Here is a 57,671-nt window from a genome sequence, read left to right as displayed (position 1 = left end):
GATCCGCCGACGGCGAGCGCGATCGGAAGGGCGTTGCGGGCGAGAGCCGTCATCTCGACCACGACCCCGACACCGGGGGGCACGAACAGCAGCTGCAGATGTGCCAGCAGCGGCGTCCCGGCGGGTTCGGCGGCGCGCAGGATCCCGCGGGTGCGCGGCCACAGCCCCAGCAGCACCAGCAGGACGAGCCCGAGCACGACCCCGGGCACCGGGAGGTGCAGAAGGGCGGTCAGCGACAGGCCGATCATCTGCAGGAGCAGGAGGATCGCGAGGCCCAGCAGCACCGGGGGCAGATCGCGGGTTCGCCGTGCGCTCTCGCGGAGGGTCATCCCGTCTGCCACCTCTCGCTCCGGAGCCGAACTGCAGCTCGCGAGTCTACCGATCCCGGGCCCTGCCGATCCTCGGAGGTCGCGGCCCTCAGTTCCCGCTGAGGTGGATGCCGTTGCCCGGTCCCAGCGGCAGGTCGGCGAAGAAGAACACGGCCAGGATCACCGTCCAGGCGATCCAGAACGGGACCACGAAGGGGAGCATGCGCGCGAAGAGGCTGCCGAGCCCGGCCGCGGGCTCGTACCGGCGCAGCATGCCCAGCAGCACCACCATGTAGGGGTTCATCGGGGTGATGACCTGGGTCGCGGAGTCGCCCACGCGGAAGGCCGCCTGCGTGAAGGCGGGCTCGTAGCCGAGCAGCGCGAACATCGGCACGAAGACGGCCGCCATGATCGTCCACATGCCCGAGCCGGAGATGATGAACAGGTTCAGGATGCTCGCCAGCAGGATGAAGCCGATGACGGCGCCGAAACCGGTGAGGCCGATGTGCTCGAGGCCCTCGGCGCCGGTGACGGCGATCCAGGAGCCGATGCCCGACCAGTTGAACAGGGCGATGAAGTTGCCCAGGATGAAGGCCAGGACGATGAAGGGGAGCATCTCCTTGAGGGCATCGCTCATCATCCGCACCGCATCGCCCGTGGAGCGCAGCACCCCGGTCGCCGCCCCGTAGACGACGCCGAGCACCACGAAGTAGGCGAACACCAGGAAGACGATCGAGTCCAGCAGCGGCGAGGTGGGGAGGAAGCCGCCGTCCTCGTTGCGCCACGGGGACCCGGGCACCAGCGCCGCCACCAGCACGATCGCCGTCAGCACGACGCCCGCGAGGATCGTCAGCAGCAGCCCGCGGCGCTCGCTCCGGCTGAGCTCGGCGCGCATCTGCTCGGCGGAGTCCCCGGAGCCGGTCGGCCCGTCCTCGAGGGTCTCGTCGCGGGGGATCCCCTGGCGCACCAGGCGCGGCTCGAGGATGCGGTCGATGATGAACCCGGCGATCAGCGCCAGGATGATCGAGGAGACGATGTTGAACCACCAGTTCGACACCGGGTTCACGGTGGTCGCGCCCAGGCCCGAGACGGTGTCGATCACGGAGTTGGTGATGCCGGCGAACAGGGCGTCCAGGCTGGTGGGCACGAGGTTCGTGGAGTACCCGGCGCCGGCGGCCGCGAAGCCTCCCAGCAGTCCCGCCACGGGGTGGCGACCGGCAGCCTTGAACACGAGGGCCGCGAGCGGCGGCACCACCACGAACGCCGAGTCCGACATGATCGAGGCGATCACGCCGACGATCCCGACCACGTAGGGCAGCAGCCAGCGCGGCGAGGAGCCGAACATCGCGCGGATGCCGGCGGCGAGCAGCCCCGAGTGCTGGGCGATGCCGATTCCCAGCAGGATCGGCATCACCGTGACCAGCGGCGGGAAGCCCATGTAGTTCTCGCCGAGGTTCGTGGTCAGCCAGGCCATGCCCTCCCCGGTGAACAGTCCCTTGATGACCGTCGCCTCGTCGGAGCCCGGCACGGTGACCTGCACCCCGGCGAGCGCCATCGCGGTCGAGACGATCCCGGTGATCGCGAACAGGATCAGGAACAGCATGAACGGCTCGGGCAGCTTGTTGCCCGCCCGCTCGACGACGTTCAGCAGCCGGTCGGTGCGCGTGCTCGGGGCGGTGTCTGAGGAGGCGGTGCGGCTCATGGGTCTCTCCTGGTCGGCCGAGGGATGATCGGCCGGGGTGGGGATCGGGGGCGGAGGATTCCGAGGGGCCGGGTCGTTCGCGGGGCGGTCGAACCGGTGGGGGTCAGTCGAAGTAGTGGGGCACGTCGATCGCGCCTCCGGCGTCCTCGAACTCCCGCCGCACGGCGGTGGCGAGCTCGGGGTCGTGGAGCACGTCGAGCACGGTGGCGGCCAGGCCGTAGGCGCCGTCGGCCGCGGCGGAGCGAGCGAGGTCGCTGGTGGCGGCCTTGGCGAACTCGCGGGTGTGCAGGGCGACCCCCGGATCGGACACGTGGATCACCGGGTGCATGCCGGGGATGCGGAAGCTGACGTTGCCGAAGTCGGTGGAGGCGGCGAGGGTCTCGGAGACCACGCCGCGCGGCAGCGGGTCCCGTCCCCGGCGGCGCTGGGACTCGACCCAGCGGCCGGTCAGGGCCTCGTTGGTGCGCACGGGCAGGGAGGGCGGGTGCTCGTCCCAGCGGATGTCGACCCCGCACCCGGTCATCAGCGCGGCGCCGCGCGCCACGTCCTCCACACGCCGGGAGAGGTCGCGCAGGGTGGCGGGGGCCAGCGAGCGCACGTAGAGGTCCAGGCGCGAGCGGTCGGGGATCACGCTGGCCCGCTCGCCGCCCTCGCGCACCACGGCGTGGATGCGGTCCGAGGGCGGGGTCTGCTGCCGCATCAGGCCGATCCCCTGGTACATGAGGCTCGCGGCGTCCAGGGCGTTGCGGCCCATGAAGGGCTGGGCGGAGGCGTGCGCGGTGTGCCCGGTGAACTCGACGGTCAGGGTCCGTCGCCCGAGCCACGCCTGGTCGGCCAGGTCGTACCCGGCGTAGGGGTGGGCCATGACGGCGGCGTCGAGCCCCTCGAAGGCTCCCTCGCGTGCCATGTACTCCTTGCCGGTGTGGCCCTCCTCGGCGGGGGTGCCCAGGAGCACGACCCGCCCCGGGACGGCCGACGGGTCCTCTGCCGCGAGGCGGGCGAGCGCCAGGAACGCGCCGACGCCCATCGCGGCGATCACGTTGTGGCCGCAGCCGTGCCCCACGCCCGGCAGGGCGTCGTACTCGGCGAGGATCGCGAGGGTGGGGCCGTCCCCCTCGCCGCGGATCTCCGCGCGCACGGCCGTGTCCAGTCCGAACACGCCCACCTCGGCCTCCAGGGCGTGGTCCTCCAGGAGCGTGCCGATGGCGGCGGCCGAACGGTGCTCGGCGAAGGCCGTCTCGGGGTGGGCGGCGAGGTCGAGCATCAGGTCGACGATCGCGCCGGCGTCGGCCGCCACCGCGTCCTCCAGGCGCCCGTGCAGCACGTCCCCCGCACCGGAGAAGTCGGAGCCGGGATGCGGGGCGAGAGTGCGCAGTGCCTGCTCGCGAGCGGCATCGAGCTCGGCGAGGTACGCGCCGGAGGCGGGAGCGGGACGGACAGCGGGGGCCGGGGAACGATCATCGGGCATGGCCAGACCCTAATCGACGAGCGCCGTCGGGAGAGTTTCGTCCCATGCCCGGGTGACCGCGTGCTGGGCGGGAGGTGCCCGGAACGCCCCGATCCTCTAGGGTCTGCCCCCAGTACCGGGGCCACACGCGTTCACGCACGCCCCTCCGGGCCGTCGTCCGGCCCTGCCCAGATCCCCCTTCTCGACCGTGGAAGGCATGCCATGTCATCCTCCCCCGCCCCGGCGGACCAGCAGAGAACGCGCGCGAACCGCGGCGCGTTCTCCGGGCGCTCCGCCTTCATCTTCGCCGCCATCGGCAGTGCCGTCGGCCTCGGCAACATCTGGCGCTTCCCGGCCGTCGCCTACGAGGGCGGCGGCGGGGCGTTCATGATCCCGTATCTGGTCGCGCTGCTCACCGCGGGCATCCCGCTGCTGTTCGTGGACTACGCGATCGGGCACCGCTGGCGCGGCTCGGCTCCCCTCGCCTGGCGCCGCCTGAAGCGCTGGACCGAGTTCATCGGCTGGTGGCAGGTGCTGATCTGCGTGATCATCGGCGGCTACTACGCCCTGATCATCGCCTGGTCGCTGAACTACATGGTGTTCTCCGTGAGCCAGAAGTGGGGGGACGACGCCGAGGGCTTCTTCTTCGGCGACTTCACCAAGTCCCTGCAGGGCACCGACGTGTCGATCGGCTTCGACTACGTGGGCCCGGTGCTGCTGACGATCCTGCTGGTGTGGGTCGCCGTGATCATCACGCTGGCGCTCGGCGTGGAGAGCGGGATCGCCAAGACCTCGATGATCTTCATCCCGCTGCTGGTGGTCATGTTCGTGATCCTGGTGGTGCGCGCCCTGTTCCTTCCCGGCGCGATCACCGGCCTGAACGCCCTGTTCGAGCCGAACTGGGCCGCGCTGACCAAGCCCAGCGTGTGGATCGCGGCCTACGGCCAGATCTTCTTCTCGCTCTCGGTGGCCTTCGGCATCATGCTGACCTACGCCTCCTACCTCAAGAAGAAGACCGACCTCACCGGCTCCGGCCTGGTGGTCGGCTTCGCCAACTCGAGCTTCGAGATCCTCGCCGGCATCGGCGTGTTCTCGGCACTGGGCTTCATGGCGCAGGCCCAGGGCGTGAACATCCAGGAAGTCGTCACCGACGGCATCGGCCTGGCCTTCATCGCCTTCCCGACGATCATCTCCCAGGCCCCCGGCGGCGCCCTGATCGGCGTGCTGTTCTTCGGGTCGCTGGTGCTCGCGGGCTTCACCTCGCTGGTCTCGATCATCGAGGTGATCGTCTCGGCGGTGCAGGACAAGTTCGGCCTCTCCCGTATCCCCGGGACGCTCGTGGTGCTGCTGCCGATGGCTATCGGCTCCACCCTGCTGTTCCCCACCACGATGGGGCTCGCGCTGCTGGACACGCTCGACAACTTCGTGAACTCCTACGGGATCGTCGGCGCCGCCCTGGTGTCCACGATCGCGCTCGGATACATCATCCGAGGCCTACCCACCCTGCGGGACCACCTGAACTTCAAGGGCACCTTCCGGCTCGGCACGGGGTGGGAGACCTGCGTGAAGGTGATCGCCCCGCTCGTCCTGGGCGTGACGATGATCCTCTCGATCGTGGAGCTGCTGTCGGCCGACACGGCGTACTCCGGGTACCCGAACTGGTTCGTCAACGTGTTCGGCTGGGGCATGGCGATCGCCCTGGTGATCGTCGCCATCGCCATCTCTCTGCTGCCGTGGCCCGCGGGCTCGAACAAGGACCGCCCGGACTCCGACGGCGATTCGATCGCCCCGCCGGTCGTCACCGACGCGGTCCTCACGTCACCGGGCACCGTGCTCGAGGTGACGCCCGGCGGAGCACCCGCCACCCCGCAGGAGCTGCGCTCGCCGCAGGTCTCCGGCAGCGCTGACGGCGCTGCGGCCGGGAGCAGGGACCAGGCGCTCGCCACGGGCGCCCTGCGCGAGACGGAGGGAGGGAACTGATGTCGGCATCGGCCATCGTCATGCTGTGCGTCGCGATCGTCACCGTCTGGGGCGGTCTCGCGGCGGCGGTCGTGAACATCGTGAGGCATCCGGAGGAGCCCGAGGACTGAGCGCGGGGGCGGTGCCGCAGCGTGGCGCCGCCCCGTCGGCCGGTCCGGGTGTGACATGCACCCGGCCGGGCCGACGCCGGCTCGCACCACCGGAGGCCCTCCGGTAGTGTGTCTCCTGCTCTACGAGCAATGGAGGATTCGCATAGCGGCCTAGTGCGCACGCCTGGAACGCGTGTTGGGTGAAAGCCCTCGGGGGTTCAAATCCCCCATCCTCCGCCCTGGGAACGCCCCTGATCCGCGAGTTCGCGGATCAGGGGCGTTCTGCATGTGCGCGGAGGGCCCGCGGAAGAACTCCCGCGACGCCGTGCGACCCCGCACGAACTCATAAGTCCCAGCAGGCGCGCCCTTAAGCAGCCCTATGTAGCGTGCGGCCGGAAGCACCGACCGCACGCCACGAAGGAGCTGACCCATGACCACGACCGCCACGTCCAGGACCGCGCCTCCCACGACCGCTACCGACGCCGCCGACCCGTCGGCCGCGACCGGCACGCCCTCGCCCAGCTGGCCGGAGCACCCGACCACCGCCGAGGGCTGGCTCGAGCGGGCCCAGGAGGTCTCCGACCTGCTCGCGCTCGACGCGGTCGAGCGAGACCGCGCGAACGAGAGCCCTTTCCAGGAGGTCGCGCTGCTGAAGGCCGCGGGGCTGGTGACATTGCTGGGGCCGCCGGAGTTCGGCGGAGGCGGCCAGACCTGGGAGACCGCGTACACGGTGGTGCGCACCATCGCGCGCGGCGACGGGTCGATCGGCCAGCTGCTCGGATACCACTACCTGTGGTTCTGGACCGCGGAGCTGGTCGGCACCGACGAGCAGCGCGCCGCCTTCGCCCGGTCGGCGACCGAGGGGACGTGGCTGATCGGCGGTGCGGTCAATCCCCGCGACGACGACCTCACCGTCGCCGACGAGGGGGACGAGCTGGTCTTCAACGGCCGCAAGTCCTTCTCCACGGGCGGCGTCGTCTCGGACGTGACGATCCTCGAGGGAGTCCTGCAGGGCACCGACGACCACGTCTTCACCGCCGTGCCGACCGACCAGGAGGGCATCGTCTTCGCGGGCGACTGGGACAACCTGGGACAGCGCCTCACGGAGTCGGGATCGGTGCGCATCACCGATGTCCGCGCCCCCTGGTCCGACGCGCTCGGATACGTCGACAAGACGTTCCACGGCAGCGTCTACGCCACGCTGAACGTGCCCGCGATCCAGCTGGTCTTCGCGAACTTCTACCTGGGCATCGCCGAGGGGGCTCTCGAGCGGGCCACCGCGTACACACGGGAGAAGACCCGCCCGTGGCCCTTCGGCGGGGACGACAAGGACTCGGCTGACCAGGAGTGGTACATCCTCGAGGGCTACGGCCGCCTGCAGTCGACGCTGTGGGCCGACGCATCCCTCATCGACCGCACGGGCGCCGCGATCAGCGAGATCCTGCACGCCCCGCGCGAGCAGCTCACCGAGCGCCGGCGCGGGGAGATCGCCGTGCAGGTGGCCGCCTCCAAGCTGCGGATCGTCGAGGACGGCCTCGAGGTCACCTCGAGGATCTTCGAGCTCACGGGCGCCCGGGCCTCGGCGAACTCCGTGGGCCTGGACATCTACTGGCGGAACCTGCGCACGCACTCCCTGCACGACCCGCTGCCCTACAAGAAGCGGGAGGTCGGCGAGTACGCGCTCGCGGGACGTGTCCCGGAGCCGACCTGGTACACGTGACCCAGGATTACCCTGGCGTCATGGCGGAACCACCTGCACAGTCCCCGGCCGATACGACCTCCGAGAAGTACACCCGCACCCTCTACACGGCGCGGGTGGAGAACATCGGCGGCACGGCCGGGGAGGTCCGCGTCGAGAACGGGCCGACGATCCCCACCGGCGGCCCCTCCCCCGACGCGACGGGCAGCAACCCCGAGCAGTTCCTGGCGATGGCGTGGAGCACGTGCCTGGGCGAGACCCTCAAGGCCGTGCTGCGGGAGCAGCGGATCGACGCCGCGACCCACGTGCACGTCGAGGTCGGCCTGCATCGCGACCCCGCCGGCGGCTTCCGCTTCGCCCCGCGCGCCCTGGTGGCCATCGAGGACCTCCCGGAGGACGAGGTTCGCCGGCTGGCCGAGGCCGCGCATGCGCGCTGCCCCGTCTCACGGCTGCTCTCGCGCGCCGACTCCGGCGTCCTCGAGGTCGTCCCGCCGCCCGGGACCTGAGCCGACGGCGCCCACCGCTCCATCTCCCTAGGAAACCGACAGCCCGTGTTCAGCCCCTGCCCGGGTGTGCGGGGTTGAGTGGTCCTCACGTGATGCCGGAGCGGCGAGTCACTGAGGAGGACTCCCCGCCATGACCGGCTCACGGGGGAAAGGGATGGCCCCGGCCCGTGGGGACGGGCCGGGGCACTTTCCTGTTCAGCCCCGTGTTCCCGTTGAGCCCCCTGCTCCTGTTCAGCCCAGCGTCGCCGGGCGTTCCCATTCCTCACCGCGCACGTGCTCGTCGAGGAACCCCAGGAAGGTCTCGTACCAGACCTGGGCGTTGCCGCGCCCCGCCACCCAGTGCCCCTCGTCGGGGAAGTACAGGTAGCGGTGGCGCGTGCGGCCCTCGGCGTCGCGCGGGGTCGCGGAGAACTCGTGCAGGTCGTACCAGAGCGCCTGGCCCTGGGCGATCGGCACCCGGTAGTCCTTGTCGCCGTGGATGACGAGCATCGGCACCACGATGTCGGCCACGAAGTCGCTGGGATTGAAATGCTTGTTCTGCTCGCGCATCGGCCGCTCCCAGCCGGCGTTGTCCGTGGTCCGGCCCATGGTCGCGGTGTCCCACAGGGAGGCGTGGGTGACCACGCAGCGGAAGCGGTCGCCGGTGTGCCCGGCGACCCAGTTGGCCATGTAGCCGCCGTAGGAGCCGCCCGCGAACGCGGTGCGCTCGGCATCGATGTCCTCGCGGCCGACGGTCACGTCGGTCAGCGCCATGATGTCCGTGAATGGCGCCCCTCCCAGCTCGTGCTGACCGCGATCGATCATCGCCTGCCCGTACCCGGTGGAGATCGCGGGATCCGGCAGCAGCACCGCGTACCCGGCGGCCACGAACGGGTTCGGGTTCCACCGGTAGGTCCACGCGTTCCACGACCCCCAGGGGCCGCCGTGCGCGAAGACGACCAGCGGGTGCGGCCCCTCTCCCTCGGGCAGCCGCAGCCAGGCACGCAGGTCGGTGCCGTCCTCGGCCTGCGCGGTGACCTCGGTGAGCGTCCCGCTGCGGGCGGGGGCGCCGGCGGGGTTCGGCAGGTCCTGGAGCGCGCCGGTCGCAGGGTCGATCCGCACCGGGTGCGGGGCGACCGCGATCCCGGAGGCGCTCGCGATCACGGCGCCGTCGGTGACCGAGAGCGAGCCGAAGGCGAGTTCCTGGTCGGGGCCGCCGACGAGTCGTCGCGGCGCGGCATCGTCGATCCCGCCGATCCACACGGAGCCGCGCCCCTGGTCGTCCCCCGCGCCGACGAGCGTGCTCTCGTCGATCCAGACCGGCTCGGGGTCGCGGTCGAGATCCGGCCACAGCTCCCGGCTCTCGAGGGTCGCCAGGTCGAGCACCTCGATCCAGCCCTGTGCGGAGGCCGTCTGCGTCCAGGTCTGCTCTCGAGCGATGATCGCCGCGGAGCCGTCGGGGCTGAACTCGCCGGGCCAGTGCTCGACCTCGCTGGTGCCTTCGCGCACGAGTGTCGGCGCCCCGCCACCCACCAGGTCCAGTAGGTACAGATGCCCCACGGCCAGGCGGTCCTCGACCGAGTCGGTCATCGTGACCAGCGCGTGCCGGCCCTGGCGATCGGCCGTCCAGGCGGTCAGGCGTCCCGGCGGCATCTCCAGGTGGCGGAAGTGCAGGACCTGCTTGCGGGGCTCGTCGGAGGTCTCGGGGGCGTTCTCCGAGATCTCCTCCGCTTCCGCGCCGGCCTCCGTGGCCGCCGAGGCGCCCGGCGGGAGCGTCGCCTCGGCGCGCTGGAGATCGTCGGGGAGCGTCGCGACGGCGAGCACGCTGCGCATCGGCCCCAGGTCGTGGTCCCAGAAGCGGGTGGGGAAGCCGCTGTGCAGGGCCGCGGTGACCTTGGCCTTCTCCCGAGTCGCCGCGAGTCGCGCGTGGGCGGCCTCATCGGTCGCCTGCGAGTGGACCTCGAGCTCGGCGACCAGCAGGCCCTCGGCCAGGTGCAGACCCCCGAAACCACCGGGACGGGCGGCGATCTCCCGGGCCTCGCCGCGCGCCGGCAGCGCCCAGAGCTGGGCGTCCTCGGCCTCGTCGCCGTCCTCCCCCACGCGCTTGGCGGTGAACAGGGTGGTGCCGTCCTCGGCGAGGGCGAGGGAACCGACGGAGGCGCTGCCCCGGGTCAGCGGCAGCAGGGCCCCGTCCACCATCTCGACGAGGGAGGTGCGGTAGGCGGTGCCCTTCGCATCCGGGGCGGAAACCGTGGCGACGATCCTCCCGCCCGGGGTCGTGGTCAGTCCCGCGAGCCGGCGGGCGTCCAGCAGCTCTTCGATGCTCCGATGCGTCATGACCAGCCATCCTGCCACCGATCCTCGCGTCCGGGGCGGGAACGCTGGGTACCCTGTCCCCAGGGCGTCGACGGGGCGTCCCACTGACCGAGCGAGCGCGTCGCCCCCGGGGGCGCGGACGGGAACGCCATGACGCAGGGTCCAGGACCAGGGCAGCAGCAGTCACGACGACCCGGGTGGGCGTGGGCCGCCGTGGCCTGTGGATGCCTGGCGCTGCTGCTGGTCGCCGCCGGCGGCGGCACCCTGGCCTTCGTGCTCGGCACGAGACCCGACCGCGACGCCTCGCCCAGCACCTCCACCTCCGCGGGCAGCTCCTCGAGCACGAGCACGTCGTCCTCGGAGTCGAAGCCGCCGGAGACGGCTCCCGCGTTCAAGGTCATCACGCCGCTGGACGAGGTCTCGCTCAACGAGGACGGTCTGCGGCAGGTGATGGAGACGAATCCCCTCACCGAGGGCACCCTGCCGGCGGGCGATGCGTGTGAGCTGCCCACACCGACGAAGAAGCTGTCCGGCGATCAGCTCGAGGAGTTCCTGAACACCGGGAGCGGGTGCCTGGCCTCGGTCTGGGGCGAGGCGAGTTCTCAGCGCTCCCTGCCCTGGGACACCCTGGACGTGGTGGTCTACGACTGGCCCCACGTCCCGACCTCGGAGTGCAGGAAGGACTCCTTCGAGAAGGACTATCCGCGGGTCTGCAACCTCGACGGCAAGATCTACTGGCCCTCCGACTACGGCGCCTCCTTCGACGCCAAACATCCCGGGGACCTCGCTCCGCTGCTGCTGTGGGACCTCGCGTTCGTCCAACAGAACACGCTCATGTGGCAGTCGTCGGTGGGGCTGTACTACCAGCACCTCGAGGACGCCATCGGTGACGACGCCGAGAAGAAGGACGACGCCTCGCGCCGCTACCTCCTGCAGAACGCCTGCATGGCGTCGGCCGCGGTGATGCAGCTGCCCGAGGGGTCCCGCCCCTCGACGGATCTCCAGCAGCGTCGGGCGGAGCGGCAGAACCGCGACCCCGATCAGAAGCCCTCGATCCAGGAGAGCACCGTCGACGCGTGGACGGCCACGGGGGCGGAGAGCGACGGCGACCTGTCGGCGTGCAACACCTGGAAGGCCGAGTCCTCGCAGGTCGAGTAGACGAGAAATCGGACGTGTGTCCCCTCGGCGACCCGATGCCCGCGCGGGGAGCGGGTGTGGCCCGGGACCCACGGGGCTTGTCGTCGGCCGCGAAGTAATTTATATTTGAACTATCTTGCGGCAGCACCCCGAGGAGGACCCCATGCAGTTCGGAATCTTCACCATCGCCGACATCACCCCCGACCCCACCACCGGGCGCATCCCCACCGAGCACGAGCGGCTCGAGCTGATGGTGGAGGAGGCCGAGCTCGCCGAGCAGGTGGGCCTGGACGTCTTCGCCCTCGGCGAGCACCACAACCCGCCGTTCGTGACCTCCTCCCCCACCACCACGCTCGCCTACATCGGCGCGCGCACGAAGGACATCATCCTGTCCACGGCGACCACGCTGATCACCACGAACGACCCGGTCAAGATCGCCGAGGACTACGCGATGCTCCAGCACCTCACGGGCGGGCGCGTGGACCTGGTGATGGGCCGCGGCAACACCGGCCCGGTGTACCCGTGGTTCGGCAAGGACATCCGCAAGGGCCTCGAGATGGCCATCGAGAACTACGACCTGCTGCACCGGCTGTGGCGCGAGGACGTCGTGGACTGGCAGGGCGAGTTCCGCACGCCGCTGCAGCAGTTCACCTCCACGCCCCGGCCTCTCGACGGCGTCCCGCCCTTCGTCTGGCACGGCTCGATCCGCTCCCCGCAGATCGCCGAGCAGGCCGCGTACTACGGCGACGGCTTCCTGCACAACAACATCTTCTGGCCCATCCAGCACACCCGCCAGATGGTCCAGCTGTACCGCGAGCGCTACGAGCACTACGGCCACGGGAAGGCCTCGCAGGCGATCGTCGGGCTCGGCGGGCAGGCGTTCATGCGCCCCAACTCCCAGGACGCCGTGCGCGAGTTCCGCCCCTACTTCGACAACGCGCCCGTCTACGGCGGAGGCCCCTCGATGGAGGACTTCACCGCGCAGACCCCGCTGACCGTCGGCTCCCCGGAGCAGGTCGTCGAGCGCTACCTGACCATGGCCGACGAGGTGGGCGACTACCAGCGCCAGCTGTTCCTCATGGACCACGCGGGCCTGCCGCGGAAGACGGTCCTCGAGCAGATCGAGATGCTGGGCACCGAGGTCGTCCCCGTGCTGCGCCGGGAGCTGGACGCCCGCCGCCCGGCCGACGTGCCCGAGGGACCCACGCACGCGGCGCTGGTCGCCGCGCGCGAGGCCGAGAAGGGTGCGTTCGACCAGGCCTACCGCTTCGAGACCGGGGACAACTGGACCGGGCTGCGCGCCGAGGACCGCGCCTGAGGGAGAGCGCCCCCGGTCCCGGGCCCCGGCCCCACTCATCCATCCGCCACCACTGCTCGAAGGAGGACCTCGTGACTCGCACCTACCGCATCCTCACCCTGACCGCGGGGCTGTCGACCCCCAGCTCGACCCGCATGCTGGCCGACCAGCTGACGTCGGCGGCGTGCGCCGCGATCGCACGGACCGGCGACGAGGTCACCACCTCCACGATCGAGCTGCACGAGCACGCCCACGACCTCACCGATGCGCTGGTCTCGCACTTCCCCGGCGAGCGCCTGCGCCCCGTCGTCGAGGCGATCCGCGAGGCCGACGCGGTGATCGCGGTGACCCCGATCTTCAACGTCGGCCCGTCGGCCCTGTTCAAGCTGCTGATCGACGCGCTCGACAAGGACCTGTGGCACGGCAAGCCCGTGCTGCTCGGCGCGACCGCCGGCACCGCCCGCCATTCGCTGGCCCTGGACTACGCGATCCGGCCGATGTTCTCCTACCTGCGCGCCGAGATGGTGCCGACGGCCGTGTTCGCGGCCTCCACCGACTTCGGCGGCGCCTCGGCCTCGGAGTCCGCACAGGACTCGCTCGCCGATCGCGCACAGCGCGCCGCCCGCGAGCTGGTCTCGATGCTCGGCGCCGGGATCGGAGCGGGCGCCGAGCACGCCGATCACAGCGGTTCGACCGATGCCGGCCAGGACGGCGCGGCAAGAGACCCGGAGAGCGGCGAGACGGACACCGATCCCGAGGGCACCCCCACCACCCCTGCACGGGACGCCGAGTTCGAGGACTTCGTCCCGATGGGACGGCTCCTGGGCCGCTGACCTCCTCGCGCCGATAGCCTGGCACCGACCACGCTTCGACCAGGAGGACCCATGGACGCCGTTCGCCTCACCGATTCCCTCTGCTACCACGCCGAGGGGCCGATCTGGTCCGAGAGCTGGGGCGATGGCGGGGCGCTGCGCTGGGTCGACATGCTCGCCGGGGACTACCTCGAGCTCGACCCCGCGAGCGGAGGCATCACCCGCACCGCGACGGGCAGCCCCGTGGTCGCCTGTGTGCGTCCGCGCCGGGGTGGGGGCGCCGTGCTCGCCCTCGAGAAGGGCTTCGGCCTGCAGGACCCCGACGGCTCCATCACTCCCCTGGCGACGCTCTGGGACGGGCCGGTGCGCATGAACGAGGGCACCACCGCGCCCGACGGCACCTTCTGGTGCGGCTCGATGGCCTACGACCAGGCGACAGGGGCCGCGCGCATGTGGCGCCTGGGCACCGACGGGGAGGCGACGGCGGTCTGGGATGACCTGACCATTTCCAACGGCCTCGTCTTCTCCCCCGATCACAGCCGTGCCTACTACGTCGACACCCCCACCGAACGCGTCGACGTCCTGGACTGGGACGAGCAGGCCGGGCTCATGGACCGGCGGCCCTTCGCGGATCTGCACAAGGAGGACGGCCACCCCGACGGCCTCACCATCGACACCGAGGGCCGCGTGTGGGTCGCGATGAACGGTGCCGGCCGCGTGCTGGGCCTCGATGACGGCGGTGCGGTCGCCGAGCGCATCGAAGTGGGCGCCCGCCAGGTCACCGCCTGCACCTTCGGCGGGCAGGACCGCGCGACGCTCTACATCACCACCAGCCGCGAGAACCTCGCGCCCGACGACGACCCGGCGGCGGGATCCCTGTTCGCGGTCGAGCCGGGGGCGCGGGGGCTGGCCGACGAGCTGGTGTTCGGTGGGTGAGGGTGAGGGCGCGGGCGAACCGTCCGTGAAGGGCGACGCCGCCTCCGCCCCAGAGCCAGGAAGCAAGGCGCGAATCGCGAACGAAGCCGGCGTCGTCTCCGCACTCACTCGCGGCCCGCGTGGGCTGCGCACGCTGCTGGAGTTCGCGATCCGCAGTGAACAGGCGGCTCTACGTCACCCGGACTCGATCGGGCCCCTGGATCACCTCGTCGACGACGCATCACACCACCGTGACGACAGCAGCGTCGCGATGCTCTACACCTCTGATGGCAGACGAGCGATCGCTCCCCCGCCACCGGATCCTCCGCTCGCGCGGATCGCCGAGGCAGTCGACGACATCCCGCTCGCGGAACCGATGGAGCACCTCCTGCGTCGCTGCGTCGCCGACGCCGTGACCACGGCGCGCTACTGGCAGGGCATGGACGGTCGCGACGTCGTCGCCGCGACTCCTCCCGTGCGCGAGGCGCTCATCAGGGTCGCGGAACACCTCGCGTCCTCACCCGTGGTGCAGGCGTGGTTCGACGATGCCGATCCAGGACGTCAGCACCTGACGAGATGGGACGGGGAAGAGCCGACGACGATCCATGACCCGCCGGGGTACGAGGAGAACGCACGGCGCGCGCTCCTCGAGCAGCGTGCCGATTGGGATTCCTCGCTCACCGGAGGTTCGGGCATCTGGTGGACGACTCCGTCACCCCGCCTCGAGAGCACCACCGGTCAGTTCTCCGACGGCGCCCCGATGCGACTCTGGCTGGAAGAGGACGACTTCGGGTACGAGTCCGCGGACGCGCAGCGCATCGCCACGACACAGGGTCGGCGGATCCTCGAGGTGCGCTCGCAGCAGGATTGGGTGGATCTCTGCCGCCGACATCCTCTCGAGCCGAGGCGGGGCCGTCGGGGGAACTGGCACGCATGCACCGGAGAGGCCGGCCCGTGGATGATGCCGGACTGGTCGTCGGTCGCCGAGGTGGCTGACGGAGCGCACCTGAGCCTCGGCGCCTACCTCGACCTCGCCGGGCGTGCTGTCCCTGTCGAGGGCATCACTGCTCGCCACACTCGTCTGGGACGCCCCCGCACCGCACTCACCCTCGTCGCCGGCTGGCACCCCGATGCGACCTACTGGTTCCACGATCCGCCCGCACCGGTCGGCGATCCCGAACCGTGGCGCTTCGTCGACACCGACGACGGGCCGGACGGTCTCGAATGGATGCGCGCGGGTGACGCCGGCGGATTCCGGACGGTGGGGTCATGAGCGCCGGCCGCGCCGGGCCCGCGGCGGACGTCGGCCGCTGGTTCTCCACCGGTGCCCGCGAGCCCGCGCACGCTCATGTGCGCGAGCATCCGTGGGGCCCGGACGACCCCTCGCTCTACGGCCTGCTGAGCACCCCGGAGGAGGTCCTGCACGCGCTCGACCTGCTGCGGGGCCGCCCTGTCGCCGTCCTCACGGGCGCCGGCCTCTCCACCGAGTCGGGGCTGCCGGACTACCGGGGCCCGAAGGCCGTCCCGCGCACACCGATGACCTATCAGGAGTTCGTGGGTTCGGACCTCTCCCGGCGTCGCTACTGGGCGCGATCGACCGTCGGCTGGACCCAGTTCGGCAAGGCCCTCCCGAACCGCGGGCACCGCCTGCTCGCGCGCCTCGCCGCACCGATGGACCTGACCGGCGTGATCACCCAGAACGTGGACCGCCTGCACGAGCAGGCGGGATCGGCCCCCGTCGTGGACCTGCACGGCCGTCTCGACCTGGTGCGCTGCCTGGACTGCGACCGCACCATCGGCCGCCATTCCCTGCACGCGCGGCTGCTGGAGATGAACCCGGACATCGCCGAGCGACTCGAGGAGCTCGCCCGGGACGCCGCGCAGGCGCCCGACGGCGATGCCGAGGTGGACCGCACCAGCCGCTTCCGCTACCCGCCGTGCTCCCTGTGCGGAGGGATGCTCAAGCCCGACGTGGTGTTCTTCGGCGAGAGCGCGCGCCGCGAGGTCGTCGCCGACGCGTTCGCGCTCCTCGACCGCTCGGCCGCGCTGCTCGTGCTCGGCTCGAGCCTGACGGTGATGTCGGGGCTGCGCTTCGCCCGGCGGGCCATCGCCGAGGGGAAGCCTCTGGTCATCGTCAACGACGGCCCCACCCGGGCCGACGACCGCGCGAGCGTGCGTCTTCACGGGCGGGTGAGCGACGTGCTCGGCGCGTGGGCGCTCGAGCTCGGCGTGGACGAGCATCATCACCACAGCGCACCGGCCTGAGGCCCCCGTGAGATCATCGGCGCCATGCCCGATCTCTCCACCGCTCCCGTCCGCATCGCACGTCCGGCGGCCGATCTCGCCGCGACCGAGCGCTTCTGGGTGCAGGGCGTCGGCCTCGACGTCCTCTGGCGCAGCGGGGAGGACGTCGAAGGCGGCCATCGGCTGGTGATGATCGGTCCCGCGGGCGGCAGCTGGCACCTCGAGTTCGTCGACGATCCCGCGAGCGCCGCGCAGGCCGTCCCCACCGAGGAGGACCTGCTGGTGCTCTATCTGGGCGAGCCCGCCTCCGCCGAATGGCTCGCGCGCATCGAGCGGGCGGGTGGCGAGCGCGTGACCGCTCGCAATCCCTACTGGGAGACCTGGGGTGTGACCATCCGCGACCCCGACGGCTACAGCCTGGTCCTCAGCCGCCGTACGTGGGGCTGAGCCTGTCAGAGCGGGGAGCCGCAGCGAACGAGCCCCGCGGTCTCCCCGCCCCCGGGGAGGATGGCCCCATGATCCGTCCCGGCCTCTGCTCCGTCACCTTCCGCGACCTCTCCCCGCAGCAGGTCGTCGACCATGCGGCGCGCGCGGGCCTCGTCGGCATCGAGTGGGGTGGGGACGTGCACGTGCCGCCCGGGGACACGAAGACCGCCGAGCAGGTCCGCGACCTCACCGAGCAGGCGGGGCTCGCCGTCGCCTCCTACGGGTCCTACCTGCGGTTCGACGGCGAGGACCGCGCCCACCAGGTGGAGGCCGACTCCGTGCTCGCCGTCGCGCGGGCGCTGCAGGCACCCCGCGTCCGTGTCTGGGCGGGCAGCGCAGGATCACGAGAGACACCGGCCGAGGAGCGGGAACGGATCACCGAGCGGATCCGCGCCTTCGCGGCGCAGGCCGGCCGGAGCGGCATCGAGGTGGGCCTCGAGTTCCACGGGAACACGCTGACCGACGAGGTCGGCTCGACCCTCCGGCTGCTCGAGGAGACCGACCGGGACGGCGCGGAACCCGAAGAGGGACGAGTCCGCACGTACTGGCAGCCCCCGCAGGACATGCCCGACGAGAGTGCCCTCGAGACACTGCGCGCCGTCCTCCCCCGCACCTCGAGCATCCACGTCTTCTCGTGGTGGCCCGGCTCGACGCGCCTGCCGCTCGCGGAGCGCTCCGAGCTGTGGCGACGGGCCTTCGACATCCTGCGGGCCGAGGGGTCACCGCGGGACGCACTGCTCGAGTTCGTGCCCGGTGATGACCCCGCCCTGCTGGCCCGCGAGGCGGCGACGCTGCGCGACCTCCTCGACACCGCGCCGGGCTGAGGCCCCGGGACACGAAGCCCGGGTACGCGGGCGCCCCGCCGTAGCATGGCCGAACCCGTCCCCCTCCCCCGTCGACCTGCTCCGGAGGCCCCGCCCGATGGCAGAACTCAAGAAGACCCTCGGCCTGCCCTCGCTGATCGCGCTCGGCGTCGCCGGCGTGGTCGGCTCCAGCTGGATCTACACCTCCTCCTCGTTCTTCGCGGACCTCGGTGCGGGCGGCATGATCATCGGCCTGTTGATCGGCGCGGCGCTCGCGGCCTGTGTCGCCTTGGCCTACGGGGAGATGACCAGCGCGGTGCCACGGGCGGGCGGCGAGGTCGTGTGGGGGTACACGTCACTGGGCAGGTCAGCGGGATTCGCGACCGGCTGGTTCCACATCGGCGCCTACATCTCCTCCCTCGCCTTCTACGTGACCGCCTTCGGCACGCTGCTGGGCAAGTACGTCCCGGCGATGGGAGCCGTACCGCTGTACTCGGTGGGCGGGGAGGCGGTCACGCTCCCCGTGCTCGCGGCCGGGATCGTGCTGACGTTGCTGATCTTCGGGCTCAACTGGTTCGGGGTCTCCCTCGGCGCCCAGATCCAGGTGGTGCTGTTCGCCGCGATGCTGCTGATCGGAGCGGCCCTGGCCGTGGGGGCTCTGGTGGTGGGGTCCCCGAGCAACCTGTGGCCGCTGTGGACCGCCGATCAGCAGCCCCTCGCCTCGACGCTGCGGATGGTCGTCCCCGGCATCACCTACGTCGTCGGCTTCTCGCTGGTGGCGGTGCTCGCGGAGGAGTCGAGCCTGTCCCCGCGGCGCGTGGGCCGCGCGGTGGTGGCGACCGTGGCCTGCGCGGCCGCGTTCTACACGGTGGTGCTGCTGGCCACGGCGTACGTGGTGCCGTGGGAGAGCGTGAGCGGCATGGAGCTGGGCACGATCGACGCGTTCTCGGCCGCCGGCCTGCCGCTGCTGAGCCTCGGCGCCTTCCTGATCGCCGTGCTCGGACTGGTCACGAGCTTCCTGGGCCTGTTCGTCGCCTCCAGCCGCGTGGTGCTCGCCCTCGCCCGCGCCCGCCTGCTCCCCCGTGGCCTCGCCCGGGTCGACGAACGCTCTGGGGTGCCCCGCCGGGCTCTGCTGTTCATCCTGGTGGTCACCGTCGTGCTCGGCCTGCTCGGCCCGGGGGCGATCATCTGGTTCCTCGACGCGGGAGGCGTGTTCCTGGGCGTCGTGTGGTTCCTGGTGGTGCTCGCGAAGTACCGCCTGCCGCGGGTCTACCCCGGACTCGAGCGCAGTTATCGGGCACGGCCCGCGTTCCTCCCCGCGGTGGGCGCCCTCGGCGCGCTCGCGGTCATCGTGTTCACGCTGGTCCCCGTCCCGGGCGTGGAGATGTCGCTGCAGTGGCCGCAGGAGTACCTGATCCTCGCCGCCTGGGCGCTCCTGGGCGTCGTGCTGTTCCTGTTCACGCCGCGTCCCACGGACCCCGAGGAGGCCTTCGACGAGATGGTCGGGCCGCTGGCCGGCACGCTGCGCGCGGCGCGACGCGGCTGAGGCGCTCCCGGGCGGGCCTCAGCGCAGGAGCGGGTCGGCAGCCCGGACCACGGCGAGCGCGTCGGGCAGCTCCTCCGCGAGATCCCGCCACGAGCACTCGATGGTCACGTCGCTCGAGCATCCTCCCCGGCGCAGCGCCCCGAGGAACGGTGCGATCGGCCAGTCGCCCTGCCCCGGCGGCATCCGGTCGGTGTCGGCGACGTGGACGTGGCCGATCCGCCCGGCGAAGCGCTCCACGGTCTCCAGGCGCTCCCCCTCCTTCTGGATGTGGAAGAGGTCGGCGACGATCCGTACGCCCCCGATCCCGTGCGCATCGAGGAACTCTGCGGCCTCCTCGATGGAGTGGATCAGGTCGGTCTCCCCGCGGTGGAGCGGCTCGAGGATGATCTCCAGGCCCTGCTCCGCGGCGAGGTCCCGCGCGATCGTGAGCACGTCGGCGAAGCGGGCGATGCCGTCCCCGCGGCGCACGTCGGGCCCGATGGTGCGCGCGGCGCCGCTGCCCAGGACCGCTTTCGTGCCGGGCAGCGCCACTCGCCCGATCGCGCCCAGGGCGGTGCGCAGGTACTCCCGGACCGCTGCGATCGGCACGGAGGGATCCGCGATGCGCACCGTCGAGGGCACCAGCACGGCGCACGATCCGATCGGGCTGTCCGGGGTGACCTCGGCGTCGCGCCAGCTCCCGCCGGCATCCTGGACGACCAGGCTTCCCACCACTGTCGGTTCGAGGTAGTCGGCACCGGCGAGCAGCACCGTGCGCTGCTGGGCGATGTCTGCGATGACTCCGTGGGGCACTGGACGCTCCTCGCGCGATGGGCCGGCAGGTGCCCGGGATACTGACACGTTTCACGACGCGGATCCACCCGTGTCCGCTGGCGCCGACCTCGCGGGCGACAACATCGTGCAACCGCTTTCCAGGCACCGTGATCGCGGTCACTCTCGACCGCGTTCCTTCCCTTCTCCCCGAGCGTCGACCCCGCATCGCCGCGGCACCGACTGTCGGACCGCCTCGGGAGGGCGCACCACGAGCACGGCGCGAGGACGCGTCGTCGGACAGCGAGGAGCCTCATGGCACTGCCCCGTCGCACCCTCTTCGCCGCCTCGGGAGCCGGCGCCCTCACCCTCGGCTGCGCCGCCTGCGGGTCGGGCGGTGCGATGGACCCGTCCGTGCCCCTCGACCTCGAGGCGCCCGACGCGGACCTCACCGGGTCGATCGCCCTTCTGACCCCGGACTTCGTGGGCGATGACCGCGCCGTGCTGGACGACGACATCATCGCCCCGTTCACGAGGAGGACCGGCGTCGAGGTGTCCGTCGACCAGGTCGACTGGGACAAGCTCAACGAGAAGATCTCGACGGGGATCGCCGGCGGGATCATCGCCGACGTCATCATGACCGGCGTGGGATGGACCCAGCCGTTCGCCGAGAAGGGCATCTTCGCCGAGATCCCGGCCGAGTACATCGAGAGCCTCGGATACGACGAGAGCGTGCTGATGTCCACGCGGTACGACGGCGCGTACTACTCGCTGCCGCAGGCCCTGGACCTGAGGTTCATCGGCTACCACCCGGACCTGCTGGAGAAGAAGGGTATCGACGACCCTCCCCGCACGCTCGACGAGCTCGCCCAGGTCGCCGCCGAGCTGACCGGCGACGGCGTCGTCGGCCTCGACTTCCTCTCGGGCAGCGCGGGCAGCGCCCGCCAGGCCTTCGTGTTCCTCCTCTACGCCTTCGGGGGCACCCTCTTCAGCGCGGACGGCCTCGCGCCCCGGCTGCACGAGGAGCCGGGGCGGCGGGCCCTGCAGTGGATGCTGGACTGCATGGACTCCGGCGCCATCGACTACTCGATACGGGCCGCGGAGGGCCAGCCCTCACCGTTCCAGCAGCGGACGGCGGCCATGTCCCTGGTGTCCACCGGCAACTGGCCCACCTGGGAGACCATGACGCCGGACCTGTGTGAGAAGGGCGCGGTGGGCACGTTCCTGCTGCCCAGCGGCACCGGCAGCGACCCCGTGATGTTCCAGGGCGGTACCTTCATCTCGGTCTCGAGCCTGTCGAAGAACAAGGACGCCGCGGCGGCCCTGATGAAGCACATGCTCGATCCCGACATCCTGAGCGCGGCGAGCGCGGCGACCGGGAAGGTCCCGCCGACGCCCGACATCCCCGAGAGCGAAGGGATCCGCAGCAACCTGCTGATGACCTTCGGGCTCGAGAACCTCGCCCACGCGGGAGCGGCCGAGGGCGGCTCGGCGGCGTACATGGAGGTGCGCAGCAATCTCGACGGCATCGTCGAGACCTGCCTGACGGGCGGGGCCACGGTCGATCAGACCCTGGCCGACATGAAGAAGCTGTGCGACGGCGCGATCAGCAGGATCTGAGGACATGACCACCACAGCCCCCACCACATCCGCCGGCACCGCCGCGCACGCCGCGCGACCCGATGCCCTGCCGGGTCGGCGGCGACGCTCCGTGCGCACCGCCGAGAGACGCTGGGGCCTGCTGCTCGCGGCACCGGCTACCCTGCACACCCTGATCTGGATCGGGGCCCCGATCCTCGTCGCGATCGTCCTGAGCTTCACGGCCTACGACATCATCCACGCGCCCGAGTTCGCCGGCCTGGAGAACTACGCGACGATCTTCACCGACGGCCTGTTCTGGCTCTCGGTCCTGCACAACGTGATCATCGCGGCCGTCGGCATCCCCGTCTCGATGTTCCTCGCCCTCGTCTTCGCCACGATGCTCGATCGCGCCCTCCCGGGACGCGGGGCGTTCCGGGTGATGGTCTTCCTCCCCCACATCACCGCCACCGTCGCGGTCGCGATGATCTGGCTGTGGATCTACAGCCCCTCGCAGAGCGGCCTGATGAACGTGGTGCTGGGTCTCGTCGGGATCGGCCCGCTGCCCTTCCTCACTGATCCGGACCTGGCGCTGGGCAGCGTCATCCTGGTGACGATCTGGCAGGGCATCGGCCTCAAGATGCTGATCTACCTGGCGGCCATGCAGGGCGTCGACGACCAGCTCTACGAGGCCGCGGACCTGGACGGCGCCAACGCGGTGCAGAAGTTCTTCCGCATCACCGTGCCGATGCTCAAGCCGGCGACCTTCTTCATCCTGGTCACCTCGCTGATCTCGAACTTCCAGACCTTCGACCTGATCTACATCCTGACCGAGGGCGGGCCGGCGAACTCGACCTCCGTGGTCACCTACCGCATCTACCAGACGGCCTTCCAGGAGTTCCGCGTGGGCCTGGCCAACGCCCAGTCGGTGATCCTGCTGCTGATCCTGGTCGTGCTCGCGTTCCTGTCCCGCCGCATCGTCGGAGGCTCCGATGACGACTGATCTCGCCCCTGGCGCTCCCGATCCCCTCGCTCCCCCGCACCGGGGACGCGCCCGCGACCGCAGCCTGCGCCGTCAGAAGCGCCTGTCGAACACGCTCGTGCTGGCGTTCCTGATCATCGCGTCGCTGATCATGGCCGCGCCGTTCCTGTGGATGGCGCTGTCCTCCCTGCGCGATCCGACGGAGCTCGCCCGCACCCCGATGCCCCTGATCCCGAGGGACCTGCGCCTGGAGAACTACAGCGAGGCGCTGGGCCGCGCCCCGTTCGCGACGTACGCGCGCAACAGCCTGATCCTGGCCACGGCGGCAGCGGTGCTCAACGTGGTCTTCGCCTCCGCCTGCGGGTACGCCCTCGCGAAGCTGCGGTTCCGCCTGGCCCCGGCCATCTTCGCGTGGATGGTCGCCTGCATCATGATCCCGTTCTACGCGACGGTGATCCCCGTCTTCCTGATGGTGCGACACATGCCGCTGTTCGGCGGGAACACGATCCTGGGAGCGGGCGGCACCGGATGGATCGACACCTGGTGGGCCCTGATCGTGCCCGGAGCGGTCTCCCCGTTCATGGTGTTCCTCTTCCGCCAGTTCTACGTCTCGACGCCCTCGGAGCTGATCGAGGCGGCACGGCTGGACGGGGTGAGCGAGTTCGGCATCTTCACCCGGATCATCACCCCGCTGATCCGGCCGGGCCTGCTCACGGTGGGACTGCTGAGCTTCGAGGCGGGCTGGAACAACTTCCTGTGGCCGCTGCTGGTGACGACCTCGGACGACCTCCGGGTGATCCAGGTGGGCATCGCCTCCTTCCGGCAGGAGGCCTCGACCGACTGGCACCTGCTGATGGCAGGGACGACGCTCGCCGCGGTCCCCATGATCGTGCTGTTCCTGATCTTCCAGCGCTACTTCGTGCAGGGCTTCGCCTCCTCGGGGATCAAGTGATGACGACCTCCGCCACCGGCCCCGCCGCCACCGCCGTCACGGCGCCCACCGCCCCCTCCGCCTCTCGCACCATCCCGTCCGCGGGGCACGAGTCCGATCGTGATCCCCGGCTCGAGCCGCAGGGCCTGCTGCGGTTCTTCGTCCTCCCCGGAGCGCTGATCGCGGCGAACGCGGCGGCGCTGCTGGGGGTCCTCACCGTGATCGGCCTGGTCACGGCGCTGGCCGCGGCCACCCGCACGACCACCCGGCTCGGGGACTCCGCCGACACCGCCTTCCGCTCGACGATCTCCCGCATCCGGCGAACACTGCTGCGCGACGCACCGACCTCGGCGCTGCTCGTGCTGACGATCCTGGCGATCGGCTTCGACGGCCTGTTCCTCGCCTCGCTGCCCGCGTCCTCGCGAGTCCTCGTGGCGGGCGTCCTGACCCCTCCCACCTGGGCGATGATCGCGTGGCTCTCGGCCTACGTGCGGGTGGCGGCCGAGTCCGAGGAGGTCGACTGGCTCGCGGTCGCGCGCGAGGCGATGGGGCTGTGCGCCTCGCGCCCTCTGCGCGCGCTGCTCGCGCCTCTCGCCGTCGCGGTGCTCTCCCCGCTCTGGCTGCTGGCGCCCCTCACGATCGCCTGCGGGTTCTCGCTCCCTCCGCTCCTCACGGCGACGCTGTGGGGTCCGTGGGCTCCTCCTGCGCCGCAGGATCGCCGAGATCCAGGAACGCCTGCTCGCTCCCGCCCCAGCTGACGAGGAATCCTCCGGACCCGGCGCGGCGGACCTCGGGTGCAGGCGCATCGGTGCCGGCCGGGCTGCCCGCGAGCCGCATCAGGAGCACGACCACGCCCCCGGGCCCGGGCCCGGGCGGGTCGACCATCGCCTCCGGCACCGCGTACTCGGGCCCCAGCGGGGCGACCTGCCCTGCCCGACGCGCCCGCACCCGGCCCTCGCCGCGCAGGATCGTGAGCGAGCTGCGCAGCAGCGACCCGTCGGCCCGTCGGGTGCTCGCCGTCGCTCCCATCGCGGCGACGACGTCCGGCTCCACGTCCACCCGGTCCCCGCACAGCGGCCAGCCGGCCACCCCGATCGGGAGGCCGCCGGTCCCACCGGGACTGCGCACGAGCAGCACCGTGTCAGGGCCATGGCTGAGCGTGCCCACGAGCAGTTCAGGTCCTTCCCGGCCTGCCCCCGCCACTGCCGGTCCCGCGTCCTCGGGCTCGCCCCGGTCATCCGACGGCCAGTGGCACCGCTGGCGGGACACGGCGATGCCGATCCCGCCCTCGCCCGTGCCGGCGCCCTCGCCTCGCAGCACGAGGGTCTCGAAGCCGGTCCGGTGGCTCCACCCGCGTACGGGATCGACGAGCCCGACGGTGGCGTCCCGCGGTTCGACGACGCCGTCGCACACCATTTCGCCGTCGCTCGCCTGTTCACCGTCGCCCACAGCCCCGTCGGGGCCCGCAGGCGTCGCCGCGCCGGGGAGCATCTGCGGGCTGGTCGCGGTGGAGTACCCGAGCCGCGCGTACAACGGGTCGTCGAGGCCCTCGGACCGCTGGCGCGCGTGGTCGGTGCCGTGGTTGAGGACGCGCACGATCCCGTCGGCCCTGGTGCGCGAGACGATCCAGCCGGGCGCCCGCAGGACGCTCACGCCGTCGCCGCGTTCGACGGGCAGCGGCTCCTCCGGCGCGGTCCAGACGGGGTGCGTGGGAGGCAGCAGGAGACCGGCGAATCCCATCGCTGCCCAGTAGGGCGACCCGGGTCCCGAGTAGGCCTGGGCCATCGGTTCGAAGCGGTGGAACCAGCCCAGGGTGAGCAGGCCGTCGTCGTCGGGCACCCCGTGGGCGAGGAAGTGCGCGAGGGTCCCGGAGGCCGCCCGGCGCAGCAGTCCCGGTGGGGCGACGTCAGCGTCGACACCAGCGATGGCGCCGGCCCAGAACGTGCCGGCGCTCGCCATCCGGTAGACCAGGCTGCGGCCCTGGATCAACGGGGAGCCGTCCGCACCGAGCAGGCCGAGCGCAGCGGGGAGATAGCTCCCGAGGCGGCGGCGGTGGCGTTCACGGTCGAGGGGCCCCAGCAGGCCGGGGCGATCCAGGGTCGACGATCCCGCCATCCGCCCCCAGAGCGCGGACAGCAGGGAGAAGACCCAGTCGGCGTAGTGGTCGAAGCTGCGGTCGGGGCCGTCGGCGAACCAGCCACCCTCCCGCACGAGGGACTCGTGCACGCGGAGGTCGCGCCGGAGATCGGCGAGCACCTCCTCCGAGCGCTCACCGCCGACGAAGCGGTCGTCGACCGAGCGCAGGAACGTGAGCACGGTGATCCGGAACCACACCCAGTTGGTCTCCGGGTACGGCGTGCCGATGACCTCGGCGAACCAGTCGACGAGCCGGGCCCGGACGGCGGGGTCCAGACGGTCCCAGATCTGCGCGCGGGTGGCGTCGAGGCCGATCGCGAGCGCGCAGGCCTCGACCTTCGCCTGGGCGCACTCGGAGGGACGGGGCCAGGCGTCCTCGGCCGCGGGGTCGACGCCGGCGGCGAGTCCCCGTGCGTAGCGGTCGGCGTGCGCGTGGGGGTCCTCGTCCCCGCGCGCCCGGATCAGCCCGGCGGCCAGCAGGAACGAGCGAGCGAACCCCTCGAGCCCGTCGGAGCGGGCGCCGCTGCGGCTCGGGCGTCCCGGCGGGCAGATCAAGGCGTGGTTCGAGCTCGCATGGGGGCGCAGGGCGAGCAGCAGGTGGTCGGCCACGGCCTCCCAGTGCGCGCGGGTGAGGCCGGTGCACGGGGAGAGGTCCGGATCGGGCGGGGGCAGGCCCGGGACCGTCGACCCGCGCACCGGCCGCCTGATCACAGCTCCCGCATGATCTGTCCCATGCGGTCCATCGACTCCCTCGCCTCCGCCAGGCCGACCCGGTTGAGGTGACCGTGCGCCACTCCGCGGCGCACCGTGTACTCGACGTCGACGTCGGCCTGGGCGAGCTGATCCGCGTAGGCGCGGGCGCTGACGCGGAGGTCGTCGAACTCGTCGGCCTCGATGTAGGTGCGGGGCAGGCCCGCCAGACGCTCCGCGTCCGCGCGGCTGGGGAACACGTAGGCATCGGCCTCCGCGGGGTCCCCGCCCACGTAGGCGGTCGCCATCAGCCCGGTGCGCTCGGGCAGGAAACGCAGCACGGGCGCGATCTGGGTGAGCGCCGCGTCCTCCTCGGCCGACGGCTCCGGCATCGCGGCGTGCGCGACCGGGTACAGCAGGAGGGATGCTGCCAGCGGGGTCCCCTCCTCGGTGAGGCGCAGCGAGGCCGCCGCCGCCAGGTTCCCGCCCGCGCTCGCTCCACCGACGGCGATCCGCAGCGGGTTCCCGCCGAGTTCCTCGGCGCTCTCGCGCGCCCAGCGCACGACGGCGCAGACGTCGTCGAGCGGCACCGGCGCGTGCACGCCTCCGGTGGAGCCGCCGACGCTCCGGGCGGCCATGCCGCCGAGCTCGGGGGGCTCGTCGCACAGCCGGTAGTCCACGGAGACGACGATCGCGTCGGCGCGGCCGGCGACCCCGCGAGCGACGTGGTCGGCCTCGGGCATGTCGAGGTCACCGTGCATGAACGCGCCGCCGTGGCACCACACGAGGACCGCTCGCGGACCGTAGGCGTGCGCGGTCGGCGTGTAGATGCGGATCGGGACGGGCCCGTTCGGCCCCGGCACCTCGTCGTCGGCGGCCTGGACCGGCCACTCCTCGGCCGGCCCGTAGGCCTCGTCCCAGGTCCCGCGAGCGGACTCCCCGAGCTCCTCCCAGGTCCCTGCGCTGCCGAGATCGTGCATGCGCCGGGCCATCTCACCCCCTACCTGTGCAGTCGTCGCGGTCGCGGTCTGCGCGGACGGTAGGTCGGCGGGCATCAGTGCTCCGATCGGTCGGACGTGGGCTCGCGAGGGCTGCCGGAGAGGCAGTGTCGCGAGCCGTGGGGGCCCTTCGATGATTCCACATCGGCGTCGCGGGTGACGGATGGGGCGGGGCCGACGAGCCCTGTCGGCTCACCCGAGCGCGGCTGCCAGGAGTGCCACGGACTCCTCGCCCACGAAGCGGTGTCCCGCCCCGGTGACCACGAGCTGCGGGGCCCTGACCGGCGCGGGATCCCACATCGTGCGCAGGCGCGCGAAGGACTGGCGCGTCGCGGCCACGGGGAAGATCGGGTCCCTCTCGCCGGCCTCGAGGATCAGTGTGCGAGGTGAGACCAGGGCGCCGATGTCTGCCATCTCGAACTCCGGGAGCAGCCCGGGGACGATGTTGCAGGGGCAGTGCGGGATCGCGGCGATGCTCGCGGCGAACGAGGAGAAGTAGTTCGCGACCAGGGCGGCACTGATCGAGGTGTCGACCGCGGCACGCAGCAGCGCCACGGCGCCGCCACCGGAGGCCCCCACCACGGCCACGCGGTCAGGATCCACGCCGTCGAGCCTGCGCAGCGCTGCGACCGCGGCGCCGGCATCGGCTGTCCGGTGCCCCATCACCGGTGTGCCGTGCAGCAGGTATCGGGCGGCGTCGATCCTGCAGCTGCTCTCGGCTGCCTCGTAGGGCGGGGCACCGCCGGGGCGCGGGGTGCGGCGCCTGCCGAAGCTGACCATCTCCGGGCACAGCACCGTCACCCCCGCCTGCACGAGTGCGCGGGCGGGACCGCCGTGGGACCCGTCGGCGGGATCGGTGCGCACCAGGTCGTCGATGCCACGGCCGTGGCCGGCCACCAGCACCGCGCCCGCGCCGGTGGCCCGCCCCGGCTCGGGACGCAGCAGGAAGGCGGGGATCTCGGCGCCGTGGGCCCCGGGGACGATCACCTCCTGGGGCGCCCCGCACGCCGCCGCCGCGTCCGACGGAGCCGTGCCTTCCTCCGCTCGCGGCGCGGAGAGCGGAGCCGCGAAGGGGGCATCGAAACGGTCGAGCCCCAACAGGTCACGCAGCCGTTGGCGGCGTTCCTCCGAGGTGCTCATGCGGGAATCCTCTCTCTCGGCCCGTGTTCCGCCGCGTCACATCGGGGCGTAGCGGGCGCGCAGCACCGAGTAGATGCCGTAGAGGATCAGGCCGGCTCCCACCACGGCGAGCAGGATCCCGCCGGCGGGAAGCTGCGCCATGGTCTTCAGCGCGCCGTCGAGCCCCGTCGCCTTCTGGGGATCCGCGCCCAGGGCGGCCCAGCCGAACATCAGCCCGACCCCCACCAGGGCGATGCCCTTGGCGATGAAGCCGAGGACGCCGGTGACACGGACAGCACCCGCGACGCTCCGACCCCGCGGCACCCGCAGCTGGTCCTCGAAGCCCCGACTCGCCCCGAGGTAGACGTGGAAGAACCCGATCACGATCACCACCAGGCCCACCGCGACGATCACGACCCGGCCTGCAGGGTTCCCCATCAGGTCGCCCGTGAGCTGGGACGTCTGCTTGTCGGAGTCGCTCCCGGCGCCGGCCGCGGACCGCAGGACGGTCACGGCGAGCGCCCCGTAGACGATCGCCTTGCCCAGGGTGCTCGCCAGGTGGCGGGCCCGGTCACGGGCGCGCTTCCTCCAGCGGGCGCCGAACCAGGCCTCGGCCAGGTGCCAGATCACCAGCACCGCCATGGCCACGCCGCCCACCCACAGCAGGAGGTTGCCGCCGGGTGCGGAGGCGACGGTCTGCAGCGCCCCGCTCTGGTCGGCCTCCTGCGAGGACCCGCCGAGCACCATGTGCAGCGCGATCACCCCGACCAGGACGTGCACCAGCCCGCTCATCACGAAACCGCCGCGGGCGATGCCCTCGAAGACCGGGTGCTCGGTGACCTCCTCGGCGGCGTCCTCGACCTTCCGGGCGCCCTCCTCGGGGGTTCGCATCGCGTTCATGGACGCACTGTATGCCGCCCCCGTCGCGACGCCCGGGGCCACGGGGCCCGCGCCGTCGCGAGATGCCCCACTTGACGAATGAATCGTTTCATATCTACGGTTCCCCTACCCGACGAAGGAGTCACCACCCATGCCCCTCGGCCGACGCAAGCCGCTCACCGGCTGGAAGGCGACCGCAGCCGTCTCGATGTCCAACTACATCGACTCCGGCTCGATCATCGCCATCGCCACCTCGCTGGGATTCTGGGGAGCCGCCTACTTCCCCGACGACAGCGGCCGGATCGCAGGTCTGCTCGCCGCGTTCAGCTCGAACGCCTTCGGGGCGGCCGTCGGCGCGCTGATCGGCGGCCCGCTGTGCGACAAGTACGGACGCAAGTTCATCTACACCTACGACCTGCTGCTGTACGCGATCGGCGGTCTGATCGCGACCTTCGCGATGAACCTGCCGATGCTCTTCGTCGGCTTCGTCGTGATCGGCCTGGCCGTCGGCGCCTCGGTGCCCGCGGGCTGGACCTACATCGCCGAGTCCGCACCCACCGAGCGCCGCGGGCGCCACATCGGAGCCACCCAGCTCGCGTGGTCCGTCGGCCCGTTCCTGGGATTCGGACTCGCCGCCCTGCTCGCCCCGCTCGACCTGCTGGGGAGCCGGCTGATCTTCGCCCACCTCGTCGTGATCGCCCTGGTCACCTGGTACATCCGGCAGGGCCTCTACGAATCGCAGGCCTGGCAGCGCTCCAAGGGCGGGCAGCAGGCGAAGGCACCCTCGATCTGGACCTCCCTGCGCGGGCTGTTCAGCCGCAAGGCCAACATCACCGCGCTGCTGTTCCTGGTCGCGATCTACACCTTCTGGAACCAGGCGGCGAGCCAGAACGGCATCTTCCTGCCCACGATCCTGGGCTCGATGGGCTTCGGCACCATCGCCTCCGACCTGTTCTCCATGCTCACCTGGGCCTTCGTCATCATCGGCACGATCGTGTTCATGCTGCTGGTCGACAAGGTGTCCTACCGCTGGTTCTTCCTGGTCGGCGGCGCCATGGCGGTGGTGTCCTGGGTCGTGCTGGTCTTCGGACCCCCGACCGCCGCAGCCACCGCCTTCGGCTACGCGATCCTGTGGGGCCTGTCCTCGGGCCCCTCGGCCCAGGCCTTCTACTCCGTGTGGTCCCCCGAGCTGTTCGCGACCCCCTACCGCGCCGGGGCGCAGGGCCTGGTGTTCTTCACCGTCCGGGTGGCCTCCGGGATCATCTCGCTGGTCTTCCCCGTGATCCTGATGGGCGCGAACGGCCTGCTGATCGACGGGCTCATCCTCATCGCCTTCCTGCTGGCCTCCACGCTGATCGGGACGATCCTCGCGCCGCGCACCCAGGGCAAGGAGCTCCGGCAGATCGAGATCGAGCGCTACGGCGAGGTGGTCTCTGCCGATGCGCTCGACGCCGAGGCCGGGCGCGTGACCGATCCACCCTCACGCGACTGAGATCCGACGGCACGCACCCGCCACATCGCACACCCTCCGACGAACGAAGGAGCTCCCCCATGTCCACGCTCACCACCCTCCCCGACGCGATCGCCCGCGACCTCGCCGACTTCACCATCGAGGTGCCCAGCTGGGGCTACGGGAACTCCGGCACCCGCTTCAAGGTGTTCGCGACTCCCGGCACCCCGCGAGACCCGTACGAGAAGATCGCGGACGCCGCGCAGACCAACGCCTTCACCGGCGCCGCGCCCCGGGTGTCCCTGCACTACCCCTGGGATCGGGTCGAGGACTTCGGCGCACTCGCCGACTACGCCCGTGAGCAGGGCATGAGCATCGGCATGATCAACTCCAACACCTTCCAGGACGACGCCTACAAGTTCGGCTCGCTCACCCACGGCGACGCCGCGGTGCGGCGTCAGGCGATCGACCATCACCTCGAGTGCCTCGAGGTCATGCGCGCGACCGGGTCGAAGGAGCTGAAGATCTGGCTGGCCGACGGCACCAACTACGCGGGCCAGGATTCGATCCGCGCCCGCCAGGATCGCCTGGCCGAGTCCCTGCAGGAGGTCTACGCGGGTCTCGAAGCGGATGAGCGGATGGTGCTGGAGTACAAGTTCTTCGAGCCGGCGTTCTACCACACGGACGTGCCGGACTGGGGCACGAGCCTGCTGCACTGCCTGGCCCTCGGCGAGCAGGCCATGGTCGTCCTGGACACCGGCCACCACGCCCCGGGGACGAACATCGAGTTCATCGTCGCCCAGCTGCTGCGCCAGGGCCGTCTGGGCGCCTTCGACTTCAACTCCCGCAACTACGCCGACGACGACCTGATCGTCGGCGCCGCCGACCCCTTCCAGCTGGTGCGGATCCTGTTCGAGATCGTCCAGCAGGGCGCGCACCGCCCCGAGTCGGGCGTGAACTTCATGCTCGACCAGTGCCACAACCTCGAGTCGAAGATCCAGGGCCAGATCCGGTCGGTGGTGACCGTGCAGGAGGCCCTGGCCAAGGCGCTGCTGGTGGACCTCGAGGCCCTGGCCGACGCGCAGGCGCGCAACGACGTTCTCGAGGCCAACGGCATCCTCATGGACGCCTTCTGGACCGATGTGCGACCGGCGCTCGCGGCCTTCCGCGAGGAGCGCGGCCTGCCGGCCGATCCCTTCGCCGCCTTCCGCGCGAGCGGCTACGAGGAGAAGGTCTCCACCGAGCGCGTGGGAGGGGACCAGATGGGCTGGGGCGCCTGAGCCCCGAGCCCCCGCGAACCCCTTGCACCTCCCCCGACCACCTCTCCGCGACCTCCGAAGGAGCGCCTTCATGACCACTGCTCGTCAGACCGTCGATGCCCTGCTGGAGCGTTCGAACGCTCTGGGCGCCGACCCACGCACCACCAACTACGCCGGCGGCAACACCTCCGCCAAGGGCACCGACACCGATCCCGTCACCGGCCAGGACGTCGACCTGCTCTGGGTCAAGGGGTCCGGCGGCGACCTGGGCACCCTCACCGAGAAGGGACTGGCGGTGCTGCGCCTGGACCGCGTGCGGGCGCTGAGGGACGTCTACCCCGGCGTGGAGCGGGAGGACGAGATGGTCGCCGCTTTCGACCACTGCCTGTTCGGCGGGGGCGGCGCGGCACCGAGCATCGACACCGCGATGCATGCGCTCGTCGACGTCCCGCACGTGGACCACCTCCACCCCGATGCCGGGATCGCGCTCGCCACCGCCGCCGACGGCGAGCGCCTGACCCGGGAGATCTTCGGCGATGCCGTGGTGTGGGTGCCGTGGCGTCGGCCGGGCTTCCAGCTGGGGCTGGACATCGCCGCCATCCAGGAGCAGAACCCGCAGGCGATCGGCTGCATCCTGGGCGGCCACGGCATCACCGCCTGGGGGGACACCTCCCAGCAGGCCCAGCAGAACTCCGAGCGGATCATCCGCGAGGCCCAGACGTATCTCGACACCCATGGCGACAGCCGACCGTTCGGCGCCCCCGATGCCTCGCGCCACGCGCTGCCGGAGGCCGAGCGCCGCGCGAAGGCCTCGGCACTGTTCCCCGTCATCCGTGGCCTGGCCTCGACCGACGCACCGACGGTCGGCCACTGGACCGACACCGAGGACGTCCACGAGTTCCTCGCGGGCTCGAAGCTCGAGGGCCTCGCGGCGCTCGGCACCTCCTGCCCCGACCACTTCCTGCGCACCAAGGTCCGGCCTCTGGTCCTCGACCTCCCGGCCGACGCCACGACCGAGGAGCAGGTCGCCCGGCTTCGCGAGCTGCACGAGACCTACCGCGAGGACTACACCGCCTACTACGAGCGCCATGCCGATCAGGACTCCCCCGCGATCCGAGGAGCTGACCCGGCGATCGTGCTGGTCCCGGGCGTGGGCATGTTCTCCTTCGGTGCCGACGCGCAGACCGCACGCGTGGCCGGGGAGTTCTACGTCAACGCGATCCGCGTGATGCGCGGCGCCGAGTCCGTCTCCACCTATGCCCCGATCGACGAGGCGGAGAAGTTCCGCATCGAGTACTGGGCCCTCGAGGAGGCGAAGCTGCGCCGGCGCCCCGCCCCGAAGCCGCTCGCGACCAGGGTCGCACTGGTCACCGGCGGCGGATCGGGAATCGGCAGGGCGACCGCCGAGCGGCTGGTCGCCGAGGGGGCGTGCGTCGTCATCGCGGACCTGAACCTCGAGAACGCCCGGACGGCGGCCGAGGAGCTCGGCGGCGCGGACCACGCCGTCGCCGTGCGCGTCGACGTCTCCGACGAGGACGCCGTGCAGCAGTCCGTCGCCGAGGCGGTGCTCGCCTTCGGCGGCCTCGACCTGGTGGTCAACAACGCCGGGCTCTCCCTGTCCAAGCCGCTGCTGGAGACCACCGCGAAGGACTGGGACCTCCAGCACGACGTGATGGCCCGCGGCTCCTTCCTGGTCTCCCGCGAGACCGCCCGGGTGATGATCGAGCAGGACATGGGAGGGGACATCGTCTACATCTCCTCGAAGAACTCGGTGTTCGCCGGCCCCAACAACATCGCCTACTCCGCGACCAAGGCCGACCAGGCGCATCAGGTGCGGCTGCTCGCCGTCGAGCTCGGTGCCCACCGGATCCGCGTCAACGGCATCAACCCCGACGGCGTGGTCCGTGGCTCGGGCATCTTCGCGGGTGGCTGGGGAGCGAGCCGCGCGAAGGTCTACGGCGTCAAGGAGGAGGAGCTCGGCGAGTTCTACGCCCAGCGCACGATCCTCAAGCGGGAGGTGCTGCCCGAGAACGTCGCGAACGCCGTGTTCGCCCTGACCGCCGGGGACCTCTCGCACACCACCGGCCTGCACGTCCCGGTGGACGCGGGCGTCGCCGCCGCGTTCCTGCGCTGAGGCACGGCCGATGACCGGGAACACCGGGTCCCCGGGGCCCACCGGGCCTACCGGGCCTGCCGCGGCCCTCGGGCAGTGCACGACCGCCGACCAGCCCCCGCCCCTCGCCCTCGCGGCGATCGACCTCGGCGCGAGCTCCGGCCGCGCGATGCTCGGCCTCGTTCGCAGCGACCGCGGCCACGATGCCCGAGCGCGCCTGGACCTGCACGCCGCCCATCGCTTCGAGAACCGCCTCGAACGACGGGACGGGCACCTGAGCTGGGACGTCGACGCGCTCTGGGCCGAGGTCCGCACGGGACTCTCGGCGGCCCGGAGGCTCGCCGTCGAGCTCGGGGCGCAGGACCTCGCATCGATCGGCGTGGACTCCTGGGCCGTGGACTACGGCTTCGTCGGCCCGGACCGTGCAGAGGCCGACGGCAGCCCGCTCCCCGGCTCCGGGGAGCGGATCGGGGAGGTGATCGCCTACCGCGACGAGCGCACGGAGGGGGTCGACGCTCACCTGGCCCGCCGGGTCAGCGCGGAGCGGCAGTTCGCCCTGACGGGCATCGCCCAGCAGCCCTTCAACACTCTCTACCAGCTCGCCTCCGACGACCGGCTCGAGACGCTGTCCGAGGGGTCCTCGCTGCTGCTGGTCCCCGACCTCCTGGCCTACCTGCTGACCGGCGAACGTCGCACGGAGGTCACCAACGCCTCGACGACCGGGATGTTCGCGGCCGCGGCGGGTGACTGGGTCCCCGAGCTCGTCGACGCGAGCGGAGCGATCCCCTCGCTGCTGGCCCCGCTCGTGCGCCCGGGCGAGCGGATCGGCACGCTGGTCCCGGCTCTCGCCGCGCAGCTGGGCGTGCCGGAGGTCCCGGTGACGGCGGTCGGCTCCCACGACACGGCCTCCGCCGTGCTCGCTATCCCCGCGGAGCACGAGTCCGCGGGCGCGGACGCGGGTGACGCCGCTCCCCCGCTCGCCTTCATCTCCTCCGGCACCTGGTCCCTGATCGGGCTGGAGATCCCCCGCCCCGTCATCGGCGAGGAGGTGCGCGCGGCGGGCTTCACGAACGAGGGCGGGGTGGGCGACAGCGTGCGGTTCCTGAAGAACGTCGCCGGGATGTGGCTGGTGAGCGAATCGATCCGGCAGTGGCAGGAGGACGCCGACGGCACCTGCCCGGACCTCGCCGAGCTCCTCGCCGCGGCCGCCGAGGAGTCACCGGACCGCTTCCGCATCGACCCCACCGATCCGGAGTTCCTGCCGCCCGGCCGCATGGCCGATCGCGTCGTCGAGGCCGCTCACGCTCTGGACGGCTCCGATGCCCGCCCGCAGACGCCGGCGGAGATCGTGCGGATGATCCTGGAGTCCCTCGCCGAGACCTACCGCGACGAGCTGCGCACCGCCTGCCGTCTCGCAGGGCGCCCCCTCCCGCACCGGCTGCACGTGGTGGGCGGCGGCAGTCGCAACCACCTGCTGAACCAGCTGACGGCGCACGCACTGGGCATCGAGGTCGTCGCCGGGCCGATGGAGGCGACGGCGATGGGCAATCTGGCCCTGCAGGCGAGCAGCCTGGGCGCGATCGGCCCGGGACCGGACGCCGTTCGCGCGCTGGTGCGCGAGAGCGTCGAGCTCGAGGTGTTCCGCCCGTAGACTGCGGCGGATGAACGCCGAGGATCCGCCCGCCAAGTCCCCGGTCGAGGCGATCGATCGTGCGGCCCTCCTGCTCGTCCACCTCGCCGAGGCCGGCCCCGAGGGCTCCTCGCTCGCAGATCTCGCGACGCTGACGGGTCTGCACAAGGCGACCGCACATCGCGCCCTGCAGGCGCTGCGGCACCGGGACTTCGTCGACCAGGTCGAGGGCAGGTACCGCCTCGGGACCGTCGCCGCCCGCCTGGGCGAGGCCTTCACCGCCGAGGCGCATCTCGCGCCGCTGCTGCACCCGGCCCTGGTCGCCCTCAGCGAGCGCACCCACGAGCTCGTCCATGCCGGCGTCCTCGAGGGCGCGCACGTGCGGTACATCGACAAGGTCGAGCCCGCGCGCACGATCCGGGTGTGGTCGAGCGTGGGCGGCACCGTCCCGGCCGCCGTCTCGGCCATGGGACGCGCGCTCCTGGCCTTCACCGATGTGCGCCGGGAGCAGCTCGAGGTCTTCACACGGGTCGTCGACCCCGCCCTCGAAGTCTCGACCCGGCACGTCTGGGAGACCCTCGAGCAGGCGCGGGCCCGGGGGTGCGCGACCGAGATCCGCGAGAACGAGCCCGGGATCGCCTGCCTCGGCATGCCCGTGCTGCGCAGCGGACGTGCGGTCGCCGCCGTCTCCGTCACGGCTCCCGCCGAGCGGATGACGTCGGCGCGGATCGAGGAGCTCCACGGCCTCATGCGCGAGGAACTCTCGGAGCTGCTGCCCGCGCCGCTCTCGATCCCCCGCTGAGCTCTCGACCCCTGGTCGACGAGGTCGATCCGCTCGCTCCGCACGCCCGCGCGTGCTCCGGGGGTCCGCCCTCTGCTTCTGTCCCGGCGCTCCGGACGCTGGTTGCCCCGCCCGACGCGCCCCGTTACGCTCTGTGGATCGTGCATACCGCACAATGAAACGCCTTCGCAACGACGCCAGGAGTGCCATGTCCAGCGCCATCGCCGCCGCCGAACCCGAGGTGGACCGCGCCCATCTTCGTCAGGCCTCGCTCGCCGGGCTCGTCGGCACGATGCTCGAGCAGTACGACTTCGTCATCTACGGCACGGCATCCGCCATCATCTTCAACAGCCTCTTCTTCCCCGATGTCACCCCGGCGGTGGGCATCATCGCGGCGATGAGCGCCTACGCCGTGGGCTTCGCCGCGCGCCCGCTGGGAGGCCTGTTCTTCTCCCGCTTCGGCGACCGTCTCGGGCGCAAGTGGGTGCTCGTGACCACCCTGTTCCTGATGGGCATCGCGACCTTCGCGATCGGCTGCCTGCCCACCTACCACCAGGCCGGGATCCTCGCGCCGATCCTGCTCGTCGTCTGCCGCATCCTCCAGGGTTTCGGCGCCGGCGCCGAGCAGGCCGGCGGCGTCACCCTGCTGGCGGAGACCGCGGGCGTGCGCCGCCGTGGCTTCTTCACCTCGATCGTCTTCTCGGGAGCAGCCCTGGGATCGGTGCTGGGCGCCCTGGCCTGGATCGCCGCGCAGAAGCTGCCGGAGGAGGCCCTGACCAGCTGGGGCTGGCGGGCGGTGTTCTGGTCCTCGGCGATCGTGACCATCGCCGCCTACGTGCTGCGCCGGACCCTCAAGGAGTCCCCGGTGTTCGCCGAGACCCAGAAGGCGCGCATCGGCCAGGAGTCGACGCCCATCGGGGACGTGCTGCGCCACGGACGCGCGCCGCTGTGGCGGGTGTTCGTGATCAACATGGGATCCAACGGCCAGAGCTACATCTACCAGGTCTTCATGGGGTCGTTCCTGGTCACGTGGCTGAACGTGGAGGCGAGCTTCATCCCCGAGATCCTGCTGTACGGGGCTCTCGGCGCGGCCGTGGGCTGCGTGCTGTTCGGCGCCGCGACCGATCGCTTCGGTCGGCGCCCGGTGATGATCGCCGTCCTGAGCTTCCTGCTCGTCTTCCCGATCCCGGCGTTCCTGCTGATCAGCACCGCACAGCCGATCCTGATCGGCCTGGTGGTGTTCGTCGGTTTCGTCGTCGCCGGCTACGGGACCGTGGGCAGCCAGGGCGCCTTCTACGCGGAGATCTTCGGTGCCCGCTACCGCTACGCCGGCATCTCGCTCGCCAGGGAGTTCTCCTCCGTGCTGGGCGGCGGCGTGGCCCCGCTGGTGTGCTCGGCGCTGATCACCTGGGCGGCCGGCTCGTGGTGGCCGGTCGCGGTCTACATGATGGTGATGATCGCGCTCTCGCTGATCGGCGCGATCGCCTCGCCCGAGACCCGCGGACGCGATCTGCGCATCGAGGAGGACGCGGTGCCCGCCGGGGCGTGACCCTCCCGGGCCGTGCCGGGTCCCGGCAGGCGCCCGGTCAGCCCCGCGAGGACTCCCGCCGCACCAGCTCCGGGCTGAAGCGCACGTGGCGGTCCTCGGCGCCGGGGCCGCCGACGATCTTCTCCTCGAGCAGCGCCAGCGCGGTGCGACCCATGAGGTCCGCGGGCTGGGCGATCGAGGTCAGCGGCACCACGGTGCTGCGAGCGAAGGCGATGTCGTCGTAGCCGACCATGGCCACGTCATCGGGCACGGCGATCCGCCCCTCGTACACGAAGGCCTGCATCATGCCGACGGCCACGAGGTCGTTCACGCAGAACACGCCGTCGGGACGGTTCGCGGGAGACCGCGCGGCGACCTGGGCCCCGGCGGCGCGTCCGGCGAGCACGTCGAGGTCCTCGGCCTCGATCAGCTCGAGCTCCACGCCGGCCGCGGCGGCGGCCGCCCGGGCCCCGTCGATGCGCGCCGCCACCTGGTGCAGGTCGGAGCGCGCGTAGACCATCGCCGGGCGCTGCGACCCGCCCTCGAGCAGATGGCGCAGCGCGAGACCGCCGCCCTCGACGTCGTCGACCGAGACCGTCGAGCCGCCGCTGACGGCACCCTCGTCCTCGACCGTCACCACCGGGGTGCCGCGCTCGATGATCCCTCGGACCACCTCGCTCCCGGCGCCCGCGGAGGCCAGCAGGATCCCGCGGACCCGCTGCTCCTCGAACAGCGAGAGGTAGAGCTCCTCGCGCTCGGCGCGATTGCCCGAACTGCCCACGATCACGGCCAGGCCGGAGTCCTCGGCGGCGGCCTCCATGCCGTGCACGAGCTCGGCGTAGAAGGGATTGGTGGAGTCCAGGACGATCGCGCCCACCGTGCGCGATCGCCCCATCTTGAGCTGGCGGGCGGCATCGTTGCGCACGTACCCGAGGCTTGCGATCGCCTGCTCCACACGGGCCCGACGGTCCTCGGAGACGATGCCGGGGCGGTTCAGCACGTTCGAGACCGTCCCCACGGACACCCCGGCCGCGCGCGCGACGTCCTTCATGCCCACCGATCGCGAGTTCACCACGGGCCGACGGTACCCCACGGCCACGCGACGACCGGCACGGCGCCGTGGCGCAGCCAGGATGCGGGACCGCTCTTGCAACGTTTCAGCCACCATGGTGGACTGAGGCGGTGCCAGCCACCACACCCGCCGACCTGCTCGCCGACGCCCTCGCGATCACCGCCCCCGAGGATCGCGGACGACTCCCCGTGCTCTCGTCCTCCCTCGACCTGGGGACGCGCGCCACCGCGGTGACCGGCGCCGTGCTCCATGCGACCTCCCACGGCGTCTACGACGCCCGGCTCGACGGCCGGCCGGTGACGACCTCCCTGCTGAACCCCGGGTGGACCGTCTACGAGCACCGCCTGCAGGTGCAGAGCTTCGACGTCACCGAGCTCGTCCGCACGGGCGGGGACCGGGTGCAGCTCGACGTCACCCTCGCCGGCGGCTGGTGGCGCGGAGACCTCGGATTCTCGGGCTCCCCCGCGAACTACGGGGAGGATCTCGCCTTCCTCGCCGCGCTCGAGGTCACCTTCACCGACGGCACCGTCGAGTACCTGCGCACCGACGAGTCGTGGACGTCGTCCCTGGGACCGATCGAGCTCGCGAACCTCTACCAGGGTCAGCGCGAGGACCGACGCCTCGCCCCCACGGAACCCGAGCCCGTGCGCATCGTCGAGATCGAGCGCTCCACCCTGATCCCCCAGGCCTCGCCGCCGATCACGCGCCACGAGAGCGTCGCACCGCAGCGCATCTGGTCCTCCCCCTCGGGCCGCACGCTGGTGGACTTCGGGCAGAACCTCGTCGGCTTCCTGCGCTTCTCCGTCTCCGGCCCCGCGGGCACGGAGATCACGCTGCGCCACGCGGAGGTGCTCGAGGACGAGGAGCTGGGGACCAGGCCGCTGCGCGGCGCCGCGGCGACCGACCGCATCGTCCTGGCCGGCGATCCCGCCGGGGAGACCTTCGAACCCACACTCACCTTCCACGGCTTCCGCTACGCCGAGGTCACGGGCTGGCCCGGGGACCTCACGGAGCAGGACATCGAGGCCGTCGTCGTCGGCTCCGACATCCGCCCGACCGGGACCTTCGAGAGCTCCCATGCCGGGGTGAACCAGCTGATCAGCAACGCGATCTGGTCACAGCGGGGGAACTTCCTCGCCGTCCCCACCGACTGCCCGCAACGCGACGAGCGCCTGGGCTGGACCGGCGACATCGCGGCGTTCGCCGCCACCGCCGCCTTCCAGTTCGACGTCGCCGACTTCCTGCACGCCTGGCTGCTCGACCTCCGTGCGGAGACCGCCGCGAGCCCCGAGCGGGTGGTCCCGTTCGTGGTGCCCGACCTGCTGAAGCTCGTCCCCCGCGCCGCCGATGCCGAGCCCAGCCCGAGCACCCCGACGGCGATCTGGGGCGATGCGGCCGTCTGGGTGGCCGAAGCACTGTGGAGCGCCTACGGGGACCTCGAGCGTCTGCGCGAGGAGTACCCCGGAATCGCCCTGCACCTGCGCAGCGTCGAGAAGGCACTCTCCCCCAGCGGCCTGTGGGACACGGGCTTCCAGTTCGGGGACTGGCTGGATCCGGACGCCTCGCCGCACGACCCCGCGGCCGCGAAGGCCGACAAGGGCGTGGTGGCGACCGCATGCCTGGTGCGCTCGGCACGCTTCGCCGCCGAGGCCGCACGCCTGCTCGGGGAGGATGCGGACGCCGCGCACTGGCAGCGCCTGGCCGAGGACACCCTGGCCGCCTTCACCCGCGCCTACGTGCACGAGGACGGGACCATTACCTCGGACTGCGCGACGGTCTACGCCCTCGCGATCGCCTTCGACCTGCTCGAGGCCGCGGACCGGGAGTCGGCAGGAGCCCGGTTGGCCGAGCTGGTCCGCGCGCACGACTACCGCGTCTCCACCGGCTTCGCGGGCACCCCGTTCGTCACCTGGGCGCTCTCGGGGACGGGCCACGTCGAGGACGCCTACCGCCTGCTGCTCGAGGAGCAGTGCCCCTCATGGCTGTACCCGGTGTCGATGGGGGCGACGACGATCTGGGAGCGCTGGGACTCGATGCTCCCGGACGGCTCCATCAACCCCGGGGAGATGACGAGCTTCAACCACTACGCACTCGGCGCCGTGGCGGACTGGATCTACCAGGTCGTCCTGGGTATCCGCCCTGCGGAGCCCGGATACCGACGGGTGCAGGTCCAGCCTGTCCCGGGGCCGGGCCTCGAGTGGGTGCGCGGGGCCCTCGACTCCCCCGTCGGCCGGATCGAGGTCGCTTGGGACAAGCGTGCGGACGGCATGGTCCACCTCGACGTGCGGATCCCCGACGGGATACCCGCAGAGATCATCACGCCCGAGGGCGCCGTCCATCAGGTGACCGGAGGCCGCCACTCCTACTGAGCCCGCTCAGCTCTCGGCGCGAGCGGTCGATCCGCGCAGCACCAGCTCGGTGGGCAGGAACCGGTGGGCGATGTCGGCCTCCGTCGCCGACCCCGCCTCGAGCAGGACGTCGATCGCCGCCGCGCCGATCTCGGCGCGCGGCACGCGCACCGTGCTCAGCCCCGGCCGCAGCATCCCCGCGTACTCGATGTCGTCCCAGCCGATCACGCTGAGATCACCGGGGATCCGCAGCCCGGTGCTGGTGAGCTGGTCGATCATGCCCAGCGCCATGACGTCGTTGTAGACCAGCACCGCGGTGACCTCGAGGCCCTGCAGGGCTCCCGCGGCCTGACGCCCGCCCTCGGGGCCCGGCGCGAAGTGGCCGACGTCCACGAGCTCCGCACCTGCCCGGGCGCACTCGGTCCGCAGGGTCCGTCGTCGATCGGCGTCGGACCTGCTCGCCGACGGGCCGCCGGCGTAGCCGATCCTGCGGTGGCCCAGCTGCACGAGGTGGTGCACGGCGGCGCGCACACCGGGCCCGGGATCGGCGAGGATCCCGGGCAGCCCCTCGTGGGTCCGGTTGACCAGCGCGAGGCGCGTGAGCGCGGCGGCCTGCCGCAGGCTCTCCTCCTCCATCCGGCTCGAGCACAGCACGATCCCGTCGACCTGCGGGGCCAGGGTGCTGACCAGCGGCAGCTCGCCCGCAGGCGCCTCCTCCGCATCGGCCAGCAGCAGCTGCACGCCGTGCTCGCGCGCCCGGGCCTGCGCCCCCTTGAGGACGGCCGGGTAGAAGGGGTTCAGCAGGTCGGGCACGACCACGCCGAGGACGCCGCGGCGCCCGGTCACCAGAGCACGGGCGACCGTGTTGGGGCTGTAGCCGAGGTCGTCGGCGGCCTTCAGGATGCGGCCGCGAGTGGCCGCCCCGACCATCTGCGGGCGCTGGAAGGCCCGCGAGGCCGTCGCGACGGAGACCTCCGCCTGTGCTGCGACCTCGCGCAGTGTGGCCACCATGCTCTTCCCCCTTCTCCGCGGACCGTGCACGACGGCGCGACGGCGCGGCATCCGCGTGCAACCGTTTCGAACTCCCCTGGTGCCCGGTCACTATATAGTCGTCCGGAGCCCGCCCTGCAAACGATTGCAGTCACCGGCGAGCCGTCGATGTGCACACCGCCCGTGCACGGTCGCCCGCCGTCGCCGACCCGAGGAGGAGACCTCATGCCCACGTCGCCCCTGACCCTGCACCCCGATCGAGCGCTGCCGGCCGACCCGGCGGTGCGGGAGATCGCCCGCCGGATCTACACGCAGATCGCCGACCTCCCCCTGATCTCGATGCACGGGCACGTGGAGGCCCAGGCCTTCGCCGAGAACACGCCCTTCGCCGACCCCGCCCAGCTGCTGATCGTCCCGGACCACTACGTGACCCGGATGCTCGCCTCGCAGGGCATCTCCTACGACGCGCTGGGGATCCCGCGGACGGACGGCGCCCCGGTCGAGGCCGATTCCCGGGCCATCTGGCGCACCTTCTGCGAGAACTGGAAGCTCTACCGCGGCACGCCCTCGCGCTACTGGATCGAGCACGAGCTGGTCGAGGTCTTCGACGTCCACGAGGTGCCGTCGGCCGAGTCCGCCGACCGCATCTACGACCAAATCGACGCGGTGGTCTCGAGCCCGGACTTCCGGCCCCAGCAGCTGCTGGACCGCTTCGGGATCGAGATCATCTCGACCACGGACCCGGCGACCTCCGACCTCGCCCACCACGCGCGGATCGCCGAGCAGGGACTCGGGGAGCGAGTGGTGCCGACGTTCCGCCCGGACGCGGTCTACCAGATCGGCGGGCCGAGCTGGGCGCAGGAGGTGGTGGCCCTCGGCGAGGTCTCCGGCATCGACACCGGCGACTACACCGGCTTCCTCGAGGCGCTGCGCGAGCGCCGGCGCGCGTTCGTCGCCGCCGGCGCACGGGCCTCGGACCACGGTCACCTGCGGGCCGACACCACCCCGATGGACGCGGCCGATGCCTCCGCGCTGTACGCCCGCGTGCTGGCCGGCCACGCACCCAGCGCGGAGGAGGCCTTCGCCTTCGAGGCGCACATGCTGTTCACCACCGCCGAGATGTCCTGCGAGGACGGCCTGGTCATGCAGCTGCATCCCGGGGTGCTGCGCGACCATCACAGCGGTGTCCTGCAGTCCTACGGCAAGGACAAGGGATACGACATCCCGGTCCCGGTCGACTACGCGCGCGGCGTGCAGCCGATGCTCGACCGCTTCGGCCGCGACCCGCGCTTCCGCTGCATCCTGTTCACGATCGACGAGACGGTCTACTCGCGCGAGCTCGCCCCGATCGCGGGCACCTACCCCTCGGTGCGCCTGGGCGCCCCTTGGTGGTTCCTCGACTCCCCCGACGGCATGCGCCGCTTCCGCGAGCTCGCCACGGAGACGGCCGGGTTCTACAACACCTCCGGCTTCGTCGACGACACCCGCGCCTTCGCCTCCATCCCCGCGCGCCACGATCTCTCGCGCCGCATCGACGCCGGCTACCTCGCGAACCTGGTCGCCGAGCACCGCCTGCAGGAGGACGAGGCGACCGAGGTCGCGATCGACCTGTCCAGCACGCTGCCGCGCGCCGCGTACCCGCCGATCGCGCACTGAGAGGAGCACTCCATGACCACTGCTGCCCACGAGGCCGACCCGTCGGCCGCGTCCTCCGGCGCCCCCGCGGCGGGCCGCCTCGTCCATCTCGGCATCGGCAACTTCTCCCGCGCTCACACGCTGCCCTACACGGCGGACGCGAGCACGGCCGAGGACACCTGGCGGGTCACCGCCTTCACCGGCCGCTCCCCCGCGATCGCCGAGACCCTCTCCGCGCAGCGCAACCGGTACGGGCTCGTCGTCCGCGAGGCCGGCGGCGACCAGGTGCGTCTGATCGACGTGATCGATGCCGTCCACCCCGCCGACGACCTCGAGGCCCTGCAGCGCCTGCTGGCCGACCCCGAGGTCTCGGTGGTCACCCTGACCATCACGGAGAAGGGGTACGCGGCGGGCGATGATCCCGCCGTCTCGGCGCCGGCGCGCCTGGCACTCGCCCTCCGCGCCCGTCGCGAGGCCGGCGTCGAGGAGCCGATCGCCCTGGTCTCCTGCGACAACCTGCCGGGCAACGGCGAGGTGCTGCGCGCGGCGGTGCTCTCCGCGGCCGACGAGCAGACCCGCGCCTGGTTCGACGACCACGTGGACGTCGTCTCGACGATGGTCGACCGGATCACCCCGTCCGCGAGCGCCGAGGACCAGCGGATCGTCGAGGAGGCGACCGGCTTCGCCGATCACGCGACCGTGGTCACCGAGCCCTTCACCGAGTGGGTCGTCCAGGACTCCTTCCGCGGCCGCCGCCCCGCCTGGGAACGATCCGGCGCCCAGCTGGTCGAGGACGTCGAGGTGCACGAGAAGCGCAAGCTGCGCCTGCTCAACGGTGCGCACTCGCTGATGGCCTACGCGGGGCAGCTCGCCGGCCACGAGCGGGTCGACCAGGCGATCGGCGACCCCGGCGTGCGCGCCCTGGTCGAGGCCCTGTGGGCCGATGCCCGCGCCACCCTGCCGCTGCCGGCCGACGAGCTGGACGCCTACACCGGCGCGCTCGTCGAGCGGTTCGAGAACCCGCGCATGGCCGACGCCCTGGACCGCATCGCGGCCGACGGCTCGGTGAAGCTCACCGTGCGTGCCCTGCCCGTGATCACGGACCGCGGCGGACCCGATCAGGCCCCCGGTGCGGTGGCGCTCGTCGCCGCCTGGACCACCTTCGTCACCGACCGTGTCGCCACCGGCACGGCGTTCTCGGATCCGCAGGCCGACGCCGTCGCCGAGGCCGCGCGCATCGAGGACACACCCCGCCGCGTGCAGGCCCTGCTGGACGTCGTCCTGGACGGCACCGCACCGCAGGACCTGGTGGACGCGGTGGTCGCGGCCGAGGGAACACTCCCCCGGGCCTGAACAGCGTCAGGCGGCCTGCCGGACCCGCAGCACCGGCACCTCGTGCAGACCGCGCCGCACCCCCTCGAGGGCACGGTCGAGGTCCTGCAGCTCGAACCGTTCGCCGTAGAGGCGGCGCGACTCGGCGACCATCGGCTCGACGTGCGGGTCGACGGCGGAGGGCCCCGCCGCGGTGGTCAGCACCGTCAGCCTGATCCGGTTCCGTCCCGGGCGCAGGTGGCCGGTGAGGTCCAGGCGGTGCGGCGCGCGCCAGATGATCCCGGCGCGCTGCCCGTCGACCTCGACCACGGCGATCTCTCCGACGGGCGTCTGCACCTCGGCGCGGAAGCCCTGTGCGTCCGCCGGCCGCGGCATCGGCGTGCACGGGCCCAGGTCGAGCTCCACGCGCAGCCCCGGGCCGAGGTGCTCGGCGGGGATCTCCACCTCCTGCTCGTAGGTTCCGCGCGTGCGCTCGGGCGGCAGCTCGCCCTCCCAGCCGTGCGGGAGCATCACCTCGCGCACGGCGTCCGCCCCGCTCGTGAAGGCCCAGGGTCCCGCGAGCGGCGTCTGGACGAGGACCTCCGGACGCTGCGAGGTCCCGGCGTCGGTCCCCTCCCCGGCAGCGGGCCCGGGCCCCTCGGGCCCGCCGGCACCGGTGGCCCGCTCATCGGTCCCGACCAGCACGATCGCCTGGTAGGGGTGCAGCTCGAGAGCCACCGCCCTGTTCCCGGCACCCGCGCCTGCGGTGGCAGGGGCGCGCACGCTCCCGTCGGCCGGATCCCAGATCTCGTAGCTCTCCCGCTGGGTGCGCGGGGCGATCGCGATGGAGCGCACGGCAGCGCCCGTGTTCGCGATGAGATAGAGGTCCGCATCGGCGAGCCGCCGGTGCACGACACCGATCTGCCCGCCGTCACCCGTCAGGGACACGTCGGGAGGAAGCGCGGCGTCCAGCGCCGCGGCGACCGCGTCCTCGCTCACGTGCTCGTCCTTGGGACACAGAGGGGAGTCGACGGCGAGCACCGTGCCGCCCGCGACGCGCACGGCGTCGAGCCATGCACGGGTGGAGGCGGGCGCCCGGCTCGTCCCGGCCACGACGACCACCGGGTAGGCGTCGGGCGCGAGGTCCTCGAGCGCGGGATCGTCCACCAGGTCGAGGTCGCGGCCTCCGGTGCGGATCGCCGCTGGGATCCTCGGGCCGATGCGGTCACGGGAGGCCTTGAAGAGGTCGAAGCCGCCGGGGTGGGCGGCGCGCGCGTCGTCGGCCGGGAGCAGCACCGCCACGTCGGCGACCGGCTCCCCCTGTCGCAGGAGCCCGCAGAGTCGGGCGAGCGACGCGGTGAGCTCCGGCATCGCCGACCACCAGGGGTTGCGGTCGTCGAGCGCTCCCGCGGCGTAGAAGCGCCAGCCCAGGCCGGGTGCGTCGGGCGGGGAGTAGGGCCAGCCGTGGCCGACGAAGCGCGTGATGCCCGAGAGCAGGTGATCGTGGGCCTCCGCCTGCAGGTCCAGCGGCGTGGCCCGGAAGGACGGCGAGTGCACCCAGGTCCAGATCTCGCTCGAGACCACGTCGCGGCCCAGCAGGTGGGCGGCCGAGGACGCCCAGCGGCACGCGGTGATCGACGTCCAGCCGGCGCCCTCGCCCTCGACGAGGTCGACGGAGCGGTAGGCGCTGAGCGTGACCGGCGGCTCGCCGTAGGCCTGGACACGGAAGGGCACGCCGTGGGCCGCGGCCCAGTCCCGGCAGACCGCGAGGAAGTTCTCCTCGACGAGCTCGCCGAGGGTGCGGCCCATGTCGACGCGGAGCCTGCCGCGGTCCGGTGGGACGGCATCCGACGGCGTCGTGGGAGCCGGGTCGGGTTCCTCGGTGACGAGGCGATGCAGCACCGGGATGGGGTCGTAGCCGCGCCGACGCGCGAACTCCTCGGGAAGGGACGGGGTCCATCCGGCCTCGTAGACCTCGAGGCTGTCGCAGAACACGGACCCCAGCAGTTCGGCGGGGACCGCGCCGAGCAGGGCCTCGCCGACGACGTCGAGGTGGTGGCGGGTGGCCGAGGCCGAGAGGTGGTCCAGCACGGGACCTTCGGCTCCCGCAGCCGAGCGTTTGACCTGCTGTCCCGTCACCTCGGACCAGGCCAGCAGCACGGTGCGTGGACCGCGGCCGGGTGGGATCCGCAGCGCGACGTCCGCGCCGCTGCCGCTCGCCACCGGCAGGTGCTCCCAGGTCGTCGGCGACGCCCCCTCGCCCAGGTACGCGCCGACGAACTCGTCGCCGGGCCACGCAGGCCGCAGCCCCACCTCCAGCGGCGCCGGGGAGATCTCGCGGCGTTCCCATCGCAGGCGCCGGGAGGCGTGCTCGGGGCCGATGTGGGGACCGCCGAAGGACCATCCGCTGCCCAGGGTCACGTCCAGGCGCAGGCCCAGGGAGCGTGCCTGCTCGGCGGCGTGGCGCAGGGCGGCGAGCATCCGCTCCGAGCCGTAACGGTCGGTCGTCTCCCGCAGCGGGTACACGACGGCGACCTCGGCCCCGCCGAGGCCCGCCGCGGCCATGGCGGCGAGCTCACGGTCGATCTCGGCGTGCTCCTGGTCGGGCCCGAACCACCACCAGCGCATCATCGGCCGGTCGGCCGGGTCCGGCTCGGCGAACCCGGCGCGCAGCGTGGCGACGCTCGGCAGGGCCGGTCCCTCTGACCTCGACTCGGAGCCCCCGCTGCGCCGAGCGTCCGCGCTCATCGGGTCAGCGCGCCGGGACGGCGGCGAAGGGAGCGAGGTGACGGGCGATGTGCGGGGTCAGCACCTCGGTGTACAGGTCGTGGCGTGCGCGCAGGTCGGCTGCGAAGCGGTCGGCGAGCGCGGTCCCGTCGGCGAGCGCGGCGGTGAGCGAGTCGCCGTAGCCCACGTGCAGGATCTGACGGGCGTCCTCGTTCTCGCGGACCAGGTCCACGAGGTCCTCGGTCCGGATCCCCGTGAGGTCGGCGGGGGTGCGGTCCTCGTGGGCGGAGACCTGGTAGGAGGCCTTGGCGCGGGCGTAGCCGGCGCGGGAGATGTCCCAGATCGTCCCGAACAGCTCGGGGTCCTCCTCGGCGATGGCCTCGAGCGCGCACAGGTAGGAGGTGCCGGAGGTCTTCAGGTGCACGAGTCCGTCGGTCGCCTCGAGCGCCAGGGGGTAGACGGAGAACTTGTCGGACCCGGAGTGCAGGGAGATCTTGTAGCCGCCGTGGAGCTCGGCGACCGCGTGGTGGACCTCCAGGTTCCGGCGCAGCTCCTCCCGATTGCCGCGGAACTCGAGCCCCTTCTCGAAGCCGTCGACGTAGCGGGGCGCGAAGGAGAACCAGCCGACGCCCAGTCGTTCGAGCTCGGTGGCGAGGTAGTGGTGTTCGAAGAAGGTGGTCTGCCAGGCCGTCTCGTCGACCGCGATCTCGACCTCGACCTCCGCTCCTGCCTCCCGCGGCGCGTTCTCGTGCAGGTGACGGTGGAGGCGCACGGCCTCGGCGACCGCGCCGCCGTACTTCACGGCGGCGGTCAGGATCTCGGCGTCGGTGGGGGCGATCCTCTCCCCTGCCGCCTCCAGGACGAGCCCCCGGTACCGGGCGAGCACGTCGCTGCGGGAGTCCTCGAGAGCGGCCCACGGCAGGGCGTCGACCTGCTGGTCGGTGATCCCTGCGGTGACGTCCCGGACCTCGTCGCCCGGGTCGAGGGTGAACATCCGGAAGCCCGCGTCGAGTCCCCGGTCGATGCCCTCGGTGGACTTGATGTGGTCGCAGTCGGCCCCGTACCCGCTCTCCCACCCGTTCTCGACCAGCCCGAACACGGCATCGTCGAGGACCTCGCGGGCGCTGCGGCCCAGTCGGTCCATCTCGCGGATCGACTGCTGTGCGAACACCGGGAAGACTCCCTGGCCGACGTCCGCGAAGGCGCGGGCCTGCCCCGAGGTCGCGAGGCCCGTGCGGTCCCCGGTGCCCACCGAGGTGCGGTGTCCGCTCACCAGCTGGGGGCGCAGAGCGGGGATCGCCGCACGCAGGGCGAGGGCATTGGCGTGGTCGGCGGGTCCCTCGAGCACGGCGCCGCCGTCCGCCTCGGAGACGGTCCCCTCGAAGGCAGCGAGATCGCCGGCGGCTGCTGCGCGCAGCAGCAGGCCCGTGCCGTCACGACGGCGGACCACATCGGCCTGCAGGGTCTGGGTGCGCAGGGTCATCGGGCATCTCCTCCGGTGGTTCGGTGTGTGTCGATCCCGAGGGTCGACGGGTCGGTCTGGTGAATCGCCGTGGGATCGGCGAAGGGAGCGCCGATGCGGCTGAAGGGCTCGCCGGCGTCCAGAGCGCGCGTCATCCAGTCCTCGACGTCGTGGACCAGGGGATGAGCCGCCGCCCCCTCGCCCTCCCAGGTCACGTGCTCGGCGTCGATGGGCCGAGGATCGGGACCCGACTGGGTCGCCTCGAGGACGGTCGTGAAGGCCTCGGTGCTCTCGAGCGGCGACAGCAGCGCCACGGCAGGATCGTCCAGGTGGTCCAGGAGGTTCTCCAGCAGGCTCTCGCGGCCGAAGCGCTCCTCGGTGGCGCGCCCCGAGGCATCGACGATCTCGAGACGGTCGGTCGTGTACTCGAGCCGTGCACGCCCCTGGTCGCCCCGGATCTGGATCCATGGCTCCTCCTGGACGGGGGCGGTGGTGGTCAGAGCGGCGTGGACGAAGGGAGCGGGGCTCATCGTGCCGCTGGGGTCCACCGGACCGGCAGCGCCGACGGGATCCACGCGCAGATAGGTGGTGTCGTCGGCCTCGATGTCGTGGGCGCGGCGCAGTTCGCTGGTGATGACCCCGATGTCGGCGGCACGGGTGATCCCCGCGGTCAGGAGTGCGAGGTCGACGGCATGGGCGAGGGGGTTGGTGGCGACCCCGTCGGCCACGCGTCGACCGTCCATCCGGCGCCGGCCTGCCCAGGGGCTGCGCGCGTAGTAGGCGCGGTCGCGGAGCCAGGCGCCGTAGGCGTCGACGCTGCGGACCTCGCCGAGCGCCCCGGTGGCGAGCAGCTCGCGCATCCGGGTCGCGCCTCCTCCGCCGCGCGCCTGGAAGCCGACCTGGACGCTGCGCCCGGTCCTGCGTGCCTCGTGCAACACCTGGGCGTGGTCGGCGAGGGAGGGAACGGGCGGTTTCTCGAGGTAGAGGTGGCAGCCGGCGGCGAGACCGGCGAGGGCGAGGTCGGCATGGGTGGTGATGGGGGTCGCGACGACCAGGATCTCGGGGCGTTCCTCGGCGCCCTCGAGCAGGGCATCGAGGGTCGGGAACCACGGGGCGCCGATCCCGGGGTCGGGCTCGGCGACGTCGACGACGCCGACCAGGCGGATCCGCCCGCTCTCGCGCAGAGGGGCCATCTGCTCAAGGTGCACGGCGCCGAAGCCGCGGGTGCCGATCAGCGCGAGCGGACGGCCACCGGATCCTCCGTGCCCTGCGGCGCGATCCGCGCTCATCGGTCGATGCCCATGAAGGTCTCGACGTCGATCGGCCGGCCGGTCTCGATCGACGCATTGCCGCAGACGCCGATGGAGATCGCGCGCAGACCGTCGTGCCAGTCGGCGGCCCGCCCCAGCGGGTCACCTCCCGTCCCGTCGTCGACACCGAGATCGGCACCTGCCCCGTCCCCGGCACCGGCTCCACGTCCCCGGAAGACCTCGGCGAGCATGAGGGCGTCGCCGCCGCCGTGCGCTCCCTCGCCGCGCGGGATCTCGACCTCCTGCGCGGCCTCGAAGTGACGCTGCAGGACGAGGCGCTCGCCCGCGTGGCGCGCTCCGTCGCCCTCGTCGGCCACGCGCACCGCGCTGGGGTCGACGACCGCCTCGCCGCGTGCGTCTCCCGTCTCCCCGTCGGCCGCGACGCCGTCCTCGCGGTCCCTGAGCACGGCGGTGCGCTCGACGACCTCGAGCTCGACCCTGCCCTCGGTGCCGTTCACGGCGACGCGGTAGCCCTCCCAGGGACTGTGCGCGGTCAGCGCGTAGGTGAGGGTGAGCCCGCTGTCGTAGTCGACGATCGCCGTCAGGTTGTCCTCGGTGGTCACCCCGGCGGAGAAGACGTCCTGGTCGCGGCGGTACCCGTCGTGCTGCTCCTGGTCGAGGTAGAGCTCCTTCAGGCGGGGGTCGCTGCGCAGGTCCAGCTCGAAGGGGCCGTGCGGTCCGTCGTGGGTGCCGCGCTCGGCGGGAGCGGTGACGCCTCGCCGGGCCGCGGCCTCGGCGCCGTAGAACCGCACGCCGCCGCGGGCGTAGACGCGCTGCGGGTAGGCGTCGACCCACCAGGAGGCGAGGTCGAAGTGGTGGGAAGCCTTGTGCACGAAGAGTCCGCCCGAGTTCGCCTTGTCCCGGTGCCAGCGCCGGAAGTAGTCGGCGCCGTGGGCGGTGTCGAGCACCCATTCGAAGACCATGGAGAGCGGGGTGCCGATGCGTCCGTCGGCGATCACCTCGCGCAGGGCGCTGTTGCGCGGGGAGTAACGGTAGTTGAAGGTGACCGTCACGCTGCGGCCGGTGCGCTCGGCGGCCTCGGCGATCTCGCGGGCCTTCGGGGCGTCGATCGTCAGCGGCTTCTCGACGATCACGTCGGCCCCGGCCTCGAGGCTGCGCACGATGTGCTCGGCGTGGAAGCGGTCCATCGAGGTGATGATCATGCGCTCGATGCCGAGTTCGGCGATGGTCTCCTCGAGGTGCTCGGGTCCGCGGGTGGGCACGTCGGCGAGGGCCGGGTGGTGCTCGCGGTAGTGCTGCATGCGCCCGGGGTTCGTGTCGAACAGGGCGACGAGCTCGGCGACGTCGGCATGGGGGCCGGTGATCGCATCGATGTACATCTGGGCGCGGTGACCGGTGCCGATCAGACCGTAGCGCGTGGTCATGCAGGGTCCTTCCACGGGGTCGGGGACGGTGGGACGACGGGGGTCACTTGATGCCGGTGGTCGCGAAGCCGCGGATCAGGAACCGCTGACCGAACAGGAACACGATGAACAGGGGGACCAGGGACAGCACGGACATGGCGAACATGGCGCCCCAGTCCGAGGTGCCCTGCGAGTCGAGGAAGGCGCGCAGGGCGAGCGGGACGGTGAAGTTGTCCGGGGTGGTGAGGTAGATGAGGGAGCCGAAGAAGTCGTTCCACATCCACATGAAGGTGAAGATGACGGTGGTGGCGATGGCCGGGGTCATCAGCGGCATGATCACCCGGAAGAAGATCCGGAAGTGCCCGCAGCCGTCGATGCGCGCCGCCTCGTCGAGCTCCTTCGGGATGCCGCGGATGAACTGCACCATGAGGAAGACGAAGAAGGCGTCGGTGGCCAGGAACTTCGGCAGGATCAGCGGCAGCATCGTGTTCACCCATCCGGTCTGGGAGAACATGATGTACTGCGGCACGATCACCACGTGGATCGGCAGCATGAGGGTCATCAGCATGACCGCGAACGCGATGTTGCGCCCCCAGAACCGCAGCCGGGCGAAGGCGTAGGCGGTCAGCGAGCAGGCGATGACGTTGCCGACCACGCAGCCCAGCACCAGGAACGTCGAGTTCAGCAGGTAGTGCGAGAAGGGCTGGGCGAGCGCGTGCCAGCCGTTGACGTAGTTCTCGACGTTGAAGCGGATGGGCAGAAGGCCCGGGTTGCGGAAGATCTCGCTGTTGGGGCGCAGGGAGCTGACCACCATCCACAGCAGCGGGTAGATCATGACCAGCGAGGCGATGATCAGGATCGCGTGGCGGACGACCGGGCCGACGCGGCGTGTGCGTCGCCGGCGCAGGGTGGAGGCGTTGGCCGGCGCCGGCGCCGGGGTGGTGACGGCCGACGGGGCGGGGGTCGTGAGCTGGTCAGTCATCGTAGAACACCCAGAACTTGGAGACGAGGAAGTTGACGGCGGTGAAGAGCGCGACGATCACCAGCAGCAGCCAGGCCATCGCCGAGGCGTAGCCCATGTCGAACTGGGTGAACCCCTTCTGGTAGAGGTACAGCGTGTAGAAGAGGGTCGAGTCCGACGGTCCTCCGGTGCCCCCGGAGACCACGAACGCCTGCGTGAAGGACTGGAAGGCGTTGATCACCTGGAGCACGAGGTTGAAGAAGATGATCGGCGTCAGCAGCGGGAGCGTGATGCGCAGGAAGCGGCTCCACCTCGTCGCGCCGTCCACCGCGGCAGCCTCGTAGTACATCTGGGGGATCTGCCGGAGACCGGCGAGGAAGATGATCATCGGCGAGCCGAACGTCCACACGTGCAGCAGGATGATCGTGCCCAGCGCCGTCGAGGGGTCGGAGATCCAGCCCGGCAGGTTCGTCAGCCCGAGCATCCCCAGGAACTGGTTGACGAGTCCTCCGGTGCCGAACATCTGGCGCCAGAGGATCGCGATCGCGACCGACCCGCCCAGCAGCGAGGGCAGGTAGAAGATCGAGCGGTAGAAGGACAGCCCCTTCAGGCCCTCGTTCAGCAGGACCGCGAGGGCGAGCGCGAGGGCGAGCTGCAGCGGGACGCCGACGACCACGTAGATCAGGGTGACCTTGAGCGAGCTCATCAGGCGGGCGTCGTGGAACATGTCCACGAAGTTCTGCAGCCCGATCCACCGGGGTGCGGCCAGCAGGCTGTAGTCGGTGAACGAGAGGTACAGCGAGGCGATCATCGGCAGCAGCGTGATGCCGAGAAGCCCCAGCAGCCACGGCAGCATGAACGCGAGCGCCGGCTTGTTGTCGGGGTGCTTCTCCTTCACACCGCCTCTGCGTCGGGTCTTCGCCATGGTGGCGAGTTCGCCGAGTGCACTCATGGGGGTCCTTCCTGCTGGGTGCGGGGGTCTCAGACGGAGATCGCGGAGGTGAGCTGGTCGAGCAGCGCCTTGCCGGCGGCCTTCGCGTCCTGGCGACCGAACAGCAGGTCCTCCCCGCAGCGCTTGAGGATGTCCTCGAACTCGCCGCCGCCCTGCGGGGTGATCACCGGTGTCTCGCCGAGCTCCCCGGCGATGTCCTCGATGAAGTCCACGGCCTTGCGGTCGGACTCCGTGAGGTCGCCCTCGATGGCCTTGCGGACCTCGAGGTTCGCGGGGACACCGCGCTCGGCGAGCAGCTGCTTGCCGGCATCCGGCGAGTTCACCAGCCAGTCCACGAACGCGACGGCCTGCTTCGGATCGGACGCCTTCGCGGCCACGGCGAAGTACATCGAGGCCTTGTACCAGAGCTGGGCATCGGCGGCCCGGCCGGTCATCGACGGCATGCGCAGCACGCGCACGTCCCCGCCGGCGGCGGCGTCGAAGGCGACCACCTGGTTCGACCAGGCGACCTGCATGGCGGTCTTCCCGGTGGAGAACATCGACTGGTCCACGGACTGGCCGGCCTCCTCGACGGCGAGGGAGGCGCCGGGCGAGGCCTTGGTGTCCTGCAGCTTCTGGGCGTAGGCGAAGAACTCCTCGGCGTCCTCGGCCGAGAAGCCGGCGCCGTCGGTGGCGTACTGGTCCTTGCCGAACTGGCGCATGTAGACCTGGAAGGTGGCCTGGACCAGCCCGATCTGCTGGATGCCGTAGACGCCCTTCGCACTCTTCTCGGTGATCCGCGTGGCCCGGTCGATCAGATCGTCCCAGGTCCATGTCGTGTCATCGGGCAGGTCGACCCCGGCCTTCTCGAAGACGGCGGGGTTCGCCAGCAGGACGGGCGTGTTGACGCCGGCGTTGATGGCGAGCAGGCCCTTGTCGGGCACCTCGCCGGCCTTGACCGAGGTGTCCTCGAAATCGCTCGTGTCCAGGCCGGCGTCCGCCAGCTCGAGAAGGGCTCCGCGGTTGCCGTACTCGCTGAGGTACTTCTCGTCCATCTGGATCACCTCGGGCATGTCACCGCCGGCGACCTGGGTGGCGAGCTTGTCCCAGTACCCCGACCAGTCGGCCGGCTCCCCCGAGATCGTCAGATCCGGCTGGACGTCCTTGTAGGCGTCGATGGCCTTGCGGGTCAGGTCGTCGCGGATCGCGTTGCCCCACCACATGAAGCGCAGGGATCCCGCACCCCCGCCACCGGAGGAGCTGCTGGACTGGTTCGGGCCGCAGGCGGCGAGGCCCCAGAGGGCGGGGACGGTCAGGGACAGGCCGAGGGCTTGGCGTCGAGTAGGCACGTGATCTCCTTCGATCAGGGGACGGATCCCCGGGTGCTGGACTGCTGAACGGGTGGAGGCGGGGCAGGGTCCGTCGGGTGTGCGGGGGCGTCACTGCCTGCCGCACGCGCCGGGAGACCCGGGTCACACGAGAGATCGCGATTCTAGGCAGACGGACCCCCTGTTGTGCAAACGTTCTCATCCGGTCGCAACACCACGACCTCGTGACCTGGGATAGCGCTGTCCACCGGGTAGACGACCGGCGCCGCGTCGAGCCGTTCACGCTCTCAGCCGAGCTGCCCGGCGGCTTCGGTCACGGCCGCCTCGCTCGCCTCGGGAGGGCTCGTCCTGCCGAACAGGACGTCCTCCATGTGTCGCCCCAATGCATCGCTCACGGCGGTCCCACCGGGCGGGGTGATGGGCGGGGGATCACCGAGCTCGTCGGCGATGGACTCGATGAAGTCGACGGCCTTGAGGTCGGCACCGGAGAGGTCTCCACGGATCTCCTCGCGCACGGAGAGGTTGGCAGGGACCCCGCGTTCGGCGACGAGGATCCGCCCGGCGTCCGGCGAATTGACGAGCCAGTCGAGGAAGGCCGTCGCGGCGCTCTGCTGGGACGACCGGGCGGAGGCGCAGAAGTACATCGAGGCCTTGTACCAGAGCTGCACGTCCCGGGCCGACCCGGTCATGGAGGGCAGCCTCAGCACCTTCACCGCCCCGTCCAGGGCCTGGTCGTTGCTGACGACCTGGTTCGACCACGCGGACGCCAGAGCGCACTTCCCGGTGGCGAACAGCGTCTGATCGACAGCCTTGCCCGTCTCCTCCACGGCGAGAGAGGCGCCAGGGGACGCCTTCGAGCTCTGCAGGCGGAGCGAGTAGTCCATCCACTGCTCGAGGTGGTCCGCCGAGAAGCCCAGGCCTTCGCCGTCGAACTTCTCCACGCCCAACTGGCGGAGGTAGACGCTCAGGGAGGGGTCGCCCGCGGCGCCGAGCTGCTGGACGCCGTAGGTCCCGTCAGGAGTGGCCTTCGTGATCGCAGCGGACGTCTCGAGCAGGTCGTCCCACGTCCAGGTGGAGTCGTCCGGCATCTCCGCACCCGCAGCACGGAAGACCTCGGGGTTCGCCAGCAGCACGGGGGCGTTGACGCCGGCGTTGAGCGCGAAGAGCCGGCCGTCCACCTTCCCTGCATCCACGGCGGAGGACTCGAACTCGGCGGTGTCGATGGCGGTGTCACCGAGATCCAGCAGGATGCCGCGGCTCGAGTACTCGCTCAGATAGGCCTCGTCCATCTGCAGGATGTCGGGGACCTCCCCACCGGCGACCTGGGTGGCGAGCTTGTCCCAGTAGCCCGTCCAGTCGGTGGGCTCGCCCGCGATCGCCAGGTCCGGGGTCTCCTTCGCATACGTGGAGATCGCCTCGCGCGTCAGGTCGTCGCGGACAGCGTTCCCCCACCACGCGAAGCGCAGGGACCCCTCGTCCGACGCCCCACCTGCGCCGCCCCCGGAACCGGAGGGCATGTTGGGCCCGCAGGCAGCGAGCCCCGACGACACCAGCACGGCGGCCGGCAGGGCGAGCAGGGAACGACGAGAGGGCAAGGGATCTCCTTCGATCGATGGGAGCGGCGGCGCGAGGCCCTTGAGCCGTCACGCGCAACAGCACGCCTCACAGCGCAGGGAACAGGCCCCTGGGGAGCGGTCCGACGGAGGCGAGACGACACCACCCACGGGGAAGCGCCTTCCGTCGTGGCGGACGCGAGGGATCGCATGGCATGCGGAACACCGTAGAGCAGGTGTTGAAACGTGTAAAGACCCGCTCAGCGGAGCCGGGCGCCGTCGACGGCGCGCACCGATCCCTAGCGGCACAGCTCTTCATCGAGCCCGCGTCCTGAGGTGACGTGATCAGGAGCAATGCAGACAGAGCACTCAAGCGCCACGAGTACTGTCCCGCAGCGCGCGGTACGCCGAGGGGAAGACAGCACGAGGGGAAAACGGCATGAAAAAAGGGGTTGTGGCTCGTCACCGCGCTCGACCACCACCAGGAAACCTGGTGGCGGGAGCAGCCCGTGACGAGCCACAACCCCTTTCCTTCACAAAGAATGTCCGGCGGCGACCTACTCTCCCACACCCTTCCGAGTGCAGTACC

45 protein-coding genes and 1 tRNA gene (1 of these 46 running past the window's edge) are annotated in these 57,671 nt (G+C 71.7%); 27 read left to right on the top strand and 19 right to left on the bottom strand.

Annotation, left to right across the window (positions count from 1 at the left end):
- The 3 genes from DEO23_RS04715 to DEO23_RS04705 all read right to left on the bottom strand — a co-directional run.
- A protein-coding gene (locus DEO23_RS04715) for a CidA/LrgA family protein (RefSeq protein ID WP_109274885.1) crosses the window boundary here: on the bottom strand, positions 1-329 show its 5' portion. 148 nt of this gene lie to the left of the window's left edge; the window shows 329 of its 477 coding nt (coding positions 1-329); its start codon is at positions 327-329; the stop codon falls past the left edge of the window.
- Positions 330-417: 88 nt separating this feature from the next.
- The gene (locus DEO23_RS04710) at positions 418-2,010 is read right to left on the bottom strand and encodes an AbgT family transporter (RefSeq protein WP_109274884.1); all 1,593 of its coding nucleotides are present in this window, start codon (positions 2,008-2,010) and stop codon (positions 418-420) included.
- 103 nt (positions 2,011-2,113) lie between these two features.
- A complete protein-coding gene (locus DEO23_RS04705) occupies positions 2,114-3,478 on the bottom strand; it encodes a M20 family metallopeptidase (RefSeq protein ID WP_109274883.1) in 1,365 nt (454 codons plus the stop codon).
- A 201-nt stretch (positions 3,479-3,679) separates the two neighbouring features.
- Here DEO23_RS04705 and DEO23_RS04700 point away from each other — a divergent pair, with 201 nt between their 5' ends.
- From DEO23_RS04700 to DEO23_RS04680, 5 genes are all read left to right on the top strand, one after another.
- On the top strand, positions 3,680-5,437 hold the full coding sequence (locus DEO23_RS04700; RefSeq protein WP_109274882.1) for a sodium-dependent transporter: 1,758 nt from the start codon (positions 3,680-3,682) through the stop codon (positions 5,435-5,437).
- Positions 5,437-5,547, top strand: coding sequence for a methionine/alanine import family NSS transporter small subunit (locus DEO23_RS04695; RefSeq protein WP_109274881.1), 111 nt, complete (start codon positions 5,437-5,439; stop codon positions 5,545-5,547). Before DEO23_RS04700 ends, DEO23_RS04695 begins: the two co-directional genes overlap by 1 nt.
- A 131-nt stretch (positions 5,548-5,678) precedes the next feature.
- Positions 5,679-5,763: transfer RNA gene (locus tag DEO23_RS04690), tRNA-Ser, on the top strand.
- Positions 5,764-5,956: 193 nt separating this feature from the next.
- Positions 5,957-7,246 carry an acyl-CoA dehydrogenase family protein gene (locus DEO23_RS04685; protein WP_109274880.1) on the top strand — a complete coding sequence of 430 codons (1,290 nt, stop codon included), beginning with the start codon at positions 5,957-5,959 and terminating at the stop codon, positions 7,244-7,246.
- Between the two features lie 20 nt (positions 7,247-7,266).
- On the top strand, positions 7,267-7,731 hold the full coding sequence (locus tag DEO23_RS04680; protein ID WP_109274879.1) for an OsmC family protein: 465 nt from the start codon (positions 7,267-7,269) through the stop codon (positions 7,729-7,731).
- Positions 7,732-7,962: 231 nt separating this feature from the next.
- On the opposite strand, the gene DEO23_RS04675 is transcribed toward DEO23_RS04680, so the two are convergent.
- Positions 7,963-10,047: a S9 family peptidase gene (locus DEO23_RS04675; protein ID WP_109274878.1), complete on the bottom strand. Its 2,085-nt coding sequence runs from the start codon at positions 10,045-10,047 to the stop codon at positions 7,963-7,965.
- Positions 10,048-10,176: 129 nt separating this feature from the next.
- Between DEO23_RS04675 and DEO23_RS04670 the strand changes: the two genes are divergently transcribed.
- The 9 genes from DEO23_RS04670 to DEO23_RS04630 all read left to right on the top strand — a co-directional run bounded on the left by DEO23_RS04670 (position 10,177) and on the right by DEO23_RS04630 (position 19,266).
- A complete protein-coding gene (locus DEO23_RS04670; RefSeq protein WP_133249834.1) occupies positions 10,177-11,184 on the top strand; it encodes a hypothetical protein in 1,008 nt (335 codons plus the stop codon).
- Between the two features lie 142 nt (positions 11,185-11,326).
- Positions 11,327-12,481 carry an LLM class flavin-dependent oxidoreductase gene (locus DEO23_RS04665; protein ID WP_109274876.1) on the top strand — a complete coding sequence of 385 codons (1,155 nt, stop codon included), beginning with the start codon at positions 11,327-11,329 and terminating at the stop codon, positions 12,479-12,481.
- A gap of 71 nt (positions 12,482-12,552) precedes the next feature.
- Positions 12,553-13,293 carry a CE1759 family FMN reductase gene (locus tag DEO23_RS04660; protein WP_109274875.1) on the top strand — a complete coding sequence of 247 codons (741 nt, stop codon included), beginning with the start codon at positions 12,553-12,555 and terminating at the stop codon, positions 13,291-13,293.
- A gap of 51 nt (positions 13,294-13,344) precedes the next feature.
- Positions 13,345-14,208 carry an SMP-30/gluconolactonase/LRE family protein gene (locus DEO23_RS04655; RefSeq protein WP_109274874.1) on the top strand — a complete coding sequence of 288 codons (864 nt, stop codon included), beginning with the start codon at positions 13,345-13,347 and terminating at the stop codon, positions 14,206-14,208.
- Positions 14,201-15,460, top strand: coding sequence for a hypothetical protein (locus DEO23_RS04650; protein WP_109274873.1), 1,260 nt, complete (start codon positions 14,201-14,203; stop codon positions 15,458-15,460). The genes DEO23_RS04655 and DEO23_RS04650 overlap by 8 nt, the downstream gene beginning before the upstream one ends.
- On the top strand, positions 15,457-16,452 hold the full coding sequence (locus tag DEO23_RS04645; protein ID WP_109274872.1) for a Sir2 family NAD-dependent protein deacetylase: 996 nt from the start codon (positions 15,457-15,459) through the stop codon (positions 16,450-16,452). Before DEO23_RS04650 ends, DEO23_RS04645 begins: the two co-directional genes overlap by 4 nt.
- Before the next feature lie 24 nt (positions 16,453-16,476).
- Entirely contained in the window at positions 16,477-16,878 is a 402-nt protein-coding gene (locus DEO23_RS04640) for a VOC family protein (RefSeq protein WP_109274871.1), read from the top strand.
- 68 nt (positions 16,879-16,946) lie between these two features.
- Positions 16,947-17,741, top strand: a complete 795-nt coding sequence (locus DEO23_RS04635) for a sugar phosphate isomerase/epimerase family protein (protein ID WP_109274870.1) — start codon at positions 16,947-16,949, stop codon at positions 17,739-17,741.
- Between the two features lie 97 nt (positions 17,742-17,838).
- Entirely contained in the window at positions 17,839-19,266 is a 1,428-nt protein-coding gene (locus tag DEO23_RS04630; RefSeq protein ID WP_109274869.1) for an APC family permease, read from the top strand.
- A gap of 18 nt (positions 19,267-19,284) precedes the next feature.
- Here DEO23_RS04630 and DEO23_RS04625 read toward each other — a convergent pair whose 3' ends face one another.
- Positions 19,285-20,058, bottom strand: coding sequence for a sugar phosphate isomerase/epimerase family protein (locus DEO23_RS04625; RefSeq protein ID WP_165831728.1), 774 nt, complete (start codon positions 20,056-20,058; stop codon positions 19,285-19,287).
- A 273-nt stretch (positions 20,059-20,331) separates the two neighbouring features.
- On the opposite strand from DEO23_RS04625, the gene DEO23_RS04620 reads away from it, so the two are divergent.
- The 4 genes from DEO23_RS04620 to DEO23_RS04605 are packed head-to-tail and all read left to right on the top strand — an operon-like array spanning position 20,332 to position 24,265.
- Complete coding sequence (locus DEO23_RS04620) at positions 20,332-21,636, top strand: ABC transporter substrate-binding protein (protein ID WP_109274867.1); 1,305 nt, start codon at positions 20,332-20,334, stop codon at positions 21,634-21,636.
- Between the two features lie 4 nt (positions 21,637-21,640).
- On the top strand, positions 21,641-22,597 hold the full coding sequence (locus DEO23_RS04615) for a carbohydrate ABC transporter permease (protein WP_109274866.1): 957 nt from the start codon (positions 21,641-21,643) through the stop codon (positions 22,595-22,597).
- Complete coding sequence (locus tag DEO23_RS04610) at positions 22,587-23,528, top strand: carbohydrate ABC transporter permease (protein WP_109274865.1); 942 nt, start codon at positions 22,587-22,589, stop codon at positions 23,526-23,528. The genes DEO23_RS04615 and DEO23_RS04610 overlap by 11 nt, the downstream gene beginning before the upstream one ends.
- Positions 23,528-24,265, top strand: a complete 738-nt coding sequence (locus DEO23_RS04605; RefSeq protein WP_109274864.1) for a hypothetical protein — start codon at positions 23,528-23,530, stop codon at positions 24,263-24,265. The genes DEO23_RS04610 and DEO23_RS04605 overlap by 1 nt, the downstream gene beginning before the upstream one ends.
- Here DEO23_RS04605 and DEO23_RS04600 read toward each other — a convergent pair.
- From DEO23_RS04600 to DEO23_RS04585, 4 genes are all read right to left on the bottom strand, one after another.
- On the bottom strand, positions 24,177-26,339 hold the full coding sequence (locus tag DEO23_RS04600) for a DUF2264 domain-containing protein (RefSeq protein ID WP_165831727.1): 2,163 nt from the start codon (positions 26,337-26,339) through the stop codon (positions 24,177-24,179). The two genes, DEO23_RS04605 and DEO23_RS04600, sit on opposite strands and share 89 nt — an antisense overlap.
- 11 nt (positions 26,340-26,350) lie before the next feature.
- Positions 26,351-27,325: an alpha/beta hydrolase gene (locus DEO23_RS04595; RefSeq protein ID WP_109274862.1), complete on the bottom strand. Its 975-nt coding sequence runs from the start codon at positions 27,323-27,325 to the stop codon at positions 26,351-26,353.
- 198 nt (positions 27,326-27,523) lie between these two features.
- Entirely contained in the window at positions 27,524-28,471 is a 948-nt protein-coding gene (locus tag DEO23_RS04590; RefSeq protein ID WP_109274861.1) for an alpha/beta hydrolase family protein, read from the bottom strand.
- A gap of 36 nt (positions 28,472-28,507) precedes the next feature.
- Positions 28,508-29,350 carry a DUF1206 domain-containing protein gene (locus DEO23_RS04585; RefSeq protein ID WP_109274860.1) on the bottom strand — a complete coding sequence of 281 codons (843 nt, stop codon included), beginning with the start codon at positions 29,348-29,350 and terminating at the stop codon, positions 28,508-28,510.
- 130 nt (positions 29,351-29,480) lie between these two features.
- Here DEO23_RS04585 and DEO23_RS04580 point away from each other — a divergent pair, with 130 nt between their 5' ends.
- The 6 genes from DEO23_RS04580 (at position 29,481) to DEO23_RS04555 (ending at position 38,111) form a co-directional block, all read left to right on the top strand.
- Positions 29,481-30,821, top strand: coding sequence for an MFS transporter (locus DEO23_RS04580; RefSeq protein WP_109274859.1), 1,341 nt, complete (start codon positions 29,481-29,483; stop codon positions 30,819-30,821).
- 59 nt (positions 30,822-30,880) lie between these two features.
- Positions 30,881-32,059 (top strand): L-rhamnose isomerase, encoded by a 1,179-nt coding sequence (gene rhaI, locus DEO23_RS04575; protein WP_109274858.1) that lies wholly within the window; start codon positions 30,881-30,883, stop codon positions 32,057-32,059.
- Positions 32,060-32,129: 70 nt separating this feature from the next.
- Positions 32,130-34,172 carry a bifunctional aldolase/short-chain dehydrogenase gene (locus DEO23_RS04570; RefSeq protein WP_109274857.1) on the top strand — a complete coding sequence of 681 codons (2,043 nt, stop codon included), beginning with the start codon at positions 32,130-32,132 and terminating at the stop codon, positions 34,170-34,172.
- A gap of 10 nt (positions 34,173-34,182) precedes the next feature.
- Positions 34,183-35,802, top strand: a complete 1,620-nt coding sequence (locus DEO23_RS04565; RefSeq protein ID WP_109274856.1) for a rhamnulokinase — start codon at positions 34,183-34,185, stop codon at positions 35,800-35,802.
- Positions 35,803-35,812: 10 nt separating this feature from the next.
- A complete protein-coding gene (locus DEO23_RS04560; protein ID WP_109274855.1) occupies positions 35,813-36,583 on the top strand; it encodes an IclR family transcriptional regulator in 771 nt (256 codons plus the stop codon).
- Between the two features lie 187 nt (positions 36,584-36,770).
- A complete protein-coding gene (locus DEO23_RS04555) occupies positions 36,771-38,111 on the top strand; it encodes an MFS transporter (RefSeq protein WP_205678867.1) in 1,341 nt (446 codons plus the stop codon).
- Positions 38,112-38,148: 37 nt separating this feature from the next.
- Here the strand turns inward: DEO23_RS04555 and DEO23_RS04550 are convergent, their stop codons facing one another.
- The gene (locus tag DEO23_RS04550) at positions 38,149-39,165 is read right to left on the bottom strand and encodes a LacI family DNA-binding transcriptional regulator (RefSeq protein ID WP_240613220.1); all 1,017 of its coding nucleotides are present in this window, start codon (positions 39,163-39,165) and stop codon (positions 38,149-38,151) included.
- Positions 39,166-39,272: 107 nt separating this feature from the next.
- On the opposite strand from DEO23_RS04550, the gene DEO23_RS04545 reads away from it, so the two are divergent.
- Positions 39,273-41,531: an alpha-L-rhamnosidase gene (locus DEO23_RS04545; RefSeq protein ID WP_109274853.1), complete on the top strand. Its 2,259-nt coding sequence runs from the start codon at positions 39,273-39,275 to the stop codon at positions 41,529-41,531.
- 6 nt (positions 41,532-41,537) lie between these two features.
- Here the strand turns inward: DEO23_RS04545 and DEO23_RS04540 are convergent, their stop codons facing one another.
- On the bottom strand, positions 41,538-42,521 hold the full coding sequence (locus DEO23_RS04540; protein WP_109274852.1) for a LacI family DNA-binding transcriptional regulator: 984 nt from the start codon (positions 42,519-42,521) through the stop codon (positions 41,538-41,540).
- Positions 42,522-42,725: 204 nt separating this feature from the next.
- Here DEO23_RS04540 and uxaC point away from each other — a divergent pair, with 204 nt between their 5' ends.
- Positions 42,726-44,156 carry a glucuronate isomerase gene (gene uxaC, locus DEO23_RS04535; protein ID WP_109274851.1) on the top strand — a complete coding sequence of 477 codons (1,431 nt, stop codon included), beginning with the start codon at positions 42,726-42,728 and terminating at the stop codon, positions 44,154-44,156.
- A 12-nt stretch (positions 44,157-44,168) separates the two neighbouring features.
- A complete protein-coding gene (locus tag DEO23_RS04530; protein WP_109274850.1) occupies positions 44,169-45,488 on the top strand; it encodes a mannitol dehydrogenase family protein in 1,320 nt (439 codons plus the stop codon).
- A 6-nt stretch (positions 45,489-45,494) separates the two neighbouring features.
- Here the strand turns inward: DEO23_RS04530 and DEO23_RS04525 are convergent, their stop codons facing one another.
- From DEO23_RS04525 to DEO23_RS04490, 8 genes are all read right to left on the bottom strand, one after another.
- Positions 45,495-48,194, bottom strand: coding sequence for a glycosyl hydrolase (locus DEO23_RS04525; RefSeq protein ID WP_109274849.1), 2,700 nt, complete (start codon positions 48,192-48,194; stop codon positions 45,495-45,497).
- A gap of 4 nt (positions 48,195-48,198) precedes the next feature.
- Positions 48,199-49,656 carry a tagaturonate epimerase family protein gene (locus DEO23_RS04520; protein WP_109274848.1) on the bottom strand — a complete coding sequence of 486 codons (1,458 nt, stop codon included), beginning with the start codon at positions 49,654-49,656 and terminating at the stop codon, positions 48,199-48,201.
- Positions 49,653-50,924, bottom strand: a complete 1,272-nt coding sequence (locus DEO23_RS04515) for a Gfo/Idh/MocA family protein (RefSeq protein WP_109274847.1) — start codon at positions 50,922-50,924, stop codon at positions 49,653-49,655. The genes DEO23_RS04520 and DEO23_RS04515 overlap by 4 nt, the downstream gene beginning before the upstream one ends.
- Positions 50,921-52,330, bottom strand: a complete 1,410-nt coding sequence (locus DEO23_RS04510) for a Gfo/Idh/MocA family protein (RefSeq protein ID WP_109274846.1) — start codon at positions 52,328-52,330, stop codon at positions 50,921-50,923. The genes DEO23_RS04515 and DEO23_RS04510 overlap by 4 nt, the downstream gene beginning before the upstream one ends.
- Before the next feature lie 43 nt (positions 52,331-52,373).
- Entirely contained in the window at positions 52,374-53,291 is a 918-nt protein-coding gene (locus tag DEO23_RS04505; protein ID WP_109274845.1) for a carbohydrate ABC transporter permease, read from the bottom strand.
- Positions 53,284-54,222 (bottom strand): carbohydrate ABC transporter permease, encoded by a 939-nt coding sequence (locus DEO23_RS04500; protein ID WP_109274844.1) that lies wholly within the window; start codon positions 54,220-54,222, stop codon positions 53,284-53,286. The genes DEO23_RS04505 and DEO23_RS04500 overlap by 8 nt, the downstream gene beginning before the upstream one ends.
- Positions 54,223-54,251: 29 nt before the next feature.
- The gene (locus tag DEO23_RS04495) at positions 54,252-55,550 is read right to left on the bottom strand and encodes an ABC transporter substrate-binding protein (protein ID WP_109274843.1); all 1,299 of its coding nucleotides are present in this window, start codon (positions 55,548-55,550) and stop codon (positions 54,252-54,254) included.
- Positions 55,551-55,816: 266 nt separating this feature from the next.
- Complete coding sequence (locus DEO23_RS04490; RefSeq protein ID WP_109274842.1) at positions 55,817-57,124, bottom strand: ABC transporter substrate-binding protein; 1,308 nt, start codon at positions 57,122-57,124, stop codon at positions 55,817-55,819.
- Between the last annotated feature and the right edge of the window lie 547 nt (positions 57,125-57,671).

Source organism: Brachybacterium endophyticum (genome assembly GCF_003130585.1).
Lineage (GTDB): Bacteria > Actinomycetota > Actinomycetes > Actinomycetales > Dermabacteraceae > Brachybacterium > Brachybacterium endophyticum.
This window is presented reverse-complemented; position numbering and strand designations above follow the sequence as displayed.

Coding starts and splice junctions, on each gene's coding strand:
- DEO23_RS04710 (WP_109274884.1), bottom strand. CDS start 2,010: ATGAGCCGCACCGCCTCCTCAGACACCGCCCCGAGCACGCGCACCGAC.
- DEO23_RS04705 (WP_109274883.1), bottom strand. CDS start 3,478: ATGCCCGATGATCGTTCCCCGGCCCCCGCTGTCCGTCCCGCTCCCGCC.
- DEO23_RS04700 (WP_109274882.1), top strand. CDS start 3,680: ATGTCATCCTCCCCCGCCCCGGCGGACCAGCAGAGAACGCGCGCGAAC.
- DEO23_RS04695 (WP_109274881.1), top strand. CDS start 5,437: ATGTCGGCATCGGCCATCGTCATGCTGTGCGTCGCGATCGTCACCGTC.
- DEO23_RS04685 (WP_109274880.1), top strand. CDS start 5,957: ATGACCACGACCGCCACGTCCAGGACCGCGCCTCCCACGACCGCTACC.
- DEO23_RS04680 (WP_109274879.1), top strand. CDS start 7,267: ATGGCGGAACCACCTGCACAGTCCCCGGCCGATACGACCTCCGAGAAG.
- DEO23_RS04675 (WP_109274878.1), bottom strand. CDS start 10,047: ATGACGCATCGGAGCATCGAAGAGCTGCTGGACGCCCGCCGGCTCGCG.
- DEO23_RS04670 (WP_133249834.1), top strand. CDS start 10,177: ATGACGCAGGGTCCAGGACCAGGGCAGCAGCAGTCACGACGACCCGGG.
- DEO23_RS04665 (WP_109274876.1), top strand. CDS start 11,327: ATGCAGTTCGGAATCTTCACCATCGCCGACATCACCCCCGACCCCACC.
- DEO23_RS04655 (WP_109274874.1), top strand. CDS start 13,345: ATGGACGCCGTTCGCCTCACCGATTCCCTCTGCTACCACGCCGAGGGG.
- DEO23_RS04645 (WP_109274872.1), top strand. CDS start 15,457: ATGAGCGCCGGCCGCGCCGGGCCCGCGGCGGACGTCGGCCGCTGGTTC.
- DEO23_RS04640 (WP_109274871.1), top strand. CDS start 16,477: ATGCCCGATCTCTCCACCGCTCCCGTCCGCATCGCACGTCCGGCGGCC.
- DEO23_RS04635 (WP_109274870.1), top strand. CDS start 16,947: ATGATCCGTCCCGGCCTCTGCTCCGTCACCTTCCGCGACCTCTCCCCG.
- DEO23_RS04630 (WP_109274869.1), top strand. CDS start 17,839: ATGGCAGAACTCAAGAAGACCCTCGGCCTGCCCTCGCTGATCGCGCTC.
- DEO23_RS04620 (WP_109274867.1), top strand. CDS start 20,332: ATGGCACTGCCCCGTCGCACCCTCTTCGCCGCCTCGGGAGCCGGCGCC.
- DEO23_RS04615 (WP_109274866.1), top strand. CDS start 21,641: ATGACCACCACAGCCCCCACCACATCCGCCGGCACCGCCGCGCACGCC.
- DEO23_RS04610 (WP_109274865.1), top strand. CDS start 22,587: ATGACGACTGATCTCGCCCCTGGCGCTCCCGATCCCCTCGCTCCCCCG.
- DEO23_RS04605 (WP_109274864.1), top strand. CDS start 23,528: ATGACGACCTCCGCCACCGGCCCCGCCGCCACCGCCGTCACGGCGCCC.
- DEO23_RS04595 (WP_109274862.1), bottom strand. CDS start 27,325: ATGGCCCGGCGCATGCACGATCTCGGCAGCGCAGGGACCTGGGAGGAG.
- DEO23_RS04590 (WP_109274861.1), bottom strand. CDS start 28,471: ATGAGCACCTCGGAGGAACGCCGCCAACGGCTGCGTGACCTGTTGGGG.
- DEO23_RS04585 (WP_109274860.1), bottom strand. CDS start 29,350: ATGAACGCGATGCGAACCCCCGAGGAGGGCGCCCGGAAGGTCGAGGAC.
- DEO23_RS04580 (WP_109274859.1), top strand. CDS start 29,481: ATGCCCCTCGGCCGACGCAAGCCGCTCACCGGCTGGAAGGCGACCGCA.
- rhaI (WP_109274858.1), top strand. CDS start 30,881: ATGTCCACGCTCACCACCCTCCCCGACGCGATCGCCCGCGACCTCGCC.
- DEO23_RS04570 (WP_109274857.1), top strand. CDS start 32,130: ATGACCACTGCTCGTCAGACCGTCGATGCCCTGCTGGAGCGTTCGAAC.
- DEO23_RS04565 (WP_109274856.1), top strand. CDS start 34,183: ATGACCGGGAACACCGGGTCCCCGGGGCCCACCGGGCCTACCGGGCCT.
- DEO23_RS04560 (WP_109274855.1), top strand. CDS start 35,813: ATGAACGCCGAGGATCCGCCCGCCAAGTCCCCGGTCGAGGCGATCGAT.
- DEO23_RS04555 (WP_205678867.1), top strand. CDS start 36,771: ATGTCCAGCGCCATCGCCGCCGCCGAACCCGAGGTGGACCGCGCCCAT.
- DEO23_RS04540 (WP_109274852.1), bottom strand. CDS start 42,521: ATGGTGGCCACACTGCGCGAGGTCGCAGCACAGGCGGAGGTCTCCGTC.
- uxaC (WP_109274851.1), top strand. CDS start 42,726: ATGCCCACGTCGCCCCTGACCCTGCACCCCGATCGAGCGCTGCCGGCC.
- DEO23_RS04530 (WP_109274850.1), top strand. CDS start 44,169: ATGACCACTGCTGCCCACGAGGCCGACCCGTCGGCCGCGTCCTCCGGC.
- DEO23_RS04525 (WP_109274849.1), bottom strand. CDS start 48,194: ATGAGCGCGGACGCTCGGCGCAGCGGGGGCTCCGAGTCGAGGTCAGAG.
- DEO23_RS04520 (WP_109274848.1), bottom strand. CDS start 49,656: ATGACCCTGCGCACCCAGACCCTGCAGGCCGATGTGGTCCGCCGTCGT.
- DEO23_RS04515 (WP_109274847.1), bottom strand. CDS start 50,924: ATGAGCGCGGATCGCGCCGCAGGGCACGGAGGATCCGGTGGCCGTCCG.
- DEO23_RS04510 (WP_109274846.1), bottom strand. CDS start 52,330: ATGACCACGCGCTACGGTCTGATCGGCACCGGTCACCGCGCCCAGATG.
- DEO23_RS04505 (WP_109274845.1), bottom strand. CDS start 53,291: ATGACTGACCAGCTCACGACCCCCGCCCCGTCGGCCGTCACCACCCCG.
- DEO23_RS04500 (WP_109274844.1), bottom strand. CDS start 54,222: ATGAGTGCACTCGGCGAACTCGCCACCATGGCGAAGACCCGACGCAGA.